Raw genomic sequence first — 55,011 nt, forward strand, 5'->3', positions numbered from 1 at the left:
AAAGAGCCCGGGAGGACGCTCGCCAGGTCCGAGAGGATGTCCCCGAAGAGGTTAGCCGTGACCACCACGTCAAAGCGGGCGGGGTTCTTCACCAGGTGCATGGCCATGGCGTCCACGTACTGGTGCTCCAGGGCCACGTCCGGGTAGGCCCCGTGGACCTCCTCCACGGTCTTCCGCCAGAACTCCCCCACCTCCAGCACGTTGGCCTTGTCCACGCTGGTCACGTGCCGCCTCCGCTTCCTCGCCTCAAAGGCCACCTTGGCCACCCGCTCCACCTCGGGCCTACTGTAGCGCTCCGTGTTCCAGGCCTCGGCCTCCGACATCCCTGGGCTCCCCGAAGTAGATCCCCTGAGCTCCCGCACGATGAGCACGTCCACCCCCGGGCGGTCTCCTCCTTGAGGGGGGAAAGCCTCTCCAGCCCGGGGAAGACCTTGGCCGGCGCAGGTTGGCGAAGAGGTCCTGGCTCTTCCTGAGGGCGAGGAGGCCGGTTTCCGGCCGGATTTTCCGAGGGAGGGTATCCCACTTGGGCCCCCCCACGCTTCCCAAAAGCACCGCCTCCGCCCTTCCACCCCCCTTCGGGTCACCTGGGGGAAGGGCTCTCCATAGGCGTCAATGGCCGCCCCCCGAAGGGGAAGAGCTCGTAGGCGAGGCCGAGGCTCTCCCCCTTGTCCAGGGCCTTCAGGACCTTAAGGGCGGCCTCCGTCACCTCAGGGCCGATGCCATCCCCGGGGAGGACCGCCACCCTCATCCCGCCCTCCTGGGGTGGGGGAGCCTCTGGTCAAACTGGTCCAAAAGCTCCCCGGCTTCTAGAAGCTCCCCAATGGGGTCCCAAAGCCCCTCGGTGAGGGCCTCCCGGGCCTCCCCCGGATGGAAAGGGGGGCCACCCGGTCCCCGAAGCGGACCTCCTTGTTCACCAGGTCAATCTCCACCTCCAGGCTTGGGTTTTCCTCCACCGCCTGAAAGAGGGCCGCCAGGTCCCCGGGGCCAGGCTCGCGCAGGGAGGCCGATGGCGGTGGCGTTGCCGAAGAAGATCTCGGCGAAGCTCTCCCCGAGGATGGCCCTGAAACCCGCCCGCTTGATGGCCTGGGGGCGTGCTCGCGGCTACTACCGGAGCCAAAACCCGCCTCCCACCAAGAGGATGGTGGCCCCTGGTACTTGGGTCGTTCAGGGGGTGGGGCTTGGGGTTACCCCCTTCGTCAAAGCGCTCGTCGTAGAAGAGGTACTGGCCCAGCCCCTCAAAGGTGAGGCGCTTCATGAAGCGGCGGGGAGGATGCGGTCGGTGTCGATGTCCTCGCCCCTAAGGGGCACGGCGCGGCCCCGGATCACGGTGAAGCTCTCCAGCATGGCTTACCTCCCGATGCCAAAGACTTCCCGGGCGTCGGCGATCTCCCCGGCGATGGCGGCGGCGGCCACCATGAGGGGGCTCATGAGGACGGTGCGCCCCCTGGGGCTTCCCATCCTCCCCTTGTAGTTGCGGTTGGAGCTGCTGGCGCAAAGCTCGTCCCTTCCAGGCGGTCCGGGTTCATGGCCAGGCACATGGAGCACCCCGGCATCCGCCACTCGAACCCCGCTTCCCGGAAGACCTCGGCGATGCCCTCCTCCTCCGCCTTCATGGCCACCCACTCCGAGCCCGGCACCACCAGGGCCCTTACCCCCTTCTTCACCCTGTGCCCCTTGAGGTGGCGGGCCACCTCCCGGAGGTCGGAGAGCCTAGCGTTGGTGCAGCTCCCGATGAAGGCCACCTGGACGGTCACCCCCTGGATGGGCTGGCCCGGCTTAAAGCCCATGTAGGCCAAGGCCTCCTCGGCCACGGCCCTCTCCTCCTCGGGAAGCTCCTCTAAAAGGGGAATCCGCCCATCTATGGGGATGGCCTGGCCCGGGGTGATCCCCCAGGTGACCGTGGGGGCGATCCCCTCGGCCCGGAAGGTGACCACGTCGTCGTAGGGGGCGTCGGGGTCGGAGCGGAAGGAAAGCCACCTCCTCTTGGCCTCCTCCCACTCGGGCCCTTTGGGGCTATAGGGCGGCCCTCGAGGTAGGCGAAGGTGGTCTCGTCGGGGTTCACGTAGCCGATCCTGGCCCCGCCCTCAATGGACATGTTGCAAAGGGTCATGCGGCTTTCCATGTCCATGGCCTCTACCGTGCTCCCCCCGTACTCGTAGGCGTAGCCCAGGCCCCCCTTCACCCCCAGGTGGCGGATGATGTGGAGGATCACGTCCTTGGCGTAGACCCCGGGGCCAAGCCTCCCCTCCACGTTGATGCGCCGCACCTTGAGCTTCTTCGCCGCCAGGGTCTGGGTGGCGAGGACGTCCCGCACCTGGCTGGTGCCGATGCCGAAGGCCACCGCCCCGAAGGCCCCGTGGGTGGAGGTGTGGGAGTCCCCGCAGGCGATGGTCATCCCGGGCTGGGTGAGGCCCAGCTGGGGGCCGATGACGTGGACGATGCCCTGGTCCCCGCTCCCCAGGTCAAAGAAGGGGATGCCGTGCTCCCTCGTGTTCTCCCTGAGGGCCTCCAGCATGGCCTGGGCCAGGGGGTCCTGGAAGGGTTCGGTGCGGTCGTGGGTGGGGACGATGTGGTCCACGGTGGCGAAGGTGCGGTGGGGAAAGCGCACCTTGAGGCCCAGGTCCTTGAGCATCCCGAAGGCCTGGGGGCTCGTCACCTCGTGGAGGAGGTGGAGGTCTATGAAGAGCTGGCTCTGCCCATTCCTGAGCTTCCTCACCTCGTGGGCTTCCCAAACCTTGTCGTAAAGCGTCCTTCCCATGCTTCCTCCCTAGGCAAAACCCCCCGGGTTCCTAGGCCCGGGGGGAGTGGGAAAAGGCTTCCCTAAGCCGGGCCCACCCGGCCTAGGGGTAGCAGGATGCCCCGCCGCATCGCCTTATAGGCTAAACCCTTGGGCCCCCCTGGTCAAGCTTGACGAGGGGAGCCCTCCTGCCTAAAATAGCCCTTGCGTCTGCCGGGGTGGCGGAATTGGTAGACGCGCACGATTCAGGGTCGTGTGTCCTTTGGGACGTGCGGGTTCAAGTCCCGCCCCCGGCACCAAAGGCGGAAGCACTCTTCAGGACGGCCCCGGTGCAAACCGGGGTCTTCCCCTTTTCCCCCGGGGAAGGGGTCGGGAAAGGGCAGGGTCGCGTGTGCACCCCCATCCCGATCTTGTTCTTTTAGAGGGTAGAATGAAAGGGTTTCGGAGTGGGCGGGGGCTTGGTTGACGGCGAGGCCTCTTCCCCGTAGCCTGGAAGGTAATGAAGCGCGTCCTCTCCGGCATCCAGCCCTCGGGGGAGATCCACATCGGCAACTACCTGGGGGCCATCCAGCAGTGGGTGGAGATCGGGGAGAAGCTGGGCCGGGACGCCCTTTTCTGCATCGTGGACTACCACGCCCTCACCAACCCCCTGGCCTACGACCCCGCCACGCTGGCCCAGCGCACCTTTGAGGCAGCCCTGGTCAACATGGCGGCGGGGCTGGACCCGGAAAAGGTCACCCTCTTCGCCCAGTCCCACGTGCCCGAACACACCGAGCTCGCCTGGGTCTTCACCACCCTCACCCCCTTGGGGGACCTGACCCGCATGACCCAGTTCAAGGACAAGGCCGCCAAGCAGGAGACGGTCTGGAGCGGACTCCTCATGTACCCCGTCCTTCAGGCGGCGGACATCCTCATCTACAAGGCGGACACTGTCCCCGTGGGGGAGGACCAGGTGCAGCACATTGAGCTCACGCGGGAGATCGCCCGCCGCTTCAACCATCTCTTTGGGGAGACCTTCCCCGAGCCCGAGGCCCTCCTGAACCCCAAGGCCCCCCGGGTGCCGGGGATTGACGGCAAGGCCAAGATGAGCAAGTCCCTGGGGAACACCATCGGCCTCCTGGAGGCGGAGGAGAGCATTTGGGAGAAGATCCGCCACCTCCCCGATGACCCCCAGCGGATCCGCCTCCAAGACCCTGGGGACCCAGGGCGGACCGTGGTCTTCACCTACCTCTCCTACTTCGCCCCGGAGGAGGTGGTGGAGGCCCTGAAGGAGGAGTACCGCCGGGCGGGGGTGGGGACCCTCGCCGTGAAGCGCATCCTCTTTGAGCACCTCATGCGCGCCCTAAGGCCCATCCGGGAGCGGGCTGAGGCCCTGAAGCGGGACCCAGACTACGTGATGGACGCCCTCCTCGAGGGGGCCAAACGGGCCCGCGCCATCGCCCAGGTCACCATGGAGGAGGTGCGGGATCGGGTGGGCCTCCTTCTGCCCAAGAGGCGGCCGGTGCTCCGTTGATCCCAACCGCCTTCCCCGGCTTCTTTGGCCCCCTCGAGGCCTTAAGGTGGAGACGGGGCTCTCCCAGGGGGGTCCCCATCCTCGAGGGCAATGAGGGGACCCTGGCCCAGCTTCCCCCGTTCCTAAGGGAAAGGAGCGAGACTTCTCCCCATGGCTCCCCTTCCTCCTCGGCCTCGGGCTATCTCCCAAGGCGCTCTTTCAGGTGGCAAGGCCCACCCTGGGGCCTAGTCCGCCCCCGCCAGGAACCCCCCTTCGCCCCTCTGGAGCCCGAGGGGTCCACAGGGGAGCCGGAGATGGCCGCCTAGCGCAGAAAGGTGGTGAGGGCCAACGCGGCCGCCAGGGCGGTGAAGTAGAGCATGGCCCTGTTGAGGGCGTTTCCGATTTCTGCTTTGACCTCTTGGCGGATGCCGTTGAACTTTTCCTCCGTGTCGCGGCGGAAGAGCGCCATCTCCTGGCGGAGCCCCTGGAGTTCGGCCCTCACCTCCTGGCGCAGGAGGTCCATGCGGTGTTCCAGGGCGGAGACCGTTCCACGATGCCTTCCAGTTTGTAAAGGCGTTCCTCCGTGTTCATCCGCCCCTAGGATAAGGATAGCAGAGGTGAAGCGCTGCCCCCCAGTTTGGACCACCCCAGGCGAGGGGCAGTGGGGTGTAGCCTGGAGGGGTAGCAGCCATGGGCAAGGGGTCGGCGAAGGAGAAGGCGGGGATCGTCCTTAGGGTTCTTGCCGGCGAGAAGACGGTGGCTGGGGCCTGCCGCGGTTACGGCGCCTCCTCGGGAACTAACAGGAACCCACCCCCGCTGCGGCTACCCCCGGCGGGGGACAAACGGGGGCGCTCCTCGCTCAAGCGCTGGGTGGTGGACCTGAGCCCCGTGCGGCTTGGGAAGGGGGTGGCTCACCTGGCGGTGGGGATGGACCTCTGCACCACAGCAGGGCGTTGCGATGCTGGTCTGCCGCTGGGCGGCTTAAGTACCCCACCGCGGCTTTCGCCGCGGCGGGGGCCCCAAAGAGGCTTCCATGGCCCTGGCTTGGGCCTCTCATGTTGCGAAACCAAAGCGCGGGCACTTAGCCGGCGCGCATGCCGCCGTCGATCAAGTGGATCTGGCCGGTGATATAGCTGCTTTCGTCGCTAGCCAGGAACAACGTCAGGTACGCAACTTCTTCGGGCGTGGCGTAGCGCTTCAGAGGGATGCGCTGCTCGAACTGGCTTTTGACCCCAGCGCTTGCCGCTTCATCGCCGCCTGCTGCCATCGTCTCGATCGAGCGCATCATGCGGGTCTCCACCGGGCCGGGGTTGACGCAGTTGACGCGGATCTTTTGGTCTGCGGTTTCCAGCGCTGCCGTTCGCATTAAGCCGATGACGGCATGTTTGCTGGCGACGTAAGCCGAGAAGCCTGGCGAGCCGATCACGCCGGCGACCGACGAAATGATCACGATGCTGCCACCGCCCCGCTGGGCGATGGCGGGGATGGCGTACTTCAACCCCAGCCACACGCCCTTGACATTGACGGCCAGCACCTTTTCAAAGGTATCCATCGGGTAGCTGACGATCGGCTGTACGGCACCCTCGATGCCGGCATTGGCGACGAAAATATCCAACCCGCCAAAGGCGTCGACGCAGGCTTTGACCGACCCCTCGTTGTCTTCCGCCTTTGTGACATCGGCCACCGCATAGGCTGAGCGATCGGGGCCGATCGCCTCAACAGCCTTCTTCAGCGCATCCTCATCAATATCGGTCATGAAGACGCGCGCGCCTTCCTGGGCGAACAGTTTCGAGATCGCCAGACCGATTCCGCCCGAAGCACCGGTGATAAGTGCGACTTTACCCTGTAAACGTGCCATTGTTTTCCTCCTTGCTAGCTGTCGCCCTTAGGGAAAGCGGCGCATATCAGCGTTGACGGCATCAGCCGTGAAGTCATCCCATGGACGACGCTTTCATTGTACGCACCTGCTGCCATCATCGGCAATACCCTTGAACGGCTTGGTCGTGTCAAGAGTTTTGTGTACCCTCCACGGCTATGCCCCCCTCGCCTTCCCATCCGACCGCAAGGATAGCCCTATTTGGCGGGGCCCGTGGAGCTCGGCCTTCACCCCTTGGCGCAGGGGGTCCACGCGGTGCTCCAGGGCAGAAACCCGCTTGGGCAGCACCGCCATGACCCCTTCCACGGTGCCCTCAAGCTTGTGGAGGCGTTCCTACGTGGTCATCTAAGCCCAGGATATGCAGAGTAGACTGGAACCATGGGCGAAACGGCGAGGCCCCTGGAGCTCCTGGACGCCGAGGCTTACCTGGCCAGGGAAGAGCGGTCCCCCGTGCGCCACGAGCTGGTGGAGGGGGTACCCTACGCCATGGCGGGGCGAGCGAGGCCCACAACTTGGTTGGGGGCAACCTCTTCTTCCACCTCCGTCCCCATGCCCTGGCCAAAGGGTGCAGGCTTTTTGTTTCCGACATGAAGCTCAAGGTGTCTCCCCGTACCTTCTACTACCCCGATCTCATGGCCGTGTGCGCCGAGGACCCCCATCCCTACTACAAGGAAAGGCCCTGTCTGCTGGTGGAGGTGCTTTCCGAGAGCACCGAGGCCATTGACCGCCGGGAGAAGCTTTGGCGCTACCGGGAGATCCCGAGCCTCGAGGCCTACCTCCTGGTGGACGCCAGGGCCCGCCGGGTGGAGGGGTACTTCCGCCAGGGGGAGGGCTGGCTCTACCGCCTTTGGGAGGAGGAGGGGGAGGTGGAGGTGCCCTGCCTGGGAGCCCGCCTTTCCCTTTTCGCCCTTTACGAAGGGGTGGAGCTGGAGGGGGCTGGAAGCTCCCCCTTCTAGCCCGCCCGTGCCCTGGACTCGGATGGCTTTAGAGGTCTGCGTACACCTCTTGGAGGTCCAAAAACCCCTCTAAGCAGGGGAGGGGCAGGCGGCCCTCCTCCACCTCCTGGTAGACCCAGCCCCCTTCCTCCCGGTAGTAGCCGAAGGCCTGGGGAGCGCGGGAGTCCACCAGCAAGTAGGCCTGAAGGGTGGGCAAGCCCAGGTACTTGCGGAGCTTTTCCCTCCGGTCTGTGCCCTCCGTGGACTCCGAGAGGACCTCTATCACCAAGCAGGGCCTTTCCTTGTAGTACTCCCCCGGGTCCTCTTCGCAGACCACCATGAGGTCGGGGTAGTAGACCGTGGCCGCGTCCACCTTGAGCCGCATGTCGCTTGCGTAGAGGCGGCACCCCTTTTTCCGAACCAGGGGGCCTAGGGCCAGGACCAGGTTTACCACCACCCGGTTGTGCCGGTCGCTGGCCCCGGCCATGGCGTAGGGGAAACCTTCCACCAGCTCGTGCTTCTGCGTGGCCTCCCGCTCCAGGGCCAGGTACTCCTCCAGGGTGAGGGGCCGCACCGCCTTGGCCACGCCCATGCCTAGAGTGTAGCCCAGGCCGAAGGGGGATGGGCGCCCGAAGCCCCCGGGTCCTTGCCCTAGGCGGTTTCTAGGGCACCCCTGCAAGCGTCCCGCATGTGCAGGAGCCGGACGCGATGGGAAAGGCTACGCCGCCTCATGGATAGGGCGGGCCTCCTTCAGGACCTCCTCCCGAAGGTAAGGGCTCAGGCTTCCCGGGGTGTGGAGGTCCACCCTGCGCCCGAAGAGGCGGGTCAGCTCCTCCTGAAGCCTCACAAAGCCCAGGCCTGGGGTGCGCCCGGGGAAGAACTCCACCACGAGGTCCACGTCGCTTTCCTTGTCGGCCTCGCCCCGGGCGAAGGAGCCGAAGAGGAGGAGGCGCCGGACCCCGTACCGACGGCAGACCTCCGCCAGGGCTTGGGAAGGGAAGGGTACCTGCGGGGTCATAGCCTGCTTCATTTTAGCGAAAGGGAGCGTCAGGGGTGCGGCCCCTCTTTCTCCCCAGGGGGGGAGGGGGCTGGAGGCACCGGTCGCCCGCCCCGGCCCCCGGCCCATGGGTTGTTGGCGGGGGCTTGGGTCCTGGTTGATGAACTACCGGGTTGCCCGCAAGGGCAATGATGTCCCGGGCGGGCCTGTAGAGTCTTGGCGCTAGGGCAGGGTGAAGCTCCCGCCCGAGCGGCTTTGCACCTCCACCCGGAAGAACTGCCCCGTCCAGGTGACCTGGCAGGAGGCCACCCCAGGCCCGGGGTCCGGGACGCTGTAGCTTCCCGCCGCGAAGCCGTCCGTGCAGTCCCCGCCCACAGGGGAGGCCCCGGGGTCCTCGGCCACATGGGCCCAGGCGGCCTTCAGGACATTGTGGGCGTGGGCCAGGGCCAGTCGGTCCTCGGCGAGCCTGCGAGCGCTTAAGAGGTTGGCTATCAGAAGCGAAGCGAGGACCCCGATGGCAGCTAAAACCACGACGATTTCTGGAAGGGAAAATCCCTTGTTGAGCATATGGGCCTCGGTGAAAGAAGGGGGCAGGATTACCCTGCCCCCTAGGCGGTTAGTAGCTCAGGTTAGGGGAACGTCTTAGAGAAGTTGCCGGGAGCGGTGACGGTAATCGTGAAGCTATCGGGGCCGGTAGCGTTGTAAGTGCAACCCACACCAGCGGGAGCCTGTCCAACGCTAAAGGAACCGGCCGTGAAGCCATCGGCGCAGTTTGTGTCGTTGATGTCCTGGGCTGAATGCTGAGGACTCTCGGCCAGATAGGCGGCGACCACCTTGTAGACGTTCTGCCCATGGGCCACCGCCGCCTGCTGGGTGGCCGTGCGCCGGGCGTTGAGCAGGTTGGGCACCAGCACCGCCGCCAGGATGCCGATGATGGCGATGACGATCAGGAGCTCAATCAGGGTAAAGCCTTTAGTCCGCATACTTTCTTCTCCTTAGGGTTTTCCGCGCCTTCATCCATTCGCGCGGCCATGAGTGCCTGGAGCCGATTTGCCTACCGAACCTTAACCTTGCGCCTTACTGCCCTAACCGCTTCCCACCTCCTTTCTAGCTCTATCTTTTGGCCCCTTGGGGCCCTTGTCAACCCCCCTTTTGGGGGGGTCATCCTCAGGATGGGGGAGGGGTGTTAAAACCATGTGAAAAGCTACGGGACGTTCCGGGGGTAGACCCGGATGGTATAGGCCTCGTTGGGACCGGGGACGCGCAAGGTGCGCCCCGCTTCCTGGGCTTTGAGCCGGATGTTGAGGGTAATGGAGGTGGGGGAGGCGCCCACCCGGAAAGGGGCCAGGTTGGGGTCGTTGTCCACCAGGTCCAGCACCACGTAGGGCTGGGCGTTGCTGAAGGTGGCGGTGTTGCACCCTAGGTTGCTGAGGCGGTACTCCCTGAGCATGAGGGTGTGGGTGTCGGCCCAGGGGTCGGGGGCCTTGTAGTCCTCCCCGACCCCGGACCGCGGTTCTAGGCGGTAGGCCCTTAGGGCGCATTTTCCCGGGTTTACGGGGTCTGGCACTAGGACGGCTAAGCAGGTGGGGGGAGCGCAGGCTTGCCCGTTTAGGGTGGTGGAGTTGAACACCCGTTGCGCTTCCTGGAGGGTGTCCGCCAGGTAGCCCGCGGCGTCCTTGAGCTCCTCTAGGAGTTGCGCCTGTTTGCGGGCGAGGCGGTTGGCCCCTAAGCTCCCCTGGGTGAAGGCGAGGAGGGCGGCGGTGAAGACGGCCAGCACCGCCAAGGCCACCAGGGTCTCCAGCAGGGAGAATCCCTTTCTCATAGCGGCCACTCCCGGTAGAAGGTGTAGGTCCTGCCCCCGCCCTCGAGGGTGAGCCTCACCGCCACCAGGCGGCAGGGACCCGGGGAGCAGGCCACCGTGCAGGTGTACCCCGAGGAGGGGTCCCCGGCGCAAGGGGCGAAGCTAAGGGGCTGGGTCGGGTCCAGGCGCCCCGCCGCCGCCAGGGCCACGCTGAAGCCAGCGGTCTGGCCCAAGGGGGGAAGGCGGAGCGCGTTATTGTAGGTGCTCTCCCTCCTTGCCCGCTCCAGGTAGTCCTTGGCCACCACCACCGCCCGGGCTTCCAGGCTAGCGCCCCGGTTCACCTGGAAGACCCCGAGGAGCCCCCCGAGAATGGCGGCGCTGAGGAGGCCGAAGACGGCGAGGGCCACCAGAAGCTCCAGCAGGGAAAAGCCCTTTTTCACCGCACCACCACCCTTCCCGTCACACCGATCACGTGCACGTTCCTCATGAGCCCTGGGTAGCGGGCGTGCTTAAGGGTGAACTTCTTCAGGGGTGCGTCCGTGGTGCCGTACGGGGGGTGGAAGGCCACGTCCAGGGGTGGGAAGTTCCTGTGGTTGGTCCCGTCCACGATCGCTTGGGATAGCCTCTGGGTGGGGGCGTTGAGGTTGGCGCACTCGCCCCCCACGGCAAAGCCCTCCCGCCAAACCCGGACGCACCTTGGGCTATTGGTTCGCTTGGCCTCGGTCCGGGCGTACTGGAAGGCCTGGGCCAGGGAGCGGGCGGCCTCGTCCAGCTCCGCCTGGGCCCGAAAGCGGAGGAGGTTGGGGGTTCCGAGGCCGGCGAGGAGGCCCAGGACGGCGAGCACGATCAGGAGCTCCAACAGGGAAAGGCCCCGCCTCATAGGCGCCTCCAGGTGCCGGGTACGGCCACCACCCGGGTTCCCCCGCTGGCCACCCTAAGCCCTTGGAGCACCTGGGGATCGTAGACGATCTTGCCGCCCCCTTGGCCCGTGCCGGCGATCTGGGTCCAGCACTCGTTGCCGGTGCAGCTCTGCAAGTCCGCCACGCCCTCCACCACCACGGCCCCGGTTAGGACCGCGTTGCCCTGCTGGTCGTAATCCCCCGCCACGTAGATGAGCCCCCGGAAGCCCTGGGAGCAGGAGCCGTTCACCGTGAGGTTCCCGAGGACCACGAGGACGCCCGCCCCGCAGAGCCGGTTGCCCCCGGTGAGCTGGAGGGGCCCCCGGACCACCCTGATCTCCCAGTCCCGCAGGGTTCCGTTGAAGGAGGAAACAGGGGGGTACAGTTCCAGGAAGGCGGCCTTGGGCATGCCGAAGACGCGTAGGAAGAGCTCGTCGGGATCGTTGGGGACCATGCGGGAGTTTTCGGCCGCGCCGTGCAGGATCGCCCCCCTTCCGCTTGTGCCCATGGTCAGGGCGCTGGCCGCCCCCAGGACCTGGGGGACCAGGGGCGTGCCCTCGGGGATGGCGGTGGGAGGGGGCCCCCTCCACTCCACGGCCACCCGTCCCGTGGCCAGGTCCACCTCGCGGAGGGTGCCCTCGAGGCCGTTCACTCTAATGGTCTGCCCTGGGATTAGGCCGCGGGCGTCGTTGAGGAACAGGGTGTCCGGGGGGCCATAGGACTTCACGCCAAACTGCACCAGGTGGACCTGGGCCCCCGGAAGGACGAGGTCCGTGGGGCCTGGGGTGAAGAGGGGGCTGAGGGTGAGGGTGTTCCCATCCTTGCCCTCCACCCGGTAGGTCTTCGGAGCGCCTCCGGTGGGGATCTGCACGTAGCTACCGAGGGGGATCAGGGTGGCGTCCTGAACGCCTAGGGTGAAGCTCCCGCTTGGGGGCACGAGGAGGTTCAAGAACAGGCTAGTTGTGGTGACCTCGAGGAGCCCCGTGGCGCTCCCGAAGTCCTGGCCGATGACCTGGGCGTCCCCTCTGACCTCTATGCGGGGCCTCGAGGTGAGGGCAGCGGGGATGGCCCCTGTGAACCCGCAACTCACGGAAAAGGTCCGTTCTACTCGGGCCCTCGTCCCCCCAGACTGGGCCACCGCCTGAACCCTGACCGTTCCCCCGCCTGGGGGTACGGCCGTTTGCCCATCGGGGTACCTGTAGCTGGCCTCCAAGCCAGGGCCTAGGGTGTAATCCGTCGGCAGGTCTCTCCCGCACCGGACCAGGAGGGGAAGGGCCTCGAGGGCGCTTTCCGCCAGGGTAAAGGCCTGGTACGTGGCCCGCTCGGAGGCCCCGCCCCTTAGGGCGCCCAAGGCCATGTAGCCGGTGGCCGCAAGAAGGCTCGTGAAGACCACCATCAGGACCACCAGGGTAATAGGGGTTGCAATACCCTTCCTCATACCCTTCATGATGGGGGCCCAGGCCCCGGCGTGCATCCCCCAAAAGGGGGATACAACACCACCCCCTGCTGGCCTGGGCCAGCACGGGGGCCCCGGCAGAAGGTGCCCAAGGGTATGATGGGCCTATGCAGGAGGTCTACATCGTTTCCGCGGCCAGGACCCCCATCGGCCGGTTCGGGGGGGTCCTGAAGGACGTGAGCCCCGTGGAGCTTGGGGCCCACGCCATGCGGGCGGCCCTGGAGCGGGCCGGGGTGGAGGGGAAGGACCTGGACCTCTACGTCTTCGGCAACGTCCTAAGGGCGGGGCACGGGCAGCTTTTGCCCAGGCAGGCGGCCCTTAGGGCGGGCATCCCCAAGGAGGTGGACGGGTACGGGGTGGACATGGTCTGCGCCTCGGGGATGATGGCCCTCATCAACGCCGACCAGTTCATCAGGACGGGGGAGGCCCACCTGGTCCTGGCCGGGGGGATGGAGTCCATGAGCCAGGCGGGCTTCTACCTCTCCCACCGGGCCCGGTGGGGGTACAAGTTCCTCATGGGGGCCCCGGAGGGGCTACAGGACATCCTCCTCCGGGACGGGCTTTCCGACCCCTTCACGGGGGAGGCCATGGGGGAGCAGGCGGAAAGGCTGGCCCAGGACTACGGGGTGGGGCGGGAGGAGGTGGACGAGGCCGCCTACCTCTCCCACCGGCGGGCCTGGGAGGCCACGGAGGGGGGCCTCTTCGCCTTTGAGATCGCTCCCCTCGAGGTCCCGGGGAAGAAGGGCCCGGTGGTGGTGGAGAAGGACGAGGGCATCCGCCCCGAGACCACCCTCGAGTCCCTGGCCGCCCTGAGGCCCGCCTTCCGGAAGGACGGCATCCTCACCGCGGGCAACGCCAGCCAGATCTCCGACGGGGCGGCGGCCCTTCTCCTGGCCTCGGGGGAGGCGGTGCGGGCCCACGGGCTTAAGCCCATCGCCAAGGTATTGGGCGGGGCCTGGGCCGCCGGGGAGCCCTGGCGCTTCCCCGAGGCCCCCATCCCCGCGGTGAGGCGGCTTCTGGAGAGGTTGGGCATGAGGATCTCGGACTTCGGCCTCTTTGAGAACAACGAGGCCTTCGCCCTGAACAACATCCTCTTCAGCCGCCTCCTCTCCGTCCCCTACGAGCGCCTCAACGTCTTCGGGGGGGCGGTGGCCCTGGGCCACCCCATCGGGGCGAGCGGGGCCAGGATCGTGGTGACCCTCCTGAACGCCCTCCGGGTGAGGGGGGAGGAAAGGGGCCTCGCCGCCATCTGCCACGGGACCGGGGGGTCCACGGCGTTGGCGGTGGAGCGGGTGTAGGGTGTGGTGGACCTCATCGTGGCGGACCCTGAGGTGATGGGAGGGAAGCCTGTAGTGGCGGGGACCCGGATCACCGTGGAGGAGATCCTCCGCCGCCTCGCCGCTGGGGAGAGCCCAGAGGCCCTCCTGGAAGCCCTCCCCCGGCTGACCCCGGAGGGCCTGCGCACCGCTTTGCTCTACGCGGCCGAGGTCCTCGGGGCAGAGAGGGTCTACCCCTACCCGGACCAAGCCGCGTGAAGCGCCTCGCCGGCGAGGGGGTGGATGCTCCCGTGGTCCTTCGGTTACAGGAGGAACGGTTTATACCACCCCATGCTGGCTTGGGCCAGCATGGGGTATTACTTCCCTAGAGGACCCCGTCCAGCTCAAAGGCCTCGAGGCGGAACTCCTCCAGGGCCACGCGGAAGGCCCCATTTTGCGCCAGGAAGCGGGCCGCTGCCCACAGGGTTTCCTCCACCCACTTTGGGTCGTTCCCCAGGAGGCTCAGGCCCACCACCTCGTACCCCCAGGCGTCCAGGCCGTGGAGCCTGGCGGCGGACACGGGGAAGCGGGCCTTCACCCTCTCCAGGGCAGGCTTGATGAGGGCCCGCTTCTCCTTGAGGCTCCGGGCCCCGGTTTCCAGCCTGGCGGTGTAGAGGCCGAGGTACACCTTCATGGGAGGTCCCTCCTAGTTTGCTTCGGTAGGCGCCCCGCTGACAAGGGCGGAGCGCCTTTGGGCTAAGTACCCCACCGCGGCTTTCGCCGCGGCGGGGGCCCCAAAAAGGCCTTGCCAGAGCTCCCACCTGGACATCCCATGTTGCGAAACCAACGTACGGGCCCTTAGCCTAAGGGTATGGGCCTCGAGGAGGTGCGGGCCATTTTGGAAGCCCACCGGGGGGAGCTTAAGGCTCTTGGCGTTCGGGAGGTCTATGTGTTTGGCTCCATCGCCCGGGGCGAGGCCAGCCCGGAGAGCGACGTGGACCTCATCGTGGTGCTGGAGCGCCCTCTGGGATTCGCCTTCTTTGAACTGAAGGAGCGCCTGGAAGCCTGGCTTGGCCGATCTGTGGACCTCACAACCCCTGATGGCCTGCGGGAGGACCTCAGGGAAAGCGCTTTGCGGGGCGCCGTTCGTGCGGCCTAGGGGCATAAAGGAGCGCTTAGGGGACATGCTGGCGGCCATCGCCAACATCCAGGCCTTTGTTCAGGGCCTGGACCAGGAGAGTTTTGTAAAGGACACCAAGACCCTCCGAGCGGTGACCTACGAGTTTGTGGTCATAGGCGAAGCGGTGGCCCGTCTCCCCGAGGAGTTTTTGGAGGCTTACCCACAGCTGCCTTGGAGGGCCATAAAGGCCCTTCGGAACTACGCCGTGCACGAGTACGTTCGCCTGAGTCCACAGGTCCTTTGGCAGATCGTCAGCGAGGAGCTTGAGCCTCTTAAGCGGGAGCTGGAGCGCATCCTGAAAGACCTCTAAAACATGGGCCCGATGCGGAAGTGGATCCTCCCCGTGGGGCTTTCCGGGCTGAAGGCGTAGTCCAGGCGCAGGGAGGGGAGGAGGGCCCCGAAGAGGTCCAGGTCCAGCTGGAGGCCGATCCCCACCCCCCACTTGAGCCCTCCGGTGTTGTCGGCAACGCCTAGGTCGGTGAAGAGGATGCCGTAGAGGTTGGTCCCCCCCTGGGGGGAGAGGGCGAAGTCGTAGCGGTACTCGAGGCTCCCCGTGGCGAAGGAAAGCCCCCCGTACTTGCGGTCCTCGTACCCCCTTAGGAGGAAGGCCTCGGCCCCGCCCCCGGAGAGGAAGAAGCGCTCGCTTTCCGGGGGGGAGCCCAGGAGGGTGCCCGCGGAGAGGCGGAGGGCCAGGGCCTGGCGCCGGGCCTCGTCCAGGGGGAAGTAGGTCTTGCCCGTGACCACCACCGGCACGAAGAGGCTCCTTCCCCCCGTGTCCGGAAGGGAAAGGCCCAGGCCGGTGGAGAGGCCCGCTTCGTACCCCTGGGTGCGGAAGCGGGGGTCGTCCACGTCCACGTAGGCCAGGCCCGTGTCCAGCCTCAGGGTCCAGCCGGGGGTGGGGAGGAGGGACTGGGCCAGGGCGGGGTTCCTGTAGCCGGTGCCGTCGCAGTACCTGGGGTTTGCGGGGTCGGTGACGGCGGGGTCGCAGGGGGCCCTTGGATCAAAAACCTCCAGGGCGTAGGCCGAGCGCCGGGCGGAAAGGCCCAAGGAGAGCCTCAGGTTCTCCAGCTCCCTAGAGAAGGGGCGGGTGAGGTTGAAGCCGCCCCCCGTGCGCCTTTCCGTGTACTCCCAGCCGGTGTCCGCCGTGCCGTCCAGGAGCTTGTTGTTGCCGATGGGGGTGGAGAAGAGGCTAAAGGAGAGGCCGGTGCGCACGTCCTTGAGGTCCAGGAAGTCCACGTAGAGCCAAGGGATGCTGTAGCTGGCGGAAAGGGAGAGGTTGTCCCGGGCGTCGTTCTGGATGAAGGCCAGGTCCACGCCCACCTGGTGGGCCAGGCCGAAGAGGTTGGCCTCCCTGAAGGCCACGCTCCCCGACCAGCCCTCCAGGGAGCTCCAGCCAATGGCGGGCTGGAAGAGGCCGGTCCGGGCCTCCCTTAGCCCCAGGACTACCACCACCTCCTCGGGCCTCTCCGACGGGGCCAGGGAGACCCGGGGGGGCTCGGCGAGGAGGCCCGTGGCCAGGAGGCGGGCGATGCCCCGCCTCAGTTCGGGGAGGCTGAAGAGGCTTCCCGGCCTGGGGAGCTCCCGGAGGATGACCTCGTCCTGGGTGCGGCGCTCTCCCTGCCACTCCAGGCGGTAGCCCGCCACCTTGAGCTCCACCACCTCCAGCCGGTAGACCCCCTCCCGGAAGCCGACGCGGACATCGACCACCTCGAGGCCCCGCTCCCGGTAGAGCTCCGCCACCCTCCTGGCGTCCTCCTGGGCGAGGAGGGGGGTGTAGACCTCCCCCGGCCTGAGGCGCAGGGCCTGGAGGAGGGCCTCCGCGGGGATGGCGGTGTTGCCCGAGACCTCCACCCGATCGATCCTGCCCCCTTCCGGCCCCACTTGGAGGCGCACGGCCACCCCTTCCCCCTCCTGGGCCAGGGTGAAGGTGACGATGCGGGAAAGCCTGCGGGAAAGCGTCTGAACCCCTTCCAGGAGGCGCTCGTAGTTCAGGAAGTCCCCCGCCCCAAGGGGGAAGTCTCTTAGGTCCAGCCCCTCCCCCTCCACCCGGGCCACCCGGAGCTCCCGCACCTGCACGGTGAGGACCCCGTCCTCCAGGGCGCTCAGGGCGGGGTCGGGGCCGCTGAAGCGGTAGCCACGGGCCTCGTAGCGCCCGGCGATGGCCCTCAGGGCCTCCTGGTACCTGGCGAAGTCAAAGGGGCCCCTCAGGGGCTCCAGCAGCCTGCGGAGCTCCTCCTCGGGGAGGAGGGTAGCCCCCGAGAGGCGCACCGCCTTGACCTCCCGGGCCTCCTCCACCCGGAAGGTGAGGGCCATCTGCCCCCCCACCTCCTTGGCCTCCACCTCCACCTTGGGGGCGAAGGGGAAGCCGTTTTGCCGGTAGGCCTGGGCCAGGGCCCGGGCGGCCTCCTCCGCCCTCAGGGGGTTGTACGTGGCCTCCCGGCCGATGGCGAACCGCTCCTCCAGGAACCGGAGGAGGGTCTCCTGGGGGAAGGCCCTGGCCTCCACCCGGACCTCCCCGATGGAGGGGTAGGGGACGAGGCGCACCTGGAGGACGTCCCCTTCCAGGCGCACCTCGGCCTCCCGGAAGTAGCCCGTGGCCAGGATGGCCTTCCGGGCGGCCTCGAGGTCTCGGGGCTCGTCCCCCACGCCAAAGGGCAGGGCGGCCCGGGCCAAGGCTTGGAGGACCGGGTCGGCTCCTTCCACAACCACCTCCCGGATGGGGGCGGCCAGGGCCACGGTGCCCAACAGGGCCAAGAGGATAAGGCGCTTCATGGCGAGAAGCATAGGGGGAAAAGGTGAAGGCGGGGTTAGAATGGCGGCGTGGAGACCTACGAGAGGATCCAGGAGGCTGTGGGCTACATCCGCGGGCGGACGGACTTCACCCCTGAGGTGGGCCTCGTCCTGGGCTCGGGGCTTGGGCCCCTGGCCGAGGAGGTGGAGAAGGTGGCCGAGGTCCCCTACGGGGAGATCCCCCACTTCCCCCTCTCCACCGCCCCCGGGCATGCGGGAAGGCTCGTCCTGGGCACCCTGGAGGGGAAGAGGGTCCTCGTGTACCAGGGCCGGGTCCACCACTACGAGGGCTATAGCCCCGAGGAGGTGGTCTTCCCCGTGCGGGTGGGCTTCTTCTTGGGGGCCAGGACCTTCCTCCTCACCTCCGCCGCCGGGGGGCTGAACCCCAGGTTCCACGCCGGGGGCCTCATGCTCCACCTGGACTACCTGAACCCCTCGGGGGTGAACCCCCTGCGGGGCCCAAACGACGAGCGGCTGGGCCCCCGCTTCCCGGTGATGTTCGGCGCCTACGACCCGGAGCTCATAGACCTGGCCCGGCGGGTGGCGAGGCGGCAGGACCTCCACCTCCTCGAGGGGGTCTACGCCTGGTGGCTGGGCCCCTCCTTCGCCAGCCGGGCGGAGCTCAGGATGCTCAGGGAGCTGGGGGCGGACGCTATCGGCATGTCCACGGTCCCCGAGGTCATCGCCCTGAGGCACCTGGGGGCCAGGGTCTTGGGCCTTTCCACCATCACGGACATGGCCGTGCCCGAGCGGGACCACCACGCCACCGAGGAGGAGGTGCTGGAGGTGGCGAGGAGGACGGGCCCCATCTTCCGCCGCTTCGTGCGGGGCATCCTGGCCGAGCTCCCGTGAGCCTGCCCCGGGTCCTGGAGAGGATCGCCCTGGCCTGCCGTAGGGCCGGGCGGGACCCCGGGGAGGTCCGGCTCGTGGCCGTGACCAAGGGGCGTACGGTGGAGGAGATCCAGGAAAAGGTCCTCCGCCACGGCCCCTTCCCCCTCGGGGAAAGCCGGGTGCAGGAGGCCTTGAAGAAGATGGAGGCCCTCCCGGCGGAGTGGCACCTGGTGGGCCCCTTGCAGCGCAACAAGGCCAAGTTCGCCCCCCGGTTTGGCCTGGTCCACTCCTTGGACTCCCTGCGCCTGGCCGAGGCCCTGGAACGGGTGGGGGTCAGGGAGGGGGTTAGGCTCAGGGTCCTGGTGGAGGTGAACCTGGGCCGGGAGCCCCAGAAGCACGGCTTCCTGGAGGAGGAGCTGCCCGAGGCCCTGGCCCGGGTGAGGGAGATGCCCCACCTCGAGGTCCTGGGCCTCATGACCGTGCCCCCCGTGGGGCCCGAGGGGTTGGTGAGGCCCATCTTCCGCAGGCTTTCCTGGCTGGCCGACCGCTTTGGCCTCCCCGAGCGCTCCATGGGGATGTCCGACGACTACGAGTGGGCGGTGGAGGAAGGGGCCACCCTGGTGCGGATCGGCCGGGCCCTTTTTGTAGACTGAGGGCGCATGGACCTCACCCCCTTGGACGTGCGCTACCAGGAGTTCCCCACGGGGTTCCGCGGTTACCACAAGAAGGCGGTACGGGCCTACCTGGCCCAGGTGGCCGAAACCATGGAGGGCCTCATCCGGGAGAACGAGGCCCTCAAGGGGCAGCTTCGGGCCCTGGAAGAGGAAAACGCCCGCCTCAAGGAGGCGGAAGGGGAACTGAAGCGGGCGGTGGTGGCCGCAGAAAGGATCGCCCGGGACCTCAAGGCCCAGGCGGAGAGGGAGGCCGAGCTCATCCGCAAGGAGGCCCTGGCTGCCAAGGAGCAGGTCCTTAGGGAGGCCGTTGAGGAGCTCAGGCGCCTTAGGGGAGAGACGGAGCGGGCCAGACGGGAGAAGGCCCTCTTCCTGGGCCAGTTCAGGGCCCTTTTGCAGGGCTACCTGGACTCCTTAGAGCGGCTGGAGGAAAAGTAGGTCCCTGCCTCCCGGGAAGGGGCCGCAGGCCCAAGGAGAGCCAGAGGCGGTAGAGGGCTTCCCGGAGCTGGTAGCCCAAGGGGTAGCGTCCGGGCACGGGGTGGCCTTCCGCCTCCAGGCCCAGGAGCCGGGCCAGGAAGAGGGCCCGGGGCAGGTGGGGGGCGTCCGTGACCAGGAGGATCCGGCCCTCTAGGTGGGGCTTGAGGAAGAGGAGGTTCTCGTAGGTGTTCTGGCTTTGGGTTTCGCAGAGGAGGGCCTCCTGGGGGACTCCCCGGTCGCGGAGGTGGCGGCAGCCCACCTCCCCCTCGCTGTACCGGTCCCCGGGGGCCCGGCCCCCAGCCACGGCGATGCGGGGGGCGAGCCCTTCTTGGTAGAGGCTAAGGGCAGCCAGGAGCCGCCTCTCCAGGGCGGGGGAGGGTCTTCCCCCGTACTGGGCCGCTCCCAGGACCACGATCCAGGCGTAGTCCCCGCCGGCCAGGGTCGGGGAGAGGAGGGGGAGGAGGGCGAGGAGCCAACGCACGCCCTCCACTCTACCGGGGGAGCCCCCCTTGTGGTATGCTGGAGGGGCATTGGAGAAGATCTTCGGGAGGACGGAAGGGCTCAAGAAGAGCGAGCTGAAGAGGCTTTCCAACCTTTACCGGCGGCGCGCGCCCAAGGAGCGGGTCCTGACCCCCGAGCTGGCCCAGGCCCTGGCTGCCCTCACGGAGGAGGTGGGGCGGCCCCTCGCCCTCCTCCTGGACCGGGAGGGCCGGGTGGTGCGGGTGGGGGTGGGGGACGCCAAGGACCTCCCCATTCCCGAGGGGCCTAGGGGGGAGAGGCGGCTTTCCGGATACCGCCTCCTCCACACCCACCTCTCCCCGGGAGGGCTTTCCCGGCCCGACCTCTCCGTCCTCTTCCTCCACCGCCTGGACAGCCTGGCGGCCCTCGAGGTGGAAGGGGGGCGGCCCGCCACCCTGCACCTCGCCTTCCTCTCCCCCCCGAGGGCGGGGGAGGACTGGCGCATCCTGCCCCCCAGGCCCTACTTCCAGTACCTGGAGCTGGACCTCCTGGCCGAGGTGGAGGCTCTGGAGGAGGAGATGGCCCGCCAGGCCCGGGTGCGGGAGCTCTCCGATGGGAGCGGTGAGCGGGCCATCCTGGTGGGGGTGGACCTGGGGGAGGGTCCCGAGGCGGAGGCGGGGCTGGAGGAGCTCGCCGAGCTCACCCGCACCGCGGGGGGCGTGCCGGTGAGGAAGGTCCTGGTCTTCCGCCAGAGCCTGGACCCCAGGTACCTGGTGGGCCTCGGCAAGCTGGAGGAGCTAAAGAGCCTGGCCTACCACGAGAACGCCTCCACCCTTATCTTCAGCCTGGAGCTTTCCCCCACCCAGGCCCGGGAGATGGAGCGGGCCACGGGGCTCAAGGTCCTGGACCGGACCCAGCTCATCCTGGACATCTTCGCCCTCCACGCCAAGACCCCCGAGGCCCAGGCCCAGGTGGAGCTGGCCCAGCTCAAGTACCTCCTCCCCCGGCTCGTGGGCAGGGGGAGGGAGATGAGCCGCCTGGGGGGTGGGATCGGCACCCGTGGCCCGGGGGAGACCAAGCTGGAGGTGGACCGGAGAAGGCTTCTAGAGAGGATCACCCACCTCTCCCGGAAGCTCGCCGAGTACGCCCACCGCCGGGAGGAGGCCAGGCGGCAGAGGAAGCGGAAGGGCATCCCCCTCATCGCCGTGGTGGGCTACACCAACGCCGGCAAGACCACCCTCCTCGCTGCCCTGGCCCGGGGCGGGGAGCCCGGGGAGGACCGGCTCTTCGCCACCCTGCGCCCCCTCACCCGGCGGGGCTTCCTCCCTGGGGTGGGCGAGGTCCTCTTCACGGATACCGTGGGCTTTATCCGGAGGATGCCCGAGGAGCTCCTCACCGCCTTTAGGGCCACCCTCGAGGAGGTGCGGGAGGCCGACCTCTTGGTCCACGTCCTGGACGCTTCCCAGGAGGGGGCCTTGGAGCGGTACCGGGTGGTGGAGGACCTTCTCAAGGAGCTTGGGGTGGAAGCCCCTAGGGTCCTGGCCCTCAGCAAGGCGGACCGGGCGGCCCCCTACGACCTCTTCTACCTCAGGGAGCGGCTTGGCGGGGTGGCGGTCTCCGCCCTAAAGGGCACCGGGCTAAAGGAGCTCAGGGAGTCCTTGGCGGAGGCCCTCCTGAAGGCGGGCGTGCGCCCCCAGGCCTGGGCTCAGTACACGTAGAAGCCCCTTAGACCCGTCGCCTCGGCCCACTGGACCTCCACCGCTTCCACCCGGGCCAGGCGGGGGCCCTGCTTCAGGTGGTGGAGGAAGGCCTCCAGGTCCTCCTTGGGGCCTTCCGCCACCACCTCCACCCGGCCGTCGGGGAGGTTTTCCGCGTAGCCGGATAGCCCAAGCTCCAGGGCCTTCCGCTGGGCGAAGGCCCGGTAACCCACCCCCTGCACCCTGCCCCTGACCAAGGCCACCAGGCGCGGCATAAGGGCATTTTAGCCCCTTTGCCATGCCCCTTTCATCTCCCCTCCCTATGCTGAGAGGGATGCGGCGGGGGCTCCTTCTCCTCCTCCTTTTGGGCCTCTTCCTCCTGGCCCTGGCCTGGCCGCCCCTCCTCAAGGGGGCGGTGGAGCGGGCCCTGCCCCTTTTGGGCCTCCAGGGGCGGGTGGAGGGGATTTCGGGCCACCTCCTCTTCGGCCTCCGCCTCAAGGGGGTGGCCCTGGAGGCGGAGGGCCTGGAGCTTTGGGCGGAGGAGGTGGGCCTGGCCTACGACCTCCTGGGCCTCCTAAGGCGGGAGCTTCCCCTCTCCCTCACCCTCAAGGGGGCCCGGGTGCGGCCCACCTGGGAGGCCCTCCTGCCCCAGGAGCCGGGGCCGCCCCCCGCCTTTCGGGTGGTCTTCCGCTCCCTGAGGCTGGAGGGGGTGGAGGTGGAGCTCCGGCAGGGGGAGCGCCTCTTCCTCCCTCCCCTCCGCCTAAGCCTCTTCGGGGAGAACCCCTACCGCTTCCTGGCCCGCCTCCCCGGGGGGAGTTTCCAGGGGGAGGCCAGGGCCCTCGCCCCAGACCTCGCCGCCTGGGACGTGGCCTTCAGGGGGGAGGTGGGGGGGCTTGCCTTTTTCTACGAGGGGCTGAGGGGGGGAAGGGTGGAGGGGGTCTTCCGCCTGCGGCCCTCGGGGATGGAGGGGGAGGCCCGGTTGAGGGCGGGCGTGGTGGACCTGGTGGGCTTCCGCCTCACCGGGGTGGAGGGGGAGCTTAGCCTGGAAGGGGACCAGGTGGAGGCCCGGCTCAGGGGGGTGGGCCTCGAGGGGCCCCTCTCGGCCACGGCCCAGGTGGACCTGAGGGGGGAGCGGTACCGCTTCGCGGTGGAGGGCCGCCCCAGGCTCCCGGCCCTGGCCCGGCACTACGGCCTTGCCCTGCCTTTGGAAGGGGACGGGCGGCTTTTCCTGGAGGGGGAGGGGTGGGAGGCGGTGAGGGTCCGGGGCCGCTTTGAGGGGGAGGGGAGGCTCCTTGGGGAGCCCTTCCGCCACAGGGGGAGGCTCGCCTTTGACCAGGTCTTCCGCCTGGAGACCCAGGCGGAGGGCAGACTCTTTGACCGGGAGTACGCCCTGGGCTTCTCCCTGCAGGGGCCGGAATACCGGGGGAGCTACCGGGATACCCTGGGAAGCCGCCTCCGGCTGGAGGGGGAGGGGGACCGGCTTCGGGTCCAGGGGGAGGCCGCCTGGCCCAGGCCCTTGGAGGGTCTGGCGGAGGTGGCCCTCCGGTGGGAGGGAGGGGGGTGGCGGCTCGCCGCCAGGAGCCCGGGGGTGCGCCTCCCCCTCTTTCCCCCGTTGGACCTCTCGGGGGAGGCCCAGGGGGAGGGGGAGCGGGTGGCGGGGCGGTTTGGCCCCTTGCGGCTTTCCGGCACCTGGGGCGACCTGGCCCTCTCCCTGGACCCTACGCCCTTGGCGGTGGGAAGCCTGGAGGGAAGGGGGAGGCTCCTTGGGGGAAGGCTCAGCGCCCACCTCCTCTACGACTCCCCTTATGCCCGCTTCCCCGTGGGCCTGCGCCAGGAGGCCTGGGGCCTCTCCTTCCGAAGCCCCTACGGGGAGGGGTGGTACCGGGGTGGGGCCTTGGCCCTTAGGCTCACGGGGCTCCCCATCCGCGCCCTGGACGAGATGCGCCTGACGGGGGAGGCCCGCTACCGGGAGGGCGGGCTTTCCGGGAGGCTTTTCCTGCGGGGGCGGTACCTGGAGGTGCAGGGGGACCTGAGGCGGCTGGGGGCGGACCTCAGGGGCAGGCTCACCACCCCCTTGGGGGAAGTGCCCCTCCTGGGGCGCTACGACCCGGAGCCGGGCCTCCTCCTGGAGGGAGGGGGCCTGCGCCTAACCTACAGGGAGGACCTCCGCCTCTTCGGCCAGGGGGAGCTCGGCGGGGTGGGCCTCGAGGCCGACCTGTCCTACCGCGGGGGCTTCTCCGGGTGGGCCGCCTTCACCACCCCCTACGGGGTGGCGGGGAGGCTTTTGGGGGCTGGGGAGCGCCTCCTCCTGGAGCTTTCGGGGTACGCGGAGGGGCGGGGGGAGGTCTACCCCGAGGTGCGCCTCCAGGGCAGGCTCCTTCCCCCCCTGCCCCCGGGGTTGGAGGTCCCGCCCCTGGCCTTCCGCCTGGGCCGGGAGGGGTTGGAGGTCCCCGGGGTAGGGGAGGTGGCCTTCCGCGAGGGCTTCCCCTTCCGCCTTGCCCTCCCCTTCCGCTACCTGGGGCTGGAGGGGCAGCTTTGGGCCCAGGGGGACCTGGAGGGGGGGCGCCTCCGCCTGGCCACGCCCTACGGGGAGATGGTCGGGGAGGGGCCCTGGCGGGGCCTCAGGGCGGTGGGGGGAGGGGAGGTGCCCTACCTGGGGGCCTGGACCCTGGAGGGGAGGGCGGACCTCCTCGCCCTGGCCTACCGGGGGGAGGTGGGGCTCCCCAAGGGGGACCTGCGCCTGGCCTTTTCGGGGAGAGGGGGCTCCTTGCGCCTTTTGGGCCGGGCCCCGGGCCTCAGGGTCCTCGGGGGGTACGAGGGGGGGCTGGCCCTCCTCCTCCAGGCCGAGGGGTACGACCTCGCCCCCTTCGGCCTCCCGGCCCGGGCCCATGGCGCCTGGGGGCACAGGGGAGGGCGGCTGAGGCTTTCTAGCCCCTACGGGGAGGCCCTCCTCCTGGGGGAGGCGCCCCTCTCAGCCCGGGTGCGGTTCTCCAGCCCCTACCTCCGGGGGGAGGGGGAGGTGTCCCCCGAGGGGGCCTCCTTGCGCCTCCGGGGGAGCTACCGCCAGGGCGGGGTGGAGGTCTGGGCCAGGGGGGAGGGGGGCGGGCCCTGGGGGGCCCTGCGCCTCCAGGTGGCGGGGGAGGCTAGGGCGCCCTACCTGGACCCCCTTCCCTTCCGAGGGGAGGTGTGGGTGGAGGGGGGTGTCCGTTACCGCGTGGAGGGGCCGCTCTTCCTAGAGGGGGAGGGGTTGGCCTACCGGGGCCGGGCGGACCTGCCCTTCGCCCTCCTGGGCCGGGTGGGGCGGGTTTCCGGGGTTTTCCAGGGGGAGGGCCTGAGGCTGGAGGGGGAGGGGGAGGGGGTCTGGGCGGGGCTTCCCTTCGACTGGCGCGGGGCCTACGGGGAGGAGCCCTCCCTCCTCCTCCGCTTTTCCGGCGGGGAGGCGGTCTTGGAGGGGGGGGAGGTGGGCCTTTCCCTGGAGGAGGTGGCCCCCCTGGCCGAGGCCTTGGGGGTGGCCCTCTCGGGGAGCCTTTCGGCCCGGCTGGGCCTCTCCGGGGAGGGGGAGGGCGAGGGGCTTCTCCGCTACGGGGGGGAGGCCCTGGCCGTGGGCTACCGGGCCACGGAGGTGCGCCTCTTCCTGCCCGGGCGGGGCCTGGGCCTCGCCTGGGACTGGCGGGCGGGAAGGCTAAGCGGCCTGGGGGAGGTTTCGGGAGAGGGCGAGCTCCGCCTCGGGGGGGGCCTCGAGGGGGAGGCCCGGGGGGCCTTCCGCTACCGGGGGGTGGAGGTGGCCTTCGGGGGGCCCCTTTCCGCCCTGGGGGTCCAGGCTCGCTACCGGGACGAGGTCCTGGGGGAGAGCTGGCTTGAGGGCGTGGTGGACCTGCCTGCCCTCGAGGGGGAGGGGGAGGTGGGGCACGCCTCGGCCTACGCCCAAGGGGAGGGGCGCTTCCGGTGGCAGGGGAGCCGCTACCAGGCGGAAGGTCACCTCAGGGGCCTCCGCTACCTGGTCCAGGAGGGGCCCTTCCGCCTCCAGGGGGAGGGGCTTTGGGCGGAGGCGGTCTGGGAGGCTCCCCTGGCCCTTTCCGCCCGGTACGAGGGGGATCTTGTCCTCTGGGCCAGGGGCCAGGCGGAGGTGGAGGGCTTTCGGGTGGAGGCCGACCTGGGCTACGCGCCCGAGGGGTACAGGGGGGGCCTCAGGGCCAGGGGGCGGGGCCTGGAGGTGGAGGCCCGGGGGGAGGGCCCCCTGGGCTTCCGGGTCCTGGGGGAGGGGCTTCGCGCCGAGGGGGAGGTGGTGGGCCTTGGGGTTTCCGGGGTGGCCCGGTACGGGAGGGCCCTGGGCCAGGCCCGTTTGGAGGCGGAGGGGCGGTTTTCTGGGGAGCTTCCCCGGCTTGCCCTCGAGGGGGAAGGGGCCCTCGTGGGCGAGGGGAAGCGGCTGGGCTTCGCCTTCCGGTACGGGGGTGTGGGCTTTGACCCGAAGGCCCTGGTCCTCTGGGGGGAAGGGGAAGGGTACCGCCTGACCCTCAGGGAGGGGCGGCTTTCCCTGCGGCTGGACCAGGACCTCGAGCCCTTTGGTCTTCCCGTGCGGCTCCGGGCCTCGGGGGAAGGCCCTTGGGAGGACCCCTTGGACGTGGTCCTGGAGAGGCCCGAGGGGCGGCTTTCCGGGAGGGTCTGGCCCTGGCCCCCCAGGGCGGAGCTCGCGGGGGAGGTCCTGGGGGAAAGGGTGGAGGCCCTATACCAGGAGGGCCTCATCCTCCGCTTCCTGGGACCCCGCCTCCAGGGGGAGGCCCGCTACGGGGAGGGGCTTGCGGGGACGCTGGCCTTCCGCTATCCCCTCCCCGAGGGCGGGCTTCTGGGGGAGGTAGACCTGGGAGCAAGGGCCCTCCGCCTCGCCGGGGAGGGGGCTTGGCAGGGGGCGTGGACGGGGAGCCTCTGCCTGCCCGCCCCCCTGGGGGACTGCCCCGGCCTCGGGCTTTCCCTGGAAGGGAAGCTAAGCTACCGGGACTACGCCTTCTCTGGCCGCTACGCTTACCAGGCTGAGACGGGCTACCTGGGAGAGATCCAAGGGGATGGGACCCTGGGCACCCCCTACGGGGGGGTGCGCCTCCTGGGCCGGGGGCTGGGCCTGGACCTCTTGGGGGAGGACCTCCCCCTCCGGGGGCGGCTTGACCTCCTCCCCCCGACCCTCACCTACCGCTACGAGGGGCCCCTCCCCCGGGGCCTGGGGGAGCTTCGGGCCTGGGGGAGCTACCCGGGGGAGTGGCTTTCCGGCACCTACCGCTATGGGGAGGTGGCCCTGGCCCTGGAGGGCCTTCCCGGCTTCCGGGTGGCCCTCTCTGGGGAGGGCGTATCCGGGGAGGTGGGGCCGGAGGGGGTGGCCCTGGCCCTCTCCGGCTTCCGCCTCGGGCCCCTCGTCCTCTCGGGCCAGGCCGAGGGGCCCCTCTCCGGGGCGGCCCTGGACCTTTCCCTCGCTGCCTTCGGGCGGGAGGCGCGGGCGGTGGGGCGGCTGGGGGCGGGGGGGCTTGCCCTGGCCTTTTCTGGGGACCTCGAGGGCCAGGTCTCCTGGGAGAGGGCCTGGGCGGGGCGGCTGGCCTTCCGGGAGGGGTGGGTGGAGGTCCTGGGAGAGGGGGTCCCCGAGCTTAGGGGCGAGGTCTTGGGGGAGGGGGTGGCCCTGCGCTGGCCCCGGTTGGAGATGGGGGGGCTTTCCTTGGACCTCCTTTCCCGGGAGGCGCAGGGGGAGGCCCGGCTTCCCTGGGGCCTGGCGGCCCGGGGCGAGGGGAGGGTCCTCCTCCTCGGCTACCGGGTTCCGGCCCTGGGCCTGCCCCTGGAGGGAAGGCTGGACCTGGCGGACTTGGCCTTGGAGCTCGCGAGCCCAGAAGGGGAAGGGGCCTTGCGCTACGGGGGAGGGGAGGTCTCCGGGCGGTTTGCCCTGGACCTTGGGGGCTTCCTCCTGGTCCTCGAGGGGGCGGGGGACCGGGTGCGGATAAGGGGGGAGCACCCCGCCTACCCCTGGTGGCCCGCGGGGGAGGGGAGGCTGGAGGGGGAGGTGGACCTGGGTGGGGCCTACCGCCTCGGCTACCGGGCGGGGCCCCAGACCTTAACCCTCACGGGGAGGCTCCTGGAGGCCGCCCTCAGGGCGGAGGGGCCTTACCTCGCCGGGGAGCTCGCCCATCCGCCCAAGGGGGAGCTCCGGGTGGACCTCCCCCTCCCTCCCCTGGAAAGCCGCTTCGGGGGCCGCCTCTACGGCGAGGGGTACCGGGTGGAGGGGGTCCTTGCGGGCGGGGTGGGTCGGATCGGGGTCCGGGGGCGGCTCCTCCCCCTGGAGGGGGAACTCACGCTGGAGGAGACGGCCCTCGAGGACTTCCTCGCCCGCTATGCCCCCTACCTGCAGGGGCGGGTCTCGGGGAGGGTCCTGGTCCAGGAGGCCAGGGCCCAAGGAGAGGTGGCGGGCTTCGTGGAGGTTGCCGGCACGCGGCTTCCCCTGGGCCTCAAGGCCCGCCTGGCCCCCGGAGGGGCGGAGGGGGAGGGCCAGATCGGGGAAAGCCCCTTCGCCTTCGCCCTGCTCGGGGACAGGCTGGACCTCTCGGCCTCCCCCCGGGCCTTTCCCCTCCACCTCCTCCTCTCGGCGGTGGCGGGCCCCCTGGAGGGGGAGGCCTACTGGACGGGGGCGGTCCGCCTCCGCCTGCCCCTCGCCGACCCCAGGCGGGGGGAGGGGGTCTTGGTGGGGGAGAGCCTGGTCTTCCGGGGGGGCGGGGATGAGCTTCGGGGCCGGGCCGCCTTCCGCTACGGGGGGGAGACCCTCTACGTGGACCACCTGCGCCTCTCCGGGAGGGGCCTTTGGGAGGGCGGAGGGTACTGGAGCCCCAGGGGGAGCGACCTCTACCTGAACCTGAAGGACACCGCCTTTACCCCCGTCCTCCAGGTCATCCCTGCCCTCAGGCCCTACCGGCCAGAGGCCTCGGGAACCCTGGCCCTCCGCCTCACGGAAGGGGGTTTCCAGGTGGCCCTGGAGGAGTTCCGCTTCCGCTTGGGGCCGGTAGCAGGGTACCTGCCCAAGGGTCTCCTCTCCCTGAACGGTGGGGCCCAGGCCGAGGGGGAGCTCACCCTAACCGCCCCCTTCCCGGGGCGGGGGAGGCTAGGGCTTGGGGGGACCCTCGAGGCCTTCCAGGTGAGCGCCCGGGGGGCCGTCTCCCTGCCCGGCCTCAGGGAGGATACCCCCGCGGAGCTCACCTTCCGCTACCCCAACTACGGTGTGGAGATCCGCCTGGGGGAGGCGGAAGCCCAGGGGACCCTTTTTCCCCTGCGCCTTGCGGGCTATGGGCGCCTTCCCCTCTACTACCCCCAGTACTACCTGCAGGAGGGGCTTCTGGACATCAAAAGCTTCTTCCTCTACGAGGAGAGGGGAACCTACCACCTCACGGGGAACGCCGAGGTCTTAAGGGCCCGCCTGGCCATCCCCGAGGCCAGCCAGCGCCAGCTTTCCACAGAAGGGGTGGAGGTGGCGGAAAGGCCCGCCCCCATCCCCTTGGTCTTTGACGGGGTGCGCCTGTATGCGGAAAGGGGCGTCTTGGTTCAGGAGAGCCTGGCCCAGGGGGAGCTTAGGGGGGAGGTCTACCTGGGGGGCACCTATGGGGACCCCTTCCTCACCGGGACGGTGGAGGCCCTTTGGGGGAGCTTCCGGCTTTGGGACTCCCTCTTCACCCTGGACCCGGCGGCAAGCCGCCTCCGCTTCGCCCCCGATCGGGGCATCCTGCCGGAGCTCGCCCTCAAGGCCCAGGCGGAAACCCGGGGGTACAGGGTCTCCCTGGAGGCCAGCGGGGAGTTCGTGCGGGAAGGGGGCCGGGTGAAGGTGCGCCTGGAGCCGCGCTTCGCCTCGGAACCCCCCCTCTCCGAGCCCGAGATCTACGCCCTCCTCACCCTGGGCACCCCCGACGTGGCCCGGATTGGGGAGACCCTGCCCCAGGCCGCCCTGGGGGCCGCCCTGGAGAGCCTGGTCCTGGGCCAGCTGGAGCGGGAGCTGGCCAAGGCCTTGGGCCTGGACCGCTTCCAGGTGCAGGTACCCCTCTTCGGGGGCGGGGAGCTGGAGGATATCCGCTTCTCCATCGGCAAGTACCTGAGCCCGGAGCTCTTCTTGGGCTACAGGGTGGACCTGCGGGGGGAGCAGACCCTTTCCGCCCAGTACCGCCGGGACGGGCTCACCTTCTCCTTGGGCTCCACCTTCCAGTTCGGCAACGGCCGCCTCGCCCGCCTGGACTTCGCCTTGGGCTACGACCTCACCCCAAGCCTCGGCCTCTCCCTGGGCCTCGAGGCCGCCGACACCGTGCGCTTCAGCGTGGGGGCCCTCTACCGATGGTAGGATGCCCCCGTATGCGCGCTTTGGCCAAGCTTGCCCCCGAGGAAGGCCTGACCCTGGTGGAGCGCCCCCTCCCCGAGCCCGGCCCCGGGGAGGTCCTGGTGCGGGTGGAGGCCGTGAGCATCTGCGGCACCGACCTGCACATCTGGCGTTGGGACGCCTGGGCCAGGGGCAGGGTCCGCCCGCCCCTCATCACCGGGCACGAGTTCAGCGGGGTGGTGGAGGCCGTGGGCCCTGGGGTGAAGCGGCCGAGGGTGGGGGACCCCGTGAGCCTGGAAAGCCACGTGGTCTGCCACACCTGCCCCGCCTGCCGCACGGGCAACCACCACGTCTGCCTGAACACGGAGATCCTGGGGGTGGACCGGGACGGGGGGTTTGCCGAGTACGTCGTGGTGCCCGCGGAGAACGCCTGGGTGAACCCCAAGGACCTCCCCTTTGAGGTGGCGGCCATCCTGGAGCCCTTTGGCAACGCGGTGCACACCGTCTACGCCGGAAGCGGGGTCTCGGGGCGGAGCGTCCTCATCACCGGGGCGGGGCCCATCGGCCTCATGGCGGCCATGGTGGCCCGCGCGAGCGGGGCCGGGCCCATCCTGGTCTCCGACCCCAACCCCTACCGCCTGGCCTTCGCCAGGCCCTACGCCGACCGCCTGGTGAACCCCCTGGAGGAGGACCTCCCGGAGGTGGTGAGGGAGGTCACGGGGAGTGGGGTGGAGGTCCTCCTGGAGTTTTCCGGGAACGAGAGCGCCATTCACCAGGGCCTGAAGAGCCTCATCCCCGGGGGGGAGGCGAGGGTCCTCGGCATTCCCTCGGACCCCATCCGCTTTGACCTGGCGGGGGAGCTGGTCATGCGGGGGGTCACCGCCTACGGCATCGCCGGGCGGAGGCTTTGGCAGACCTGGATGCAGGGCACGGCCCTGGTCTACTCGGGCCGGGTGGACCTAGGGCCCCTCATCACCCACCGCCTGCCCCTGAGCCGCTACCGGGAGGCCTTCCATCTCCTCGCCTCGGGGCAGGGGGTGAAGGTGGTCCTGGACCCCAGGGCCTGAACCTGCCCCCGGGGTCGGGTGTGTGCCCCGGAACAGGCCCGCTCCCCCCTCCTTCTGGTAGCCTGGCCCTGGAGGAGGTGCGCGTGGACAGGAGACGGTTTCTTGGGGCCCTCGTGGGGCTCGCCTTGGCCCGGGGCCAAGGGCCAAGGGTGGAGGAGGTGGTGGGGGGCCTCGAGGTCCCCTGGGCCCTGGCCTTCCTGCCCGAGGGGGGGATCCTCATCTCGGAGAGGCCGGGGCGGATCAGGCTTTTCCGGGCGGGGCGGCTTGCCACGTACGCGGAGCTTCCCGTCTACGCCCGGGGGGAGTCGGGGCTTCTGGGCCTCGCCCTCCATCCCCGGTTTCCCCAGGAGCCCTACCTCTACGCCTACCGCACCGTGGAGGAGGGGGGCCTCAGGAACCAGGTGGTGCGCCTCCGCCACCTGGGGGACCGGGGGGTCCTGGAGGAGGTGATCCTGGACGGGATCCCCGCCAGGCCCCACGGCCTCCACTCGGGAGGGCGCATCGCCTTCGGCCCCGACGGGATGCTCTACGTGACCACGGGGGAGGTCTACGAGCGGGAGCTGGCCCAGGACCTCTCCTCCTTGGGGGGGAAGATCCTCCGCATCACCCCGGAGGGCAGGCCCGCCCCAGGAAACCCCTTCCTCGGCCGCCAGGGGGCACGGCCCGAGGTCTACTCCTACGGCCACCGCAACCCCCAGGGCCTGGCCTGGCACCCCGTGACGGGGGAGCTCTTCATAAGCGAGCACGGGCCCAGCGGGGAACAGGGTTTCGGCCACGACGAGGTGAACCTCATCGTCCCTGGGGGAAACTACGGCTGGCCCCGCGTGGTGGGCCGGGGGAACGACCCCCGGTACCTGGATCCTCTCCACCTCTGGCCCCAGGGCTTTCCCCCGGGCAACCTGGCCTTCTTCCGGGGCGGCCTCTACGTGGCGGGGCTGAGGGGGGAGGCCCTCCTGCGCCTGGAGCTGGAGGGGGGCCGGGGCAACTGGCGGGTTTCCCGGGTGGAGACCGCCCTCTCCGGTTTTGGCCGCCTCCGCGAGGCGAGGCTGGGGCCGGACGGGGCCCTTTACGTGACCACCTCCAACCGGGACGGGCGGGGAAGGGTGCGGCCCGGGGACGACAGGGTGCTCCGCCTGGTTTAAGCTTTTGCCGTGGAGCGGCTTCTGCCCTTCCGCTTTGACGAGGGGGAGGGGGTCTTCTGGCTCCTGGACCAGAGGCGCCTCCCCCAGGAGGAGGCCTTCCTCCCCGTGCGCACCGCCGGGGAGATGGCCAAGGCCATCCGGGAGATGGTGGTGCGGGGGGCGCCGGCCATCGGGGTTTCCGCCGCCTTCGGCATGGTCCTGGCCCACCTAAGGGGGGAGGAACCGGAGGAGGCGGACCGCCTCCTAAGGGGAAGCCGGCCCACGGCGGTGAACCTCTTCCACGCCCTGGACCGGATGCGCCCCTACTGGGGAGACCTGGAGGGGAGCCTCCGGGAGGCCAGGGCCCTCTGGCGGGAGGTGGAGGAGACGGAAAGGGCGATTAGCCTCCACGGGGCGAGGGTCCTCAGGGGCCAGGTCCTCACCCACTGCAACACCGGCCCCCTGGCCACCGGGGGGTACGGCACGGCCCTCGGGGCCATCCTCGAGGCCCACCGCCAGGGGCGGGTCCGCCACGTGTGGGTGGGCGAGACCCGGCCCTACCTGCAAGGGGCCAGGCTCACCGCCTTTGAACTCCAAAGGGCGGGCGTTCCCGCCACCCTCATTACCGATAGCATGGCGGGCTTCCTCATGGGAAGGGGCCAAGTGGAGGCGGTCATCGTGGGCGTGGACCGCATGGCCCTAAACGGGGACTTCGCCAACAAGATCGGCACCTACGCCCTGGCCGTTCTCGCCCACCACCACGGCATCCCCTTCTACGCCGCCTTGCCCCTTTCCTCCGTGGACCCCAGGCTGGAGACGGGTGAGGGCATCCCCGTAGAGGAGCGCCCAGGAGAGGAGGTTACCCACCTCCGGGGCCTTCCCGTAGCCCCTCCCGGTTTTCCCGCCTACCACCCCGCCTTTGACCTGACCCCCCACCGCTTTCTCACGGGAATCATTACGGAGAAGGGGGTCCTCTACCCCCCCTTTGACGAGGCCCTCAGGGATGCTCTGGGGCCTTCTTGAGGAGCTCCTGGGCCACGCCTGCCCGGGGTGCGGGGGGAGGCTAGATGTCCTCCTCCTTTGCGCCTCCTGCCGCGCCGAGCTCCGGGCCTTTGCCCGGGGGGAGACGGTCTACCTGGGGCCCTACGGCCGCTGGGGCGGCGTGGTGCGGGCCCTGAAGTACGGGAGGCGCTTCGGCCTCGCCCCCCTCCTGGCCCGCCCCCTGGCGGAGGGGGTCCTGGCCCAGGGGTGGGCCCTGGGCGGGGTGGCGGCGGTCCCCACCCTCCTCCCCCGCCTCCTCCTCCGGGGGTACAACCCTCCGGAGCTCCTGGCCCGGGAGGTGGCCCGCCTCCTGGGCCTTCCCTACCGGCGGGTCCTGAGGCGGGTGCGCTACGCCCCAGGCCAGCCCCTCCGGGGCCGGGGAAGGGGGCGGCTTCCCGGGGACCTCTTCGCCCCCCTGGGGAGGGTGGAGGGGGCCTGGCTCCTGGTGGACGATGTCCTCACCAGCGGGGCCACCTTCCTTAGGGCCAAGGAGGCTCTCCTCCGGGCCGGGGCCTCGAGGGTCCATGGGGCCTTCATCGCCGTTAAGGACCCAGGGGCTTTGGGGCCTTACCGCTAGACCTGAAGGCGGCGGAGGAGGACCGCCACCTCCCCCGAAGGCCTCTCCCCTAGCTCCTCCCAAAGCCGGCGCTCATAGGCCCTAAGAAGCTTCAGGGCGCGGGCCCGCTGGCCCCGAAACAGGCACCCGTTCACCAGGGGGAGGAGGGCCTCCTCGTCCAGGGGGTCTAGCTCTAGAAGGCGCTCCAGGTACCGGGCCTCGCCCGCTTCCAGGAAAAGGGCCCGCACCCGGTGGTAAAGCTCCTCCCGCTTCCGGTCCAGAAGGGGGAGGTCCAGGCTGGGGAAGAGGGGCTCCTGGTAGAGGGCGAGGGCCCTTTGGGCGTCCTTCTCCTCCAGGGCGGCCTCCAGGGCCTGGAGATCGCTTTCCACCCGGCAAAGGCCCTCCTCCCTCAGGTAGGTGGGGACCCCCCAGGGCTCCAGGGCCTTGCGCAGGCGGGAGAGCCAAACGGAGAGGTTGTTCAGGGCCGCCCCTTCGGGCACCTCGGGCCAGAGGAGGAAGGCGATCTCTTCCCGGGGGACCCCTAGGAGGAGGAGGGCGAAGACCTCGCGCGCCTTGCCCGAAAGGGCCACCTTCCCCAAGGGGCCCAGCACCCGGAATTGGCCCAGGACCTCAGCCTTTAGGGGGGGCACCTCAGAAAGGCGCAGGGCCACCGCCTCCTTCCAGCCGCTCCTAAGGACCTCTTCCAGAGGGTAGGCCCGGGCCAGCTCGGGGCGGTCCCTGGGGAGGAGGCCCAAGGGGATGAGGCCCGCAAGGAGGCGGGGGCCCTCTTGGGTGAGGCCGAGGATGGCCTCCAAGTCTTCCCTTCCCCTAAGAATCCGGTAGCGGGCGGCGTGCCAGTAGAGCCTTTCCTCCCGCTCCCTGGGGTAGGGGGGAAGCAGGCCGGGGTCCTTTTGGAGCTCCGCCCGGGCCAGAGCGGGGAAGAGGCCCTCCGCGCCTTCCAGTACGCGGGCGTCGCCCCTAAGCAGGGCCAAGAGGGCTAGCCCCCGGCCCACGAGGTAGGGGTTTTCCCAAAGCTTCGCCCGGGCCACCAGGGCCTTTACCCCCTCCTCATCCCCCCTTAGGTGGGCGAGGAGCATCCCCGCCTCGAGGCTAGCCAGGGGGTGGCCCTTGGCCTCCTGGGCCTCCTTCAGATAGGCCTCGGCCCGGGCCCTTTCCCCCAGGAGGAGGTGGAGCCGCCCCAGGTCGCGGAGGTGGCCCGCGTGGTTGACGGGGGTATAGCGGAGGCTCAGGGGGATGGCCTCCTCTATGGCCTGGATCCAGCCCATGAGGTCCCCCTGAAGCTCAAAGCGGAGGAGGGCCAGGTTGGTGAGGGGGGCGATGCGGAAGGGGCTTTCCAGGGGTAGGCGCCTCAGGGCCTCCTCCAGCATCCCAAGGGCCTCTTCCAGCTTCCCCTCCTCCCAGGGGACGCGGGCGGCGTCGTTGAGGAAGCGGCCGGCAAGCTCCGGGGGAACCTGATCCAAAAGCCCCATCCCCTTCTCCAGGTGGGCCCGGGCCCTCCCCAGGTCCTGGCCCAGGAGGGGGTCGGCCAGGTAGTAGGCCAGGTGGCCGGAGGCGGTGAGGGCGACCCCGGGGTCTTGGGATTCCGCCAGGGGTTTTAAGAGGGCGAGGCCTTCCCGTTTCCCGCACTGGAGGAGGGCCTCCCCCAGGCGGAGCCGGGCTCGGGGGCCCCCCCGTTCCAGGAGGTCCCTCCAGGCGGTGAGGGCCTCGGGGAGGAGGTTGAGCTGGATGGGCCTTTCCAAAAGGCTTAGGAGCCTCTCGTGGAGCCCCGAGGCGTGGTAGGCCTGGGCGAGGAGCTCTGGGGGAAGCCGGCCCTCCGCCTCCTGCACGGCCCTTTGCACCTCGGACCCCAGGCTCCCCCGGGCCACCTCCTGGAGGAGGGGGTGGAGGGCGTAGCCCTGGGGCAGGCCGCGGAGAAGGCCCTTGGCGAAGAGTTCCTCCGTGGCAGGGGTGGCGGCCTCCCTGGGCAGGTAGGGTAGGGCGGCGAGGAGGAGGCCCTCCCGAAACGCCTCGGGGCTTAGGCTCTCCCTTAGCCCCTGGATGAGGGCCTTCGCCTCGGGGGGCTTTCCGGTGAGGGCGGCGAGGAAGAGGGGGAGGGGCCAGCCCCCGGTGGCCCTGTGGGCCGCCTCGGCCCCGGGCCTTTCCCCGAAGAGGGCCCTGGCCTCCTCCAGGGTGAAGGCCAGTTCCTCTGGGCCCAGGCGGACCAGCCTGCCCTCGGCGAGGAGCTTGGGGAGCTCGGGGTAGGGGAGGGGGGTGCGGCTCGCCAGGACCAGGAGGGCGGGGAGGGTGCGGAGGAGGGGGCTCAGGTCCTCATCCCCCTCCAGGTCCTCCAAAACCACCAGGGTAGGCTCCTCCTTGAGGGCCTCCACCACCACCCCCCAAGGAGCCCTCTCGGGAAGGGCCAGAGCCTTGGCCAGGAGGCCTCTAGGCTCTCCCAGTTTGGCGCTAGCCCAGAGGGTCCTGAGGTCCAGCCTAGCGGCCAGCTGCCCCGCCAGGACGCTCTTGCCGAAGCCCGCGGGGGCCTCGAGGAGGACCGCGAACCCGGGCTCTTCCGGCAGGAGGGAAAGCAGCCTTTCCCTCTCCAGGTAGACCGGGCTTTGCCAGCGGGGGACCACCTCGCCCCTATCTTAGAGGGGAGGCAGGTTTTGCCGCAAGCCGCCCTCCGGGCCACATTCGCCCCGTGGCTAGGGGTTAGACTGCCCTTCCAAGGAGGAGGTATGAGGAAGCTACGCCGCCTCTCCGACCTCCTTCCCCTCATCAGGGAAGGCCGCTACCGCCTGGGGCCCCACGCCGTCAAGCACATGCTCCAGGAGGGGTTCACCGAGCTAGACGTCCTTAAGGCCCTGGAGTGGGGGCGGGAACTTGCCATCTACCCGAAGGAAGGGCGGATGCTGGTCCTGGGGTACATGGTCTTCCCCCCCAGGCTCAGGCTCCCCCTCCACGTGGTCCTGGACTACACCCCGCCGCGGCAGGTGGACATCGTCACCGCCTTCATCCCCAAGGAGCCCTACAGGGTCTACTCCCGGGCCCGCCTGGCCGCCCTTCTCCGCCACGACCGGGCCCTCGAGGAGGTGCGCTGGACGGGCCCCTTGAGCCTCTACCCTGCCTGGGAGTAGCACCCCGGGCAGCGGCCGTAGACCGTCACCTCGTGGGCCTCCGCTTGGAAACCTGGAGGCAGGGTGCCCTCCACCGCCAAGTTGCAGCCCCAAAGCTCGTAGACCTGGCCGCAGGTGCGGCAGAGGAAGTGGTGGTGGTGGGCCTGCCCCGCCCGCTCGTACCTAAGGGGTTCCCCGGGAAGGGCCACGGGGGTGAGAAACCCTTCTTCCACGAGGCCCTTCAGGGTACGGTAGACCGTGGCCAGGCCCAGGGAGGGCACCCTCCTTCGGGCCAGGTCCAGCACCTCCTGGGGCGAAAGGGGCCGATTGGTTTCCAGGAAGGTTTCCCGTATGGCCCGCCGCTGCCTCGTGGAGCGCTCCATGCCTAGAGGATACCAAGTTGAGAAGCAATTTTCATCCTGGTGGGGTAGAGTGGCCCCATGCGGGTGTTCTTCCCCCTGTTCCTTTGGCTCCTTCCCGCCTTGGCCCAGGAGGGGTACGTGACGGGGCGCATCCTCGCCCTAGAGTGGGAGAGGGGGGTGGCCCAGGTCATGGTCCAAGGTGAGCTGCGGGAGGCCATCCTGCCCACGGACCAGGAGGATTACCGGCCGGGCATGCGGGTCGTCCTCTACCAGGAGGGGGGACGGCTTTACGTGACCGAACCCGACCGGATGCCCTGGCTTCTGGGGCTCTTTTTCCTCTTCGCCCTCTTCGCCATCCTGTTGGGCCAGGGCAAGGGTCTGCGGGGGCTTCTCGGCACCCTTTTTAGCCTCCTCGTCGTGGTCTACTTCATCGTGCCCCAGGTGGCCTCCGGGGGGAACCCCCTCCTCCACGCCCTCTTGGGGAGCCTGGGGGTGCTCCTCCTCACCATCTACCTGGTGCACGGGGTCAACCGCAAGACCACTGCCGCCCTCCTGGGCACCCTGCTTTCCGTGGTGTTCGTCCTTCTCCTGAGCCTCTTCTTCGTCCAGGTCATGGGCTTCACCGGCCTGGCCTCGGACGAGGCCTTCCTCCTCAGGCAGTGGGGCGGGGTGGACCTGCTCTCCCTCTTCCTGGCGGGGGTGGTGGTGGGGGCCCTGGGAGCCCTCACCGACGTGACCGTGACCCAGGCGGCCGTGGTCCAGGCCCTGGCCCACGCCAACCCCCGCTTCGGCCTAAAGGAGCTCTACCACAGGGGCATGGAGGTGGGCTACGACCACATCGGCAGCCTGGTGAACACCCTGGTCCTGGCCTACGCCGCGGGCTCCTTGCCCCTCTTCCTCCTCCTCACCAAAGACCCCACCCCCTTGCGCTTCCTCCTCAACACCGAGCCCTTCGCCGCCGAGATCGTCGCCATGGTCTTGGGTTCCTTGGGGCTCCTCCTGGCCGTTCCCCTCACCACCTTGGTGGCCGCCTGGGCCTTTCGCGGGGGCAGGGGCGGGCCTCCGGACCACCACCACCCCCACTAGAATGGGGGCGTGCGCCTATTGCACACCGCGGACTGGCATTTGGGAAAGGTGTTGAAGGGCGTGGACCGGACCCCGGAGATCGGGGAGGCCCTAAAAGCCCTCCTGGAGATCGTCAAGGGGGAGCGGGTGGACCTGGTCCTGGTCTCGGGGGACCTCTTTGACCGCCCCCAGGTTTCCGCCGAGGCCGAGGCCTACGCCGTGGAGTTTTTCCTCCGCCTTCGGGAGCTCGGGGTCCCCGCCCTGGTCATCGCCGGGAACCACGACCCCAAGGAGCGCCTGGAGGCCCTCTCCCCCCTCTTCGCCCTGGCGGGGGCCGAGGTGCGGGGGAGGCTCCTCTTCCGGGAGGAAGGGGGCGTGGTGGAGGTGGGGGGGCTCAGGGCGGCCCTCCTCCCCTTCGTGTCCGAGAGGGCCCTGGTGAAGCGGCTTTTTCAGGAGGCGGAGGACCGCCACCGCACCTACGCCGAGGCCATGCGCCGGGTCCTGGCCAACCTGGAAAGCCCCTTGATGCTGGCTCACATCGCCCTCGAGGGGGTGAGGCCCGGGGGCGGGGAGTTCTACTTTCACCTCTCGGGAAGCTACGCCGTGCCCCCTTCGGCCCTGCCCCTCTCCGCCCGGTACCTGGCCTTGGGCCACGTCCACCGCCAGCAGCAGGCCTCCGAGGCCCCCCTGGCCTGGTACCCGGGGAGCCTCGTCCAGCTGGACTTCGGGGAGGGGGAGGAGGCGGAGCGGGGGGCCCTTCTCGTGGAGCTTCCCCCCGCGGGGCCCCCCAGGGTCCACCCCATCCGGGAGCGCTGGGGCAAGCCCCTAAAGACCTTTCGCCTGAGGCCCGAGGAGCTGGACGGGAGGCTTTGGGAGATGGAGCGCTTCCCCGGCTACCTGCGCCTGGTGGTGGAGGGGAGGCTTTCCCCTAGGGAGAAGGAGCGCTTCTACCAGGCCCTGCCCCACCTCTTGGCCATAGAGGGCAGGGGGGAGGGCCTAGAGCCCGCGGGTGGGCAGGGGCCGGAGCTCGGCTTTGCGGAGGCCTACGCCCGGTACCTGGAGGAGCGGGGCAGGAAGGAGGAGGCCCTCCTCGCCCGCTTCGCCCAGGTGCTGGAGGAGGTGGAGCTTGAGGCCCTTGAGGCTGGAGCTTGAGGGGTTCGGCCCCTACCGGGAAAGGCAGGGGGTGGACTTCTCCGACGTGGAGCTCTTCGCCATCACCGGCCCCACGGGAAGCGGGAAGAGCACTCTTCTGGACGCCATGGCCTTCGCCCTCTACGGCCTCGTGCCCCGGGTGGGGAGGAACGTCAAGGAGCTGGTCCACCCCGGGGTGGGGGAGGCCCGGGTCCGCCTCACCTTCCAGGTGGGAGGCCGCCTCTACCGGGTGGATAGGGTGCGGGGGAAGAGGAGCGAGGGAAGGCTTTTTGACCTCACGGAAGGGGAGAGGCTTATCCCCTTGGAGACCTTGGACCGCCTCAACGAGGCCATTGAGGAGATTCTGGGCCTCTCTTACGAGGCCTTTACCCGGGCCCTCCTCCTCCCCCAGGGGGAGTTTGACCGCTTCCTCAAGGGGGAGGCCAGGGAGAGGCGGGACCTCCTTCTGGACCTCTTCGGCCTCAGGCGCCTGGACAGGGCCCGGGAGAAGGCGGCGGAGGCCAGGGCCCGCCTCCTGGAGGATAGGGGCCGCTTGGAGGGGGAGCTTTCCGCCCTGGCTGAGGCCACGCCCGAGGCCTTGGCCGACCACGAGGAGAGGCTTGCCGCCCTAAGGGAGGAGCTTGCCCGGCTGGAGGGGGAGGTGTCCCGCCTCGAGGCCAGGAGGAAGGAGGCCGAGGAGGCCCTGGAGGGCCTCCGCAGGAAGGCCCTTTTGCAGGCGAGGCAGGCGAGGCTTCTCGCGGAGGCCCAGGAGGTGGAGGAGATCCGCCGCCGCCTGGCCCTGGGCGAGGAGGCGGAGAGGGCCCTCCCCCTCTGGGAGGACCTGAGGCGGAAGGGGGAGGCTCTTGCCGCCACCCAGGCCCGCCTGCGGGAGGCCGAGGGCCGCCTCAAGGGGCTGGAGGAGGCCCTGAGGGCCCTCGCCTTTGACCCCGAGGCCCTGAAGCGGGCCCGGAAGGCCCTCCTGGAGGTCCAGGAGCTGAAGGCCCTCGAGGCCCTCTTCCGCCGGGTGGGCTTGGAGGACCACCCTGCTCCCCGCTTCGCCCCCGAGCGGCTGGAGGAGGTCCTGGCCGAGGAGGCGGAGGTGGAAGGAACCCTCCAAGCCCTCCTTCGCCTCAAGGAGCGGGAGAAGACGCTTGGGGAGGCCAGGGAAAGGCTTTCTGGCCTGGAAAAGGAGGGCCGGGCCCAGCGGGAGGAGGTGGATAGGCTCAGGCGCCTCCTGGAAGGGGCCCTGGCCCACCGCCTCCTGGAGGAGAAGGCTCGCCTGGAGGCGGAGCTCGCCCAGGTGCAGGAGGAGGAGGCCTTGGCCCAAGGCGAACTCCAGGCCACGGAGGCCAGGCTGGGCCTCCTCGCCTACCACCCCCTCCTCAAGGTGGGGGAGGCCTGCCCCCTTTGCGGGGGCGTGGTCCACGCCCTGCCCGAGCGCCCCTCCTCCGACGATCTGGAGGCCAGGAAGGAAGAACTTGGTGGAAGGGTCAAGGAGCTTGTGGAGAGGCGGGCCTCCCTCCTGGCGGGGCTAAAGGCCCTGGAGGAAAGGCTAGGGGCCCTCGAGGCCGAGCCCGTCCCCGGAGACCCCGAGGCCCTGGAGCGGGCCCTCAAGGAGGGAGAGGAGGCCTTGGGGAGTCTTAGGGAGGCCTTTTTAGAGCTTCGGGGGCAGGTCCAGGCCCTGGAGAGGGAGGTGGCGGCCCTGAGAAGGGAGGCCGGGGAGGCCCGGCTTGAGGACGTGGCGGGCCGCCTCAACCGCCTGCGGGAGGAGAAGGCCGCCCTGAGCGCCGGGCTCTACCGCCACCTCCAGGAAAGGACCGGGGGCTTAGGGGTGGCCCCTTACCTCAGGAACTTGGAGGAGGAGGTCAGGGTCCTGGAGGCCAAGGAAAAGGAGGAGCGGCGGCTTCGGCAGGAGCTGGAAGGGCTTTACCGCGAGGTCTTCGCTTTGAAGGCCCGGGAATCGGAGCAGGCCAAGGCCCTCCAGGAGGCCAAGGCGCGGGTGGAGGGCCTCCTGCCCGAGGAGGAGGCCCGGGCCCACGCCCTCGCCCCCGAGGCCAGGCGGGCCCTGGAGGGGAGGCTTCGCCGCCACGAGGAGGAGGTGAGGGAGGTGGAGGCCCTCCTCAGGGCCCTCCCTCCCCTTCCCCCCCTCACCCTCCTCGAGGCCGAGGCCCAGGCCAAGGAGGTGCGGAAGGCCCTGGAGGAGGCGCAAGGCCGCCTCAGGGCTTTGGGGGAGGAGGGGGCCGTTCTGGAGACCAGGGTGAGGGAGCTCCGAGAGGCCCTGAGGCGCCGCCGGGAGCTGGAGGCCAGGCTGGCCGAGGCCGTGCGGGAGGCGGCCCTCTGGGAGAAGCTCGCCCTGGACCTGAAGCAGGACCGGTTTCCCGCCTACCTCCTGGGCCTGAGGCAGAGGAGCCTGGTGGAGCGCGCCGACGAGCTCCTCCACACCCTCTCCGGGGGGCGGTACCGCTTCCGGGCCAAGGGGGACGAGTACGGGGTCTTGGACCTCTGGACCGAGGCCGAACGCCCGGTGAAGACGCTATCTGGAGGGGAGAGCTTCCTGGCGAGCCTCTCCCTGGCCCTGGCCCTCTCCGAGGAGCTTTCCCGGGGGCGGCTGGGGGCCCTTTTCCTGGACGAGGGCTTCGGCACCCTGGACCCGGAGGCCCTGGAAGGGGTGGCTGGGGTCCTCGAGGCCCTCCCCACCCGGGGGCGGCTCGTGGGCATCGTGACCCACGTGGAGGCCTTGGCAGAGCGGCTTCCCGCCCGCCTCCTCGTCCGCAAGCACCCCCTAGGGAGCCGGGTGGAATGGGCCTAAAGGGGGCCCCGGGCGGGAGCGCTGGGGGCTGGGCCGATTTCTTGACCAAGTGCAAGAATCTTTTGTAGAATGCCCCCGGAGGTGAAAGGATGAAGCGGCTTATCGCCCTGATGGCGGTGCTGGCCCTGGCCTTGGCCCAGGGCCTTCCGCCCTTTTGGCAGGCGGTGGAGGTGCCGGGCGGGGTCTGCTCCGACGGCTCCCCCTACCGCTTTTTCGTGAGCCCGGGAGACCCCAAGAGGGTGATCCTGGACTTCCAGGGGGGTGGGGCCTGCTGGGACGCGGCCACCTGCGGGCCCGGGAGCCAGACCTACCGCAGGCGGGTGGACGCCCAGGAGCTCCTCCTGGCCCAGGGGATCTACAACCGCGCGAGCGTGGCCAACCCCTTCTTCGGCTGGACCCACGTCTTCGTGCCCTACTGCACGGGGGACCTGCACGTGGGCCAGGCCACGGTGGACTACGGGGGCTTCCGGGTGCACCACCAGGGGGCCAGGAACGCCCTGGCGGCCTTGGAGTACCTCTTCAGGAACCATCCCCAGGCGGAGCGGATCTTCGTCACCGGGTGCAGCGCCGGGGCCTACGGGGCCATTTTCTGGGCGGACAAGGTCCTCTCCACCTACAAAAACGCCCAGATCGCCGTCTGCGGGGACGCCGGGGTGGGCGTGGCCACGGAGGACTTCCCCGGCTACGCCCGCTGGAACCCCCGCCTCCCCCAACTCCCGGGGCTTTCCGATAGGCCCAGCGTCTCCGAGATCTACCTGGCCCTGGCCAGGGCCTACCCCAAGGCGGCCTTCGCCCAGTACACCACCCTTTTGGACGGCACCCAGATCTTCTTCTACGCCCTCATGAGGGGGGAGAGGTCCCCCTCTGAGGCTACGGCCCGGGAGTGGGCCATAGAGTCCCAGAGGGCGGTCCTCGCCCCGGCCCAGGCGGAGAACTACACCTTCTACCTGGCCCCGGGAGGCCAGCACTGCATCCTGCCAAGGCCCGAGCTCTACACCCTGAGGGTGGGGGAGGTGGGCTTCCTGGACTGGCTCAGGGCCCTGGCCGAGGGGAAGGTGCCCCCCAGGGTGCGCCCTTGAGGCCGAAGGCGGCGAACCAGGCCTTCAGGTCCGGGTAGAGCTCTAGAAGGAGGCGGTGGCCTTTCCTGCGGTCCAGGGGGGCCGCCGCCAGAAAGCCCTTCAGGAGGCGGTCCCTGTCCTTTTCCAGGACTTCCGCCGCCTTCAGGGTGAAGTGGGCCTGGAACCAGAGGGCGCTTTCCAGGTTGCCCCGCCGCCTTTCGTAGGCGGAAAGGCTCCTTTTCTCGGGAGAAAGGCGCGAGAGGTAGCGGCTCCAGGCCAGGAGTTCCTGGAAAAGCTCGGGTCTTTCCCCCCTTAGCCCCAGGAGGAAGAGGTAGTTGGCCACGAACTCGTCCAACCACCTGGCCCTCGTGCGGAGCCCCCAGGCCACCTGGAGGGCGTGGGCGTACTCGTGCCCCAGGTTGAGGTCTAAAAAGGCGGGGATCTCCCCCAGGGGCGGGCCCAGGGGGAGGAGGACCCCCCTCAGGCGGTGGAGGAGCCTCTCCGGGTAGGTGAGGGGGGCGTAGAGGGCCAGGCCCTCGAGCCCCGTGTGCTGAAAGGGGAGGCCGTAGGGGTAGGGGAGCTGGGCCCGCCACTCCTTCTCCGAAAGGACGAAAAGCCGCACCCGAGGGAGGGGGGCGTAGGGAGCGTAGGCGGGGGCGAGGGAGAGGAGGTAGCCCTGGAGGGCCTTGGCCCTCAGGGCCCCCCCAGGGGAGAAGAGGGCGGGGAGGAGGGGGTGGGGCAGGACCTGGATCACGGGAGCCTGGGGTTACCGGATGGGGCGGATCAGATGACCTCCCGAAAGCCGATGCGCTCCGCCTGGGCCTTGAGCTCCTCCTTGAGGCCCTGGTGCTGGGGGAGCTCTAGCCTGGGGTCCTTCTCCACGATGGCCTTGGCCAGGGCCCGCGCCCTCTCTATGACCTCGGTGTCCTCCGCCAGGTCCCCCAGCTTGAGCTCCGGGTAGCCGGACTGGCGCGTGCCCCGAAGCTCCCCCGGGCCCCTAAGCCTCAGGTCCATCTCGGCGATGTAGAAGCCGTCGGTGGAGGCCTCGAGGACCCTTAACCGCTTCAGGGTTCTCTGGCCCGCCTCCCCCGCCAGGAAGATGGCGAAGCCCTCTAGCCCCCCCCGGCCCACCCGGCCCCTTAGCTGGTGGAGCTGGGCCAGGCCGAAGCGCTCGGCGTTTTCCACCACGATCAGGGTGGCCCTGGGGATGTCCACCCCCACCTCAATGACCGTGGTGGAGACCAGGAGGTCGTAGGCCCCCTGGCGGAAGGCCTCCATAATTGCCTCCTTCTCCCGGGCGGGCATCTTTCCGTGGAGGAGGGCGATCCGGGCCTCGGGGAGGAGGCCTTGGAGTTCCTCGTAGAGGGCGGTGGCCGCCTTCAGGTCCAGCTCCGACTCCTCAATGGCCGGGGCCACCACGAAGACCTGGTGCCCCTTCCGGATCTCCTCCCGGGCGAAGGCGTAGGCCTGGAGGCGGAGGCGGTGGGGGAGGACCTTGGTCTTCACCGGGGTGCGGCCTGGGGGCATCTCGTCCAGGAGGCTCACCTCGAGGTCCCCGTAGAGGGTGAGGGCCAGGGAGCGGGGGATGGGGGTGGCGGACATGACCAGGACGTCGGGGGGAGTCTGGGCCAGCTTGAGGAGGGCCCGCCGCTGGAGGACCCCAAAGCGGTGCTCCTCGTCCACCACGGCCAGGCCCAGGTCCCGGAAGCCCACCCCCTCCTGGATGAGGGCGTGGGTGCCCACGGCCACCTGGGCCTCCCCGCTTCTCAGGCGGGCCAGGGCGGCCTCCTTTTCCCGGGAGGGCATGGAGCCGAGAAGGAGCTCCACGCTCACCCCCAGGGGGAAGAGGTAGCGGGTGAGGTTTCCGTAGTGCTGCTGGGCTAGGATCTCTGTGGGGGCCATGAGGGCCCCCTGGGCCCCGTTTCTGGCGGCCAAATAGAGGGCGAAGGCCGCCACCACCGTCTTCCCCGAGCCCACGTCCCCCTGGAGGAGGCGGGCCATCTGCCTGGGGCTTTCCATGTCCCGGGCGATCTCCCCCATGACCCGCTCCTGGGCCCTGGTGAGGGGGAAGGGAAGGGCCTTCTTGAAGGCCTCCACCCAGGCCTCCTCCACCCGGAAGGCCCGTCCCAGGACCAGCCCCCCCGCGTCCAGGAGGGCCTTGAGTTCCAGGAGCAGGTACTCGTCGAACTTGAGCCTTAGGAGGGCCCCCTTCAGGGCCTCCTCGTCCTCGGGGAAGTGGATGGCCCTGAGGGCCTCGGAGTAGGGCATGAGGCCCAAGGCCTCCCGGTAGGGCCCCAGGGGGTCGGGGAGGGGCAGGGCCATCTCCAGGGCCCGGTGGACGGTGCGCCTCAGGAAGGCCTGGCCCACCCCCTCCTTGGCGGGGTAGATGGGCACGATCCTCCCCGTGGACAAGGACTCCGTCCCCTCGTCCTCAAAGTGCTCCACCAGGAGTTGCACCCCGCCCCGCCGCTGCACCCTCCCGGTGGCGATCAGCGTGGCCCCCTCCTCAATCTGGGAGAGGACCCAGGGCTGGTTGAACCAGACCAGGGTGAGCCGCCACCCCCAGGCGTCCATGGCCTTGACCTGGACCAGCTGCATCCCCTTTTTGGGGGTTTTGACAAGCTCCTTGGCGAGGACCTTGACCGAGAGCGTGGCCTTCTGCCCGTCCTCCAGGTAGCGCACCCCGGGGAGGGCCCGCCGGTCCTCGTAGCGGCGGGGGTAGTGGTGGAGGACGTCCCGCACCGTGTGGAGGCCGAGCTCGCCTAGCCTCCTCCTGCTTTGCGGCGGGGCGAGGAGGTGGGCGGGGTCCTGGGGCTCGAGGCGGCCCTCGGCCTTCCTGGGCGACTCCGGGGCTCGGGGAAGGCCGTCCCCTAGGAAGCGGAGGGCCTCTTCCAGGATCCTCTTCCGCTCCTCGGGGGGCTTCTCCCCGTAACCCCGGAAAAGCTCCAGGAGCCTGGGGAAGGGGCGGGCCAGGTTGCGGACGAGGCCCTCGAGGCCCCCCACCACCACCCGGTCCTGGGCTCCGTCCTGGAGCTCCCGGAGGAGGGGCCTCCTGAGCCTTTCCCGGAGTTCCCCTTCCTTCACGCCCCCATGATACCCTTAGGCCTGTGAGCCGCGCGGAGCGACTGCCCAATGGCCTCACTGTGGCCCTGGAGGAGCGGGACTTCCCCGGGGTGGCCTTCCAGCTCCTCCTGCCCGTGGGGGCGGTGAACGACCCCGAGGGGCTGGAGGGGGCCAGCACCCTTCTGGAGGGGTGGCTCTGGAAGGGGGCGGGGGAGCTGGACGCCCGGGGGCTGGCCCAGGCCCTGGACGCCCTAGGGGTGCGGCGGACGAGCGGGGCAGGCCTGGAGTACACCGCCTTCGCCGCAGGCTTCCTCCCCGAGGTCCTGGAGGAGGTCTTCCGCCTCTACGCCCTCCTCCTAAGGGAGCCCCGCCTCCCCGAGGAGGGGCTAGAGGCGGTGCGCGCCGTGGCCCTACAGGCCCTCCTCTCCCTGGAGGACCAGCCCGCAAGGAAGCTCCTCTCCGAGCTCAGGCGGCGGGTCTTCCTCTCCCCCCACGGCCGCGACCCCTTGGGGCGGGAGGGGGACCTGAGGCGGGCCACGCCCAAGGCCCTTAGGGAGGACTTTGGGAGGCGCTACACCCCCAGGGGGGCCATCCTGGCGGTGGCCGGGGGGGTTTCCTGGGAGAGGCTCCTTAGGGCTCTTGAGCCCCTGGCCCTTTGGGAAGGGGAGGAGGCCTCCTACCCTAAGCCCCTCCTTGCCTCCCCGGAGCGCTTCGCCCTGAGGCGGCCCACGGCCCAGGTCCAGATCGGCCTGGCCTACCCCGATGTGGGCCCCGAGGACGAAGGCTTCTACGCGGCGAGGCTGGCCCTCGAGGTCCTCTCCGGGGGGATGTCTAGCCGCCTCTTCACCGAGGTGCGGGAGAAGCGGGGCCTGGCCTACGCCGTCTCCGCCTTCCCCGCCTCCGTGAAGGGCCAGGGCCTCCTCGTGGCCTACGCCGGGACCACCAGGGAGAGGGCCCACGAAACCCTTTCCGTGATGCTCCAGGAGATAGAAAGGCTCCGGGAGGGGGTTGCAGAGGAGGAGCTTTTCCGGGCCAAGGTGGGTCTGAAGACCGCCTTGGTCATGGGGGACGAGTCCATCCGCACCAGGGCCGCCTCCATGGCCCGGGACCTCTACATGTTGGGCCGGGTGCGCCCCCTCTCCGAGATTGAGGCTGGGATTGAAGGCACCACCCTGGAGGAGGTCAACGCCTTCCTGAGGGGCCACCCCTACCGGGACCCTTGGGTGGGGCTTTTGGGGGAGGTGGAGGGTGTTTAGGGAAGCCGTGCTGAAAAACGGGCTTAGGGTCATTGCCGAGGTCCTCCCCGAGGCCAGGAGCGTGGCCCTAGGCTACTTCGTGAAGACCGGGGCCCGGGACGAGGGCCCCTATGAGAGCGGGGTGAGCCACTTCCTGGAGCACATGGTCTTCAAGGGCCCCGAGGGCATGGACGCCCTTTCCGTCAACCTGGCCTTTGACCGGTTGGGGGCCCAGTACAACGCCTTCACCTCCGAGGAGGCCACGGTCTACTACGGGGCGGTCCTCCCCGAGTTCGCCCCCTCCCTCCTGGAGCTCTTCTCCAAGCTGATGCTCCCCGCCCTCAGGGAGGCGGACTTCGCCACGGAGAAGCTGGTGATCCTGGAGGAGATCGCCCGCTACCAGGACCGGCCGGGCTTCATGGCCTACGAGTGGGCCAGGAGGGGCTTCTTCCGGGACCACCCCTTGGGGAATAGCGTCCTGGGCACGGAGGAGAGCATCAAGGCCCTGACCCGGGAAGGGATGGCCGCCTACCACCGCCGGCGCTACCGCACCGGAAACATGGTCCTGGCGGCTGCGGGAAGGGTGAACTTTGAAGGGCTCTTGGAGGGGGTGGAGCGCCTCAGCGAAGGCTTCGCCCAGGGGGAGGCGGGGCGGGCCTACCCGCCCCTAGACCCCGCCACGGGCCTCCTGGAGCGCCCTTACGAGAAGGCCAGGGCCCTCTACCTGGTGGGGCTCTTCCCCGGCTTCGCCTACGGCGAGGAGGCCCGCTTCCCCGCCCAGGTCCTGGCCCGCCTCCTGGGGGAGGAGGGCTCGGGGAGGCTCCACTTCGCCCTGGTGGACAAAGGCCTCGCCGAAGCGGCCTCCTTCGGCCACGAGGAGGGGGACCAGGCGGGCTTCTTCCACGCCTACATCCAGGCGGACCCCGCCCACAAGGAGGAGGTCCTTTCCGTACTTCAGGAGGAGCTCGCCCGCCTAGGGAAGGAGGGGGTGGGGGAGGAGGAGGTGGAGAAGGCCAAGACCCCCCTGGCCACGGGCCTGGTCTTCGCCGGGGAGACCCCCATGGGGCGGCTCTTCCACCTGGGCCTGGAGTACCTCTACACCGGCCGGTACCTATCCCTGGAGGAGGTCAAGGCCCGGGTCCTCAAGGTCACGGCGCAGGACGTGAACGCCCTTTTGGAGAGGGGCTTCCTGGAGCGGGGTCTCTACTACCTGGTCCTGCCCCATGGAGCCTAGGGCCCTCGCCGCCACCCTGGTCACCATCCTCTTCTGGGCCAGCGCCTTCGCCGCTATCCGGGCGGGGCTTCAGGGCCTTCTTCCCGGGCATCTGGTCCTCCTCCGCTTCCTGGTGGCGGGGGGGCTTCTCCTCCTTTACGCCAGGGCCCGAGGGCTCCGGCCCCCCAGGAGGGAGGACCTCCCCAAGTTCCTCCTCCTGGGCCTCCTCGGCATCACCCTCTACCACACCGCCCTGGTCTACGGGCAACTTTCCGTAAGCGCCGGGGCGGCGAGCCTCCTCATCGCCACCGGGCCCGTCTTTACCGCTATCCTCTCCCACGTCCTCCTCAAGGAGGGGCTTGGGCCCCTCGGGGTCCTGGGCTTCGCCCTGGCCCTTTCGGGCTCCCTCCTCATCGCCTTCGGGGAGGGTGGGGGGCTCGCCTTCAGCCCAGGGGCCTTCCTCATCCTCCTCTCCGCCCTCTCCACCGCCTTCTACTTCGTCCTGCAAAAGCCCCTCTTCGCCCGCTACCGGAGCGAGGAGATCGCGGTCTACACCCTCCTCCTCGGCACCCTGCCCCTTCTCCTCTTCCTCCCTGGGCTTCCCGAGGCTCTTCTGCAAGCCCCGAGGCCCGCCCTCCTCTCCGCCCTCTACCTGGGGGTCTTCCCCGGCGCCCTGGCCTACCTCACCTGGACCTACGCCCTCTCCCGCACCCCCGCCTCGAGGCTTTCCTCCTTCCTCTACCTCTCCCCGGTTCTGGCCATCCTCATCGCCTACGTGTGGCTTTCCGAGGTGCCCTCGCCCCTTTCCCTCCTCGGGGGCGGCCTCGCTCTTCTTGGTGTGATTCTTGTTAATCTGCGGGTAGAATAGCCGCCGGGGTGGCCCATGGAGGTCAAGACCGTCGGCGTGGTGGGCGCGGGGCAGATGGGGTCGGGCATCGCCCAGGTGGCGGCCCAGGCGGGCTACGGGGTCGTCCTTTTGGACGTGAATGCGGAGGCCCTGGAGCGGGGCCTAGGGGCCATAAGGCGCTCCTTGGGCAAGTTCCTGGAGAAGGGGCGGATCACGGAGGAGGCTTACGAGGCCACCCTGAGGGGGATCCGCACCGCCTTGGACCTCGAGGCCCTGAAAGAGGCCGACCTCATCGTGGAGGCCATCGTGGAGGACGAAGGGGCCAAGCGGGCCCTTTGGGAAAGGGTGGGGGGCCTGGCCAAGCCCGAGGCCATCCTGGCTACCAATACCAGCTCCATCCCCATTACCGCCCTGGCCCGGTACTCGGGGCGGCCCGAGCGCTTCATCGGCATGCACTTCTTCAACCCCGTGCCCCTCATGCCCCTGGTGGAGGTGATCCGGGGGGAGCTCACCGCCCCGGCCACCCGGGACACCGTGGTGGAGGTGGCCCGGCGGATGGGGAAGACCCCTCTGGAGGTCCAAGACTACCCCGGCTTCGTCTCCAACCGCCTCCTCATGCCCATGATCAACGAGGCCATAGAGGCCCTGAGGGAGGGGGTGGCCACCAAGGAGGCCATTGACGGGATCATGCGCCTGGGGATGAACCACCCCATGGGGCCTTTGGAGCTTGCGGACTTCATCGGCCTGGACACCTGCCTCGCCATCATGGAGGTCCTCCACCGGGGCTTTGGGGACGACAAGTATAGGCCCTCCCCCCTCCTGCGCCGCATGGTCCAGGCGGGGCTTCTGGGCCGGAAGACGGGGCGGGGGTTCTACGCCTACGATGAGAAGGGGAACAAGGTAGGGTAGGCGGGGGCCCCCCTGGAAGCCTTTCCAGCCCTGGCGGTATACTCTGGGGCATGGAGCTACCCCGCGCTTTTGGCCTTCTTCTTCACCCGACCAGCCTTCCCGGTCCCTACGGCATCGGGGTCCTGGGCCAGGAGGCCCGGGAGTTCCTTCGTTTCCTGGAGGCCGCCGGAGGGCGGTTTTGGCAGGTGCTCCCCTTAGGCCCCACGGGCTACGGGGACTCCCCCTACCAGTCCTTCAGCGCCTTCGCCGGGAACCCCTACCTCCTGGACCTGAGACCCCTGGCCGAAAAGGGCTACCTGATCCTGGAAGACGCCAGCTTTCCCCAGGGGCGGGTGGACTACGGGCTCCTCTACCACTGGAAGTGGCCCGCCCTAAAGGCGGCCTTCCAAGGCTTTAGGGAAAAGGCCTCCAAAGAGGAGCGGGAGGCCTTCCAGGCCTTCCAGGAAAAGGAGGCCTGGTGGCTCAAGGACTACGCCCTCTTCATGGCCCTGAAGGCTCACCATGGGGGGCTTCCCTGGAACCAGTGGCCCCTTCCCTTGCGGCGGCGTGAGGAGCGGGCCCTGAGGGAGGCTGAGGCGTCCCTGTCGGAGGAGGTGGCCTTCCACGCCTGGACCCAGTGGCTCTTTTCCCGAGACTGGCAGGCCCTCAAGGCGGAAGCCGAGGCCCTGGGCCTTTTCCTCGTCGGGGACATGCCCATCTTCGTCGCTGAGGACTCCGCAGAGGTCTGGGCCCACCCCGAGTGGTTTCACCTGGACGAGGAGGGGAGGCCTACGGTGGTGGCCGGGGTGCCCCCGGATTACTTCTCGGAGACGGGCCAGCGCTGGGGCAATCCCCTTTACCGCTGGGACGTTCTGGAACGGGAGGACTTTTCCTTCTGGATGGAGCGGCTCCGAAAGGCCCTGGAGTTTTTCCACCTGGTGCGCATAGACCACTTCCGGGGCTTTGAGGCCTACTGGGAGATCCCCGCCTCCTGCCCCACCGCCGTGGAAGGCCGCTGGGTGAAGGCCCCGGGGGAGAGGCTCTTCGCCAGGATAGAGGAGGCCTTCGGCCAGGTGCCCATCCTGGCGGAGGACCTGGGGGTCATCACCCCGGAGGTGGAGGCCTTGAGGGACCGTTTCGGGCTTCCGGGGATGAAGGTCCTGCAGTTCGCCTTTGACGGCGGGTTGGACAACCCCTTCCTCCCCCACAACTATCCCCCTCACGGCCGGGTGGTGGTCTACACGGGCACCCACGACAACGACACCACCCTGGGCTGGTACCGCACCGCCACCCCCCACGAGCGGACCCTTCTGGAAAGGTACCTGGCGGACTGGGGCCTCGCCTTCCGCTCCGAGGAGGAGGTCCCCTGGGCCCTCATGGGCCTGGGCATGAAGTCCGTGGCCAGGCTGGCCATCTACCCGGTCCAGGACGTCCTGGCCCTGGGCTCCGAGGCCCGGATGAACTACCCGGGGAGGCCCTCCGGGAACTGGGCCTGGAGGCTTCGCCCCAGGGAGCTTCGCCCGGAGTATGGGGAGCGCCTTCGGGCCATGGCCGAGGCCACGGGGAGGGTGTGAGTACCCCGCGGCGGCTTTGGCCACGGCGGGGACCCTAGGAAAAAATCCGCCCAGTTTCCCGGGGGGCTAGCCCAGGGCCTTCTTCACCAGCTCCACGATCTCGTCAATGGTGTCCGCCACGGGAATGCCCGCCTCGGCGAAGGCCTTTAGCTTGGACTCCGGGGTGCCCACGTTGCCCATGATGATGGCCCCGGCGTGGCCCATACGCTTCCCCTTAGGGGCGCTTCGGCCCCCGATGAAGCCCACCACGGGCTTCTTCATGTGCTCCCTGACCCAGGCGGCGGCCTCCTCCTCGTCCGAGCCCCCGATCTCCCCGATGAGGACCACGGCCTCGGTCTCGGGGTCCTCGTTGAAGAGGGGGAGGAGGTCCTTGAAGGTGGTGCCGATCACCGGGTCGCCCCCGATCCCCACGGTGGTGGTGGTGCCCAGGCCCGCCTGGGAGAGGGCGGCGGCGGCCTCGTAGGTGAGGGTGCCGGAGCGGCTGATGAGGCCCACCTTGCCCCTTTTGAAGACGTGGCCCGGCATGATGCCCAGCTTGGTCTCCTCGGCGCTGATGATCCCCGGGCAGTTCCCCCCGATGAGGCGCACGCCCAGGGCCTTGATCTCCTCCGCGGCCCGCACCATGTCCAAGGTGGGGATGCCCTCGGTGATGAGGACGACGAGGGGGATGCCGGCGTGGGCGGCCTCGAGGGCCGCATCCGCCGCGGCGGGGGCGGGCACGAAGATGATGGAGGCGTCAATGGCGTGGTCCTCAGTTGCCTCTTTCACCGTGTCGTACACGGGCACCCCCAGGACCTCGGTCCCCCCCTTGCCCGGGGTGACCCCGGCCACGATCTTGGTGCCGTAGGCGAGCATCTGCTGGGTGTGGAACTGCCCTTCCCGGCCGGTGATCCCCTGGACCAGGACGCGGGTTTCCCTATGGACCAGGATCACGCCGCACCTCCCACTATGGCCACGATGGCCTTGCCCGCTTCCATGGACGTGGGGTACATGTACACGGGTTTGCCCTCCAAGAGCTTCTTGGCCTCCTCCTCGGCGGTGCCCGCCACCCGCATGACCACGGGCTTGGTGAGGAGGCCCTCCTCCAGGGCCCGGATGACCCCCTTCGCCACCTCGTCCGCCCGGGTGATGCCGCCGAAGATGTTGATGAAGATGCCCTTCACGTCGGGGTCCTTGAGGACCACCTTGAGGGCGTTGTAGACCACCTCGGCCTTGGCCCCGCCGCCGATGTCCAGGAAGTTGGCGGGCCTACCCCCCACCCGGGCCACCAGGTCCAGGGTGTACATCACAAGGCCCGCCCCGTTGCCGATGATGCCGATGTTGCCGGAAAGCTTCACATAGGCGAAGCCAAAATTGCTAGCCTCCACCTCCAGGGGGTGCTCCGCCTCCACCTCCCTGAGCTCCGCCAGGTCGGGGTGGCGGAAGAGGGCGTTGTCGTCCAGGACGATCTTGGCATCGGCGGCCACGATGGAGCCATCGGTGGCGACCACCAGGGGGTTGATCTCGGCGATGGAGGCGTCCACCCCCTCGTAGGCCCGGTAAAGGGCCACCAGGACCTGGGCGATCCGGTTCAGGTTGCCCTCGAGGCCCGCCCGCTTCACCATCTCCCGGGCCTCAAAGGGCCTCAGGCCCTTATGGGGGTCAATCCAGAACTTGTGGATGGCCTCGGGGCGCTCGGCCGCTACCTCCTCAATGTCCACCCCGCCCTCTTTGGACAGCATGAGGACCACCCGTTTTTGGGAGCGATCCAGGATGAGGCCGGCGTAGTACTCCTTGGCGATGTCCACGGCCTCGGCCACCAGGACCTTCTTCACGGTGAGGCCCTTGATGTCCATGCCCAAGATGGCCTGGGCCTTCTCGTAGGCCTCGCCTGGGGTATCCGCCAGTTTGACTCCCCCGGCCTTGCCTCGCCCCCCCACGTGCACCTGGGCCTTGACGACCACCCGCTTGCCCAGCTCCTCGGCGATCCGCTTGGCCTCCTCCGGGGTGTAGGCCACCCTGCCGGGCGGCACCGGCACCCCGTAGCGGGCGAGGATCTCCTTGGCTTGATACTCGTGCAGGTTCAAGCTCCACCTCCTGGCCTTGAAGGCCAGGAAGATTATACGTCCGGGGCTCCTGGCGGCCTATGCTGGAATAAGGGGTGCCCGTGAAGTGGATGGAGGTGGCCTTGGGGCTTGCCCCGACGCTTCTGGGTGGGCTCTTGCTTCTGGATCGCGTGGGTTGGCCTCCTGGGCCTGGGCCTCGGCGCCTGGATCGGTGGCCTGGAGGGGGCCCTCTTCCGGGCCTTCACGGGCCTGGGGTTTCTTCCCTTCGCCCTCCGCACCGGGGAGTGGTGGGCCCTGATTCCCGGGGGAGCGCTCCCCTCCCTAGGGTTTGGTGGTCCTCGCGGAAGCCCTTTGGCCGGGTGTGGAGGCGGGCTGGGTGCTCTTTTTGGGCCTTTCGGCCACCTTCGGGGCCCTCTTCGCCTTGGGCCTTTTTGCCCCCTTGGTTTTCGTGCTCGAAGGGGTGGAGAAGGCTTTGGGCTAGGGCCCCGCGCCTCTTGGGGGCCTGGCTCCTCTTTCGGGGGTTTAGCGGGCGGGTCTAGCGAAGAAGAGGCGGCCCACTTGGGTCTGGATGGCCTGGGTGATGACCACCTCGATCTCCTGGCCCTTGTAGCGGATGCCCTCGTCCACCACCACCATGGAGCCGTCCTCCAGGTAGCCCACCCCCTGGTGGGGCTCCTTCCCCTCCTTGAAGATGAGGATCCTCAGGGTATCCCCCACCTGGAGCTGGGGCCTCAGGGCCTGGGCCAGGGCCTGGACCGATAGAGCCTTTACCCCGTAGATGCGGGCCATCTGCAGGAGGGCCAGGTCATTGCTGACCAAGGAGGCGCCCCGGTTCCGGGCCAGGAAGAGGAGATTCTCGTCTACGCTCTCCCCCTTGGGGGCCTCCTCTACCACCTCTAGGGGAAGGAGCTCCTTCAGCTTTTCCAGGGCCTCGAGGCCCCGCCTG

At 69.5% G+C, this 55,011-nt stretch carries 50 protein-coding genes, 1 tRNA gene and 3 pseudogenes (1 of these 54 only partly in view); 27 read left to right on the forward strand and 27 right to left on the reverse strand.

What is annotated here, in order from left to right:
- The 5 genes and pseudogenes from ATI37_RS12625 to leuC form a co-directional block, all read right to left on the reverse strand.
- On the reverse strand, positions 1-377 hold a 377-nt coding region (locus tag ATI37_RS12625), incomplete at its 3' end, for an isocitrate/isopropylmalate family dehydrogenase (protein ID WP_408646629.1).
- Positions 283-552: an isocitrate/isopropylmalate family dehydrogenase gene (locus ATI37_RS12630; RefSeq protein ID WP_408646630.1), complete on the reverse strand. Its 270-nt coding sequence runs from the start codon at positions 550-552 to the stop codon at positions 283-285. The genes ATI37_RS12625 and ATI37_RS12630, both read right to left, overlap by 95 nt.
- A gap of 28 nt (positions 553-580) precedes the next feature.
- The gene (locus ATI37_RS12635; RefSeq protein ID WP_408646631.1) at positions 581-748 is read right to left on the reverse strand and encodes an isocitrate/isopropylmalate family dehydrogenase; all 168 of its coding nucleotides are present in this window, start codon (positions 746-748) and stop codon (positions 581-583) included.
- A pseudogene (gene leuD / locus ATI37_RS12550) lies at positions 745-1,344 on the reverse strand (3-isopropylmalate dehydratase small subunit). Before leuD ends, ATI37_RS12635 begins: the two are co-directional and overlap by 4 nt.
- Before the next feature lie 3 nt (positions 1,345-1,347).
- Positions 1,348-2,758: pseudogene (gene leuC, locus ATI37_RS00730) on the reverse strand (3-isopropylmalate dehydratase large subunit).
- Between the two features lie 191 nt (positions 2,759-2,949).
- On the opposite strand from leuC, the gene ATI37_RS00735 reads away from it, so the two are divergent.
- Both ATI37_RS00735 and trpS read left to right on the forward strand, forming a co-directional pair.
- Positions 2,950-3,036, forward strand: a tRNA-Leu gene (locus ATI37_RS00735).
- Positions 3,037-3,236: 200 nt separating this feature from the next.
- A complete protein-coding gene (trpS, locus tag ATI37_RS00740) occupies positions 3,237-4,250 on the forward strand; it encodes a tryptophan--tRNA ligase (RefSeq protein ID WP_117236673.1) in 1,014 nt (337 codons plus the stop codon).
- Between the two features lie 301 nt (positions 4,251-4,551).
- Here the strand turns inward: trpS and ATI37_RS00750 are convergent, their stop codons facing one another.
- The 3 genes from ATI37_RS00750 to ATI37_RS00760 form a co-directional block, all read right to left on the reverse strand.
- On the reverse strand, positions 4,552-4,752 hold the full coding sequence (locus ATI37_RS00750; RefSeq protein WP_408646632.1) for a hypothetical protein: 201 nt from the start codon (positions 4,750-4,752) through the stop codon (positions 4,552-4,554).
- Positions 4,753-5,310: 558 nt separating this feature from the next.
- Positions 5,311-6,087 (reverse strand): SDR family NAD(P)-dependent oxidoreductase, encoded by a 777-nt coding sequence (locus tag ATI37_RS00755; RefSeq protein WP_117236674.1) that lies wholly within the window; start codon positions 6,085-6,087, stop codon positions 5,311-5,313.
- A gap of 174 nt (positions 6,088-6,261) precedes the next feature.
- Entirely contained in the window at positions 6,262-6,411 is a 150-nt protein-coding gene (locus tag ATI37_RS00760; protein ID WP_408646633.1) for a hypothetical protein, read from the reverse strand.
- 72 nt (positions 6,412-6,483) lie between these two features.
- Here ATI37_RS00760 and ATI37_RS00765 point away from each other — a divergent pair.
- Positions 6,484-7,061 (forward strand): annotated as a pseudogene (locus ATI37_RS00765) (Uma2 family endonuclease).
- Positions 7,062-7,089: 28 nt separating this feature from the next.
- Here the strand turns inward: ATI37_RS00765 and ATI37_RS00770 are convergent.
- From ATI37_RS00770 to ATI37_RS00810, 8 genes are all read right to left on the reverse strand, one after another.
- Complete coding sequence (locus ATI37_RS00770) at positions 7,090-7,632, reverse strand: Uma2 family endonuclease (protein WP_117236675.1); 543 nt, start codon at positions 7,630-7,632, stop codon at positions 7,090-7,092.
- 126 nt (positions 7,633-7,758) lie between these two features.
- Complete coding sequence (locus ATI37_RS00780) at positions 7,759-8,058, reverse strand: nucleotidyltransferase family protein (RefSeq protein ID WP_117236676.1); 300 nt, start codon at positions 8,056-8,058, stop codon at positions 7,759-7,761.
- A gap of 201 nt (positions 8,059-8,259) precedes the next feature.
- Entirely contained in the window at positions 8,260-8,604 is a 345-nt protein-coding gene (locus ATI37_RS00785) for a type II secretion system protein (RefSeq protein WP_117236677.1), read from the reverse strand.
- A 62-nt stretch (positions 8,605-8,666) separates the two neighbouring features.
- Positions 8,667-9,020 carry a type II secretion system protein gene (locus ATI37_RS12385; RefSeq protein ID WP_117236678.1) on the reverse strand — a complete coding sequence of 118 codons (354 nt, stop codon included), beginning with the start codon at positions 9,018-9,020 and terminating at the stop codon, positions 8,667-8,669.
- A 221-nt stretch (positions 9,021-9,241) separates the two neighbouring features.
- Positions 9,242-9,859 (reverse strand): PulJ/GspJ family protein, encoded by a 618-nt coding sequence (locus ATI37_RS00795; RefSeq protein ID WP_117236679.1) that lies wholly within the window; start codon positions 9,857-9,859, stop codon positions 9,242-9,244.
- Complete coding sequence (locus ATI37_RS00800) at positions 9,856-10,278, reverse strand: prepilin-type N-terminal cleavage/methylation domain-containing protein (protein WP_117236680.1); 423 nt, start codon at positions 10,276-10,278, stop codon at positions 9,856-9,858. The genes ATI37_RS00795 and ATI37_RS00800 overlap by 4 nt, the downstream gene beginning before the upstream one ends.
- Complete coding sequence (locus ATI37_RS00805; protein WP_117236681.1) at positions 10,275-10,718, reverse strand: GspH/FimT family protein; 444 nt, start codon at positions 10,716-10,718, stop codon at positions 10,275-10,277. The genes ATI37_RS00800 and ATI37_RS00805 overlap by 4 nt, the downstream gene beginning before the upstream one ends.
- Positions 10,715-12,175: a pilus assembly PilX N-terminal domain-containing protein gene (locus ATI37_RS00810; RefSeq protein WP_117238457.1), complete on the reverse strand. Its 1,461-nt coding sequence runs from the start codon at positions 12,173-12,175 to the stop codon at positions 10,715-10,717. The genes ATI37_RS00805 and ATI37_RS00810 overlap by 4 nt, the downstream gene beginning before the upstream one ends.
- A gap of 125 nt (positions 12,176-12,300) precedes the next feature.
- Here ATI37_RS00810 and ATI37_RS00815 point away from each other — a divergent pair, with 125 nt between their 5' ends.
- Both ATI37_RS00815 and ATI37_RS00820 read left to right on the forward strand, forming a co-directional pair.
- Positions 12,301-13,491 (forward strand): thiolase family protein, encoded by a 1,191-nt coding sequence (locus tag ATI37_RS00815; RefSeq protein ID WP_117236682.1) that lies wholly within the window; start codon positions 12,301-12,303, stop codon positions 13,489-13,491.
- A gap of 3 nt (positions 13,492-13,494) precedes the next feature.
- The gene (locus ATI37_RS00820) at positions 13,495-13,728 is read left to right on the forward strand and encodes a DUF433 domain-containing protein (protein ID WP_117236683.1); all 234 of its coding nucleotides are present in this window, start codon (positions 13,495-13,497) and stop codon (positions 13,726-13,728) included.
- Between the two features lie 106 nt (positions 13,729-13,834).
- Here ATI37_RS00820 and ATI37_RS00825 read toward each other — a convergent pair whose 3' ends face one another.
- Positions 13,835-14,143 (reverse strand): DUF503 domain-containing protein, encoded by a 309-nt coding sequence (locus ATI37_RS00825; protein WP_117236684.1) that lies wholly within the window; start codon positions 14,141-14,143, stop codon positions 13,835-13,837.
- A 177-nt stretch (positions 14,144-14,320) separates the two neighbouring features.
- On the opposite strand from ATI37_RS00825, the gene ATI37_RS00830 reads away from it, so the two are divergent.
- Both ATI37_RS00830 and ATI37_RS00835 read left to right on the forward strand, forming a co-directional pair.
- Positions 14,321-14,608, forward strand: coding sequence for a nucleotidyltransferase family protein (locus ATI37_RS00830; RefSeq protein ID WP_117236685.1), 288 nt, complete (start codon positions 14,321-14,323; stop codon positions 14,606-14,608).
- Positions 14,609-14,633: 25 nt separating this feature from the next.
- The gene (locus ATI37_RS00835) at positions 14,634-14,939 is read left to right on the forward strand and encodes a HepT-like ribonuclease domain-containing protein (protein ID WP_117238456.1); all 306 of its coding nucleotides are present in this window, start codon (positions 14,634-14,636) and stop codon (positions 14,937-14,939) included.
- Here the strand turns inward: ATI37_RS00835 and ATI37_RS00840 are convergent.
- On the reverse strand, positions 14,936-17,401 hold the full coding sequence (locus tag ATI37_RS00840) for a BamA/OMP85 family outer membrane protein (RefSeq protein WP_117238458.1): 2,466 nt from the start codon (positions 17,399-17,401) through the stop codon (positions 14,936-14,938). The two genes, ATI37_RS00835 and ATI37_RS00840, sit on opposite strands and share 4 nt — an antisense overlap.
- Before the next feature lie 48 nt (positions 17,402-17,449).
- Between ATI37_RS00840 and ATI37_RS00845 the strand changes: the two genes are divergently transcribed.
- From ATI37_RS00845 to ATI37_RS00855, 3 genes are read left to right on the forward strand one after another with little or no spacing between them, the layout of a single operon-like run.
- On the forward strand, positions 17,450-18,271 hold the full coding sequence (locus ATI37_RS00845) for a purine-nucleoside phosphorylase (RefSeq protein ID WP_117236687.1): 822 nt from the start codon (positions 17,450-17,452) through the stop codon (positions 18,269-18,271).
- Positions 18,268-18,903: a YggS family pyridoxal phosphate-dependent enzyme gene (locus ATI37_RS00850; RefSeq protein WP_117236688.1), complete on the forward strand. Its 636-nt coding sequence runs from the start codon at positions 18,268-18,270 to the stop codon at positions 18,901-18,903. The genes ATI37_RS00845 and ATI37_RS00850 overlap by 4 nt, the downstream gene beginning before the upstream one ends.
- A gap of 6 nt (positions 18,904-18,909) precedes the next feature.
- Positions 18,910-19,359, forward strand: coding sequence for a DivIVA domain-containing protein (locus ATI37_RS00855; RefSeq protein ID WP_117236689.1), 450 nt, complete (start codon positions 18,910-18,912; stop codon positions 19,357-19,359).
- Here the strand turns inward: ATI37_RS00855 and ATI37_RS00860 are convergent.
- Entirely contained in the window at positions 19,304-19,879 is a 576-nt protein-coding gene (locus tag ATI37_RS00860; protein ID WP_408646634.1) for a YdcF family protein, read from the reverse strand. The two genes, ATI37_RS00855 and ATI37_RS00860, sit on opposite strands and share 56 nt — an antisense overlap.
- 49 nt (positions 19,880-19,928) lie before the next feature.
- Here ATI37_RS00860 and hflX point away from each other — a divergent pair, with 49 nt between their 5' ends.
- Positions 19,929-21,575 carry a GTPase HflX gene (gene hflX, locus ATI37_RS00865; protein ID WP_117236690.1) on the forward strand — a complete coding sequence of 549 codons (1,647 nt, stop codon included), beginning with the start codon at positions 19,929-19,931 and terminating at the stop codon, positions 21,573-21,575.
- On the opposite strand, the gene ATI37_RS00870 is transcribed toward hflX, so the two are convergent.
- Entirely contained in the window at positions 21,563-21,829 is a 267-nt protein-coding gene (locus ATI37_RS00870) for an acylphosphatase (protein WP_117236691.1), read from the reverse strand. The two genes, hflX and ATI37_RS00870, sit on opposite strands and share 13 nt — an antisense overlap.
- A 59-nt stretch (positions 21,830-21,888) precedes the next feature.
- Here ATI37_RS00870 and ATI37_RS00875 point away from each other — a divergent pair, with 59 nt between their 5' ends.
- The 5 genes from ATI37_RS00875 (at position 21,889) to ATI37_RS00895 (ending at position 33,683) form a co-directional block, all read left to right on the forward strand.
- Complete coding sequence (locus ATI37_RS00875) at positions 21,889-29,901, forward strand: translocation/assembly module TamB domain-containing protein (RefSeq protein WP_117236692.1); 8,013 nt, start codon at positions 21,889-21,891, stop codon at positions 29,899-29,901.
- A gap of 11 nt (positions 29,902-29,912) precedes the next feature.
- Positions 29,913-30,944, forward strand: coding sequence for an L-threonine 3-dehydrogenase (gene tdh / locus ATI37_RS00880; RefSeq protein WP_117236693.1), 1,032 nt, complete (start codon positions 29,913-29,915; stop codon positions 30,942-30,944).
- Positions 30,945-31,027: 83 nt separating this feature from the next.
- Positions 31,028-32,086: a PQQ-dependent sugar dehydrogenase gene (locus tag ATI37_RS00885; protein WP_117236694.1), complete on the forward strand. Its 1,059-nt coding sequence runs from the start codon at positions 31,028-31,030 to the stop codon at positions 32,084-32,086.
- Positions 32,087-32,095: 9 nt separating this feature from the next.
- A complete protein-coding gene (gene mtnA, locus ATI37_RS00890) occupies positions 32,096-33,088 on the forward strand; it encodes an S-methyl-5-thioribose-1-phosphate isomerase (protein ID WP_117236695.1) in 993 nt (330 codons plus the stop codon).
- Entirely contained in the window at positions 33,069-33,683 is a 615-nt protein-coding gene (locus ATI37_RS00895) for a ComF family protein (protein ID WP_117236696.1), read from the forward strand. The genes mtnA and ATI37_RS00895 overlap by 20 nt, the downstream gene beginning before the upstream one ends.
- Here the strand turns inward: ATI37_RS00895 and ATI37_RS00900 are convergent.
- Entirely contained in the window at positions 33,680-36,295 is a 2,616-nt protein-coding gene (locus ATI37_RS00900; RefSeq protein WP_117236697.1) for an AfsR/SARP family transcriptional regulator, read from the reverse strand. The genes ATI37_RS00895 and ATI37_RS00900 overlap by 4 nt on opposite strands.
- 102 nt (positions 36,296-36,397) lie before the next feature.
- On the opposite strand from ATI37_RS00900, the gene ATI37_RS00905 reads away from it, so the two are divergent.
- Entirely contained in the window at positions 36,398-36,796 is a 399-nt protein-coding gene (locus tag ATI37_RS00905; protein WP_117236698.1) for a DUF4258 domain-containing protein, read from the forward strand.
- Here the strand turns inward: ATI37_RS00905 and ATI37_RS00910 are convergent.
- The gene (locus tag ATI37_RS00910; protein WP_117236699.1) at positions 36,778-37,158 is read right to left on the reverse strand and encodes a zinc uptake transcriptional regulator; all 381 of its coding nucleotides are present in this window, start codon (positions 37,156-37,158) and stop codon (positions 36,778-36,780) included. The two genes, ATI37_RS00905 and ATI37_RS00910, sit on opposite strands and share 19 nt — an antisense overlap.
- A 57-nt stretch (positions 37,159-37,215) precedes the next feature.
- On the opposite strand from ATI37_RS00910, the gene ATI37_RS00915 reads away from it, so the two are divergent.
- The 4 genes from ATI37_RS00915 (at position 37,216) to ATI37_RS00930 (ending at position 43,221) form a co-directional block, all read left to right on the forward strand.
- Positions 37,216-38,223: a YibE/F family protein gene (locus ATI37_RS00915; RefSeq protein ID WP_117236700.1), complete on the forward strand. Its 1,008-nt coding sequence runs from the start codon at positions 37,216-37,218 to the stop codon at positions 38,221-38,223.
- Between the two features lie 9 nt (positions 38,224-38,232).
- Positions 38,233-39,354 (forward strand): metallophosphoesterase family protein, encoded by a 1,122-nt coding sequence (locus ATI37_RS00920; protein WP_117236701.1) that lies wholly within the window; start codon positions 38,233-38,235, stop codon positions 39,352-39,354.
- On the forward strand, positions 39,329-42,142 hold the full coding sequence (locus ATI37_RS00925; RefSeq protein ID WP_117236702.1) for an AAA family ATPase: 2,814 nt from the start codon (positions 39,329-39,331) through the stop codon (positions 42,140-42,142). Before ATI37_RS00920 ends, ATI37_RS00925 begins: the two co-directional genes overlap by 26 nt.
- Before the next feature lie 89 nt (positions 42,143-42,231).
- A complete protein-coding gene (locus ATI37_RS00930) occupies positions 42,232-43,221 on the forward strand; it encodes a pectin acetylesterase-family hydrolase (RefSeq protein WP_117236703.1) in 990 nt (329 codons plus the stop codon).
- On the opposite strand, the gene ATI37_RS00935 is transcribed toward ATI37_RS00930, so the two are convergent.
- Positions 43,175-43,951 (reverse strand): hypothetical protein, encoded by a 777-nt coding sequence (locus tag ATI37_RS00935; RefSeq protein ID WP_117238460.1) that lies wholly within the window; start codon positions 43,949-43,951, stop codon positions 43,175-43,177. The genes ATI37_RS00930 and ATI37_RS00935 overlap by 47 nt on opposite strands.
- A 32-nt stretch (positions 43,952-43,983) precedes the next feature.
- Positions 43,984-46,284, reverse strand: coding sequence for an ATP-dependent DNA helicase RecG (gene recG, locus ATI37_RS00940; RefSeq protein ID WP_117236704.1), 2,301 nt, complete (start codon positions 46,282-46,284; stop codon positions 43,984-43,986).
- Between the two features lie 23 nt (positions 46,285-46,307).
- Between recG and ATI37_RS00945 the strand changes: the two genes are divergently transcribed.
- Genes ATI37_RS00945 through malQ form a run of 5 tightly spaced genes read left to right on the forward strand, consistent with a single transcriptional unit; the run spans position 46,308 to position 52,020 of the window.
- Entirely contained in the window at positions 46,308-47,519 is a 1,212-nt protein-coding gene (locus ATI37_RS00945; protein ID WP_117236705.1) for a M16 family metallopeptidase, read from the forward strand.
- On the forward strand, positions 47,512-48,732 hold the full coding sequence (locus ATI37_RS00950; protein WP_117236706.1) for a M16 family metallopeptidase: 1,221 nt from the start codon (positions 47,512-47,514) through the stop codon (positions 48,730-48,732). Before ATI37_RS00945 ends, ATI37_RS00950 begins: the two co-directional genes overlap by 8 nt.
- Positions 48,722-49,579, forward strand: coding sequence for a DMT family transporter (locus ATI37_RS00955; RefSeq protein ID WP_117236707.1), 858 nt, complete (start codon positions 48,722-48,724; stop codon positions 49,577-49,579). Before ATI37_RS00950 ends, ATI37_RS00955 begins: the two co-directional genes overlap by 11 nt.
- A gap of 15 nt (positions 49,580-49,594) precedes the next feature.
- The gene (locus ATI37_RS00960) at positions 49,595-50,467 is read left to right on the forward strand and encodes a 3-hydroxyacyl-CoA dehydrogenase family protein (protein ID WP_117236708.1); all 873 of its coding nucleotides are present in this window, start codon (positions 49,595-49,597) and stop codon (positions 50,465-50,467) included.
- Between the two features lie 50 nt (positions 50,468-50,517).
- Positions 50,518-52,020, forward strand: a complete 1,503-nt coding sequence (gene malQ / locus ATI37_RS00965) for a 4-alpha-glucanotransferase (RefSeq protein ID WP_117236709.1) — start codon at positions 50,518-50,520, stop codon at positions 52,018-52,020.
- Positions 52,021-52,086: 66 nt separating this feature from the next.
- On the opposite strand, the gene sucD is transcribed toward malQ, so the two are convergent.
- The gene (sucD, locus tag ATI37_RS00970; protein WP_117236710.1) at positions 52,087-52,953 is read right to left on the reverse strand and encodes a succinate--CoA ligase subunit alpha; all 867 of its coding nucleotides are present in this window, start codon (positions 52,951-52,953) and stop codon (positions 52,087-52,089) included.
- The gene (gene sucC / locus ATI37_RS00975; protein WP_117236711.1) at positions 52,950-54,086 is read right to left on the reverse strand and encodes an ADP-forming succinate--CoA ligase subunit beta; all 1,137 of its coding nucleotides are present in this window, start codon (positions 54,084-54,086) and stop codon (positions 52,950-52,952) included. Before sucC ends, sucD begins: the two co-directional genes overlap by 4 nt.
- A gap of 310 nt (positions 54,087-54,396) precedes the next feature.
- Here sucC and ATI37_RS11550 point away from each other — a divergent pair, with 310 nt between their 5' ends.
- A complete protein-coding gene (locus tag ATI37_RS11550; protein WP_157969070.1) occupies positions 54,397-54,546 on the forward strand; it encodes a hypothetical protein in 150 nt (49 codons plus the stop codon).
- A gap of 41 nt (positions 54,547-54,587) precedes the next feature.
- Here the strand turns inward: ATI37_RS11550 and ATI37_RS00980 are convergent, their stop codons facing one another.
- Positions 54,588-55,011, reverse strand: partial view of a PIN/TRAM domain-containing protein gene (locus ATI37_RS00980; protein WP_117236712.1) — the end only. 578 nt of this gene lie beyond the right edge of the window; 424 of the gene's 1,002 nt are visible here — the last part of the coding sequence; its start codon lies off the right edge, out of view; its stop codon occupies positions 54,588-54,590.

This window comes from Thermus sediminis, assembly GCF_003426945.1.
Taxonomy (GTDB): Bacteria; Deinococcota; Deinococci; order Deinococcales; family Thermaceae; genus Thermus; species Thermus sediminis.

Excerpts from the sequence above, each read along its gene's own strand:
- ATI37_RS12635 (WP_408646631.1), bottom strand. The coding sequence starts at position 748 with ATGAGGGTGGCGGTCCTCCCCGGGGATGGCATCGGCCCTGAGGTGACG.
- trpS (WP_117236673.1), top strand. The coding sequence starts at position 3,237 with ATGAAGCGCGTCCTCTCCGGCATCCAGCCCTCGGGGGAGATCCACATC.
- ATI37_RS00750 (WP_408646632.1), bottom strand. The coding sequence starts at position 4,752 with ATGGACCTCCTGCGCCAGGAGGTGAGGGCCGAACTCCAGGGGCTCCGC.
- ATI37_RS00755 (WP_117236674.1), bottom strand. The coding sequence starts at position 6,087 with ATGGCACGTTTACAGGGTAAAGTCGCACTTATCACCGGTGCTTCGGGC.
- ATI37_RS00770 (WP_117236675.1), bottom strand. The coding sequence starts at position 7,632 with ATGGGCGTGGCCAAGGCGGTGCGGCCCCTCACCCTGGAGGAGTACCTG.
- ATI37_RS00780 (WP_117236676.1), bottom strand. The coding sequence starts at position 8,058 with ATGACCCCGCAGGTACCCTTCCCTTCCCAAGCCCTGGCGGAGGTCTGC.
- ATI37_RS00785 (WP_117236677.1), bottom strand. The coding sequence starts at position 8,604 with ATGCTCAACAAGGGATTTTCCCTTCCAGAAATCGTCGTGGTTTTAGCT.
- ATI37_RS12385 (WP_117236678.1), bottom strand. The coding sequence starts at position 9,020 with ATGCGGACTAAAGGCTTTACCCTGATTGAGCTCCTGATCGTCATCGCC.
- ATI37_RS00795 (WP_117236679.1), bottom strand. The coding sequence starts at position 9,859 with ATGAGAAAGGGATTCTCCCTGCTGGAGACCCTGGTGGCCTTGGCGGTG.
- ATI37_RS00805 (WP_117236681.1), bottom strand. The coding sequence starts at position 10,718 with ATGAGGCGGGGCCTTTCCCTGTTGGAGCTCCTGATCGTGCTCGCCGTC.
- ATI37_RS00810 (WP_117238457.1), bottom strand. The coding sequence starts at position 12,175 with ATGAGGAAGGGTATTGCAACCCCTATTACCCTGGTGGTCCTGATGGTG.
- ATI37_RS00815 (WP_117236682.1), top strand. The coding sequence starts at position 12,301 with ATGCAGGAGGTCTACATCGTTTCCGCGGCCAGGACCCCCATCGGCCGG.
- ATI37_RS00825 (WP_117236684.1), bottom strand. The coding sequence starts at position 14,143 with ATGAAGGTGTACCTCGGCCTCTACACCGCCAGGCTGGAAACCGGGGCC.
- ATI37_RS00830 (WP_117236685.1), top strand. The coding sequence starts at position 14,321 with ATGGGCCTCGAGGAGGTGCGGGCCATTTTGGAAGCCCACCGGGGGGAG.
- ATI37_RS00835 (WP_117238456.1), top strand. The coding sequence starts at position 14,634 with ATGCTGGCGGCCATCGCCAACATCCAGGCCTTTGTTCAGGGCCTGGAC.
- ATI37_RS00840 (WP_117238458.1), bottom strand. The coding sequence starts at position 17,401 with ATGAAGCGCCTTATCCTCTTGGCCCTGTTGGGCACCGTGGCCCTGGCC.
- ATI37_RS00855 (WP_117236689.1), top strand. The coding sequence starts at position 18,910 with ATGGACCTCACCCCCTTGGACGTGCGCTACCAGGAGTTCCCCACGGGG.
- ATI37_RS00870 (WP_117236691.1), bottom strand. The coding sequence starts at position 21,829 with ATGCCGCGCCTGGTGGCCTTGGTCAGGGGCAGGGTGCAGGGGGTGGGT.
- ATI37_RS00875 (WP_117236692.1), top strand. The coding sequence starts at position 21,889 with ATGCGGCGGGGGCTCCTTCTCCTCCTCCTTTTGGGCCTCTTCCTCCTG.
- tdh (WP_117236693.1), top strand. The coding sequence starts at position 29,913 with ATGCGCGCTTTGGCCAAGCTTGCCCCCGAGGAAGGCCTGACCCTGGTG.
- ATI37_RS00895 (WP_117236696.1), top strand. The coding sequence starts at position 33,069 with ATGCTCTGGGGCCTTCTTGAGGAGCTCCTGGGCCACGCCTGCCCGGGG.
- ATI37_RS00905 (WP_117236698.1), top strand. The coding sequence starts at position 36,398 with ATGAGGAAGCTACGCCGCCTCTCCGACCTCCTTCCCCTCATCAGGGAA.
- ATI37_RS00910 (WP_117236699.1), bottom strand. The coding sequence starts at position 37,158 with ATGGAGCGCTCCACGAGGCAGCGGCGGGCCATACGGGAAACCTTCCTG.
- ATI37_RS00915 (WP_117236700.1), top strand. The coding sequence starts at position 37,216 with ATGCGGGTGTTCTTCCCCCTGTTCCTTTGGCTCCTTCCCGCCTTGGCC.
- ATI37_RS00930 (WP_117236703.1), top strand. The coding sequence starts at position 42,232 with ATGAAGCGGCTTATCGCCCTGATGGCGGTGCTGGCCCTGGCCTTGGCC.
- ATI37_RS00955 (WP_117236707.1), top strand. The coding sequence starts at position 48,722 with ATGGAGCCTAGGGCCCTCGCCGCCACCCTGGTCACCATCCTCTTCTGG.
- ATI37_RS00960 (WP_117236708.1), top strand. The coding sequence starts at position 49,595 with ATGGAGGTCAAGACCGTCGGCGTGGTGGGCGCGGGGCAGATGGGGTCG.
- malQ (WP_117236709.1), top strand. The coding sequence starts at position 50,518 with ATGGAGCTACCCCGCGCTTTTGGCCTTCTTCTTCACCCGACCAGCCTT.